General features: G+C 43.9%; 53 protein-coding genes and 2 pseudogenes (1 of these 55 running past the window's edge). 21 read left to right on the top strand and 34 right to left on the bottom strand.

Annotated features, from left to right (window positions below; all coding sequences use genetic code 11):
- Positions 1-156: 156 nt before the first annotated feature.
- The gene (locus AB4512_RS13375; protein ID WP_240698159.1) at positions 157-753 is read right to left on the bottom strand and encodes a glutathione S-transferase; all 597 of its coding nucleotides are present in this window, start codon (positions 751-753) and stop codon (positions 157-159) included.
- Between the two features lie 173 nt (positions 754-926).
- On the opposite strand from AB4512_RS13375, the gene AB4512_RS13380 reads away from it, so the two are divergent.
- Entirely contained in the window at positions 927-3,182 is a 2,256-nt protein-coding gene (locus AB4512_RS13380; protein ID WP_017061818.1) for a peptidase U32 family protein, read from the top strand.
- A 187-nt stretch (positions 3,183-3,369) separates the two neighbouring features.
- Here the strand turns inward: AB4512_RS13380 and AB4512_RS13385 are convergent, their stop codons facing one another.
- Positions 3,370-3,834 carry a thioesterase family protein gene (locus AB4512_RS13385; RefSeq protein WP_017061819.1) on the bottom strand — a complete coding sequence of 155 codons (465 nt, stop codon included), beginning with the start codon at positions 3,832-3,834 and terminating at the stop codon, positions 3,370-3,372.
- A 180-nt stretch (positions 3,835-4,014) separates the two neighbouring features.
- Positions 4,015-5,850, bottom strand: coding sequence for an ABC transporter ATP-binding protein/permease (locus AB4512_RS13390; RefSeq protein ID WP_372175031.1), 1,836 nt, complete (start codon positions 5,848-5,850; stop codon positions 4,015-4,017).
- 569 nt (positions 5,851-6,419) lie between these two features.
- Here AB4512_RS13390 and artP point away from each other — a divergent pair.
- From artP to AB4512_RS13415, 5 genes are all read left to right on the top strand, one after another.
- Complete coding sequence (gene artP, locus AB4512_RS13395) at positions 6,420-7,148, top strand: arginine ABC transporter ATP-binding protein ArtP (RefSeq protein WP_032545343.1); 729 nt, start codon at positions 6,420-6,422, stop codon at positions 7,146-7,148.
- 120 nt (positions 7,149-7,268) lie between these two features.
- Positions 7,269-8,000 (top strand): lysine/arginine/ornithine ABC transporter substrate-binding protein, encoded by a 732-nt coding sequence (locus AB4512_RS13400; RefSeq protein ID WP_016795731.1) that lies wholly within the window; start codon positions 7,269-7,271, stop codon positions 7,998-8,000.
- 3 nt (positions 8,001-8,003) lie between these two features.
- Positions 8,004-8,690: an arginine ABC transporter permease ArtQ gene (gene artQ, locus AB4512_RS13405; protein WP_017083621.1), complete on the top strand. Its 687-nt coding sequence runs from the start codon at positions 8,004-8,006 to the stop codon at positions 8,688-8,690.
- The gene (artM, locus tag AB4512_RS13410) at positions 8,687-9,355 is read left to right on the top strand and encodes an arginine ABC transporter permease ArtM (RefSeq protein ID WP_048615841.1); all 669 of its coding nucleotides are present in this window, start codon (positions 8,687-8,689) and stop codon (positions 9,353-9,355) included. The genes artQ and artM overlap by 4 nt, the downstream gene beginning before the upstream one ends.
- Positions 9,356-9,693: 338 nt before the next feature.
- Positions 9,694-10,356: a hypothetical protein gene (locus AB4512_RS13415; RefSeq protein ID WP_158089202.1), complete on the top strand. Its 663-nt coding sequence runs from the start codon at positions 9,694-9,696 to the stop codon at positions 10,354-10,356.
- 381 nt (positions 10,357-10,737) lie between these two features.
- Here AB4512_RS13415 and AB4512_RS13420 read toward each other — a convergent pair.
- A pseudogene (locus AB4512_RS13420) lies at positions 10,738-10,974 on the bottom strand (IS110 family transposase); the annotation flags it as partial.
- Positions 10,975-11,093: 119 nt separating this feature from the next.
- On the opposite strand from AB4512_RS13420, the gene AB4512_RS13425 reads away from it, so the two are divergent.
- The 7 genes and pseudogenes from AB4512_RS13425 to AB4512_RS13455 all read left to right on the top strand — a co-directional run bounded on the left by AB4512_RS13425 (position 11,094) and on the right by AB4512_RS13455 (position 15,055).
- Positions 11,094-11,792 (top strand): hypothetical protein, encoded by a 699-nt coding sequence (locus tag AB4512_RS13425; RefSeq protein WP_017068348.1) that lies wholly within the window; start codon positions 11,094-11,096, stop codon positions 11,790-11,792.
- A gap of 93 nt (positions 11,793-11,885) precedes the next feature.
- The gene (locus AB4512_RS13430) at positions 11,886-12,368 is read left to right on the top strand and encodes an AAA family ATPase (protein ID WP_372175032.1); all 483 of its coding nucleotides are present in this window, start codon (positions 11,886-11,888) and stop codon (positions 12,366-12,368) included.
- A gap of 207 nt (positions 12,369-12,575) precedes the next feature.
- Positions 12,576-12,998, top strand: a complete 423-nt coding sequence (locus AB4512_RS13435; protein ID WP_372175033.1) for a hypothetical protein — start codon at positions 12,576-12,578, stop codon at positions 12,996-12,998.
- A 26-nt stretch (positions 12,999-13,024) separates the two neighbouring features.
- A pseudogene (locus AB4512_RS13440) lies at positions 13,025-13,476 on the top strand (hypothetical protein).
- A gap of 104 nt (positions 13,477-13,580) precedes the next feature.
- Positions 13,581-13,985, top strand: a complete 405-nt coding sequence (locus AB4512_RS13445) for a DUF1801 domain-containing protein (protein WP_102393713.1) — start codon at positions 13,581-13,583, stop codon at positions 13,983-13,985.
- Positions 13,986-14,179: 194 nt separating this feature from the next.
- Positions 14,180-14,461, top strand: a complete 282-nt coding sequence (locus tag AB4512_RS13450) for a hypothetical protein (RefSeq protein ID WP_372175034.1) — start codon at positions 14,180-14,182, stop codon at positions 14,459-14,461.
- 78 nt (positions 14,462-14,539) lie between these two features.
- Positions 14,540-15,055: a GNAT family N-acetyltransferase gene (locus AB4512_RS13455; protein WP_017068354.1), complete on the top strand. Its 516-nt coding sequence runs from the start codon at positions 14,540-14,542 to the stop codon at positions 15,053-15,055.
- A 253-nt stretch (positions 15,056-15,308) separates the two neighbouring features.
- On the opposite strand, the gene AB4512_RS13460 is transcribed toward AB4512_RS13455, so the two are convergent.
- The 17 genes from AB4512_RS13460 to AB4512_RS13540 all read right to left on the bottom strand — a co-directional run bounded on the left by AB4512_RS13460 (position 15,309) and on the right by AB4512_RS13540 (position 35,120).
- The gene (locus tag AB4512_RS13460; protein WP_017063903.1) at positions 15,309-15,968 is read right to left on the bottom strand and encodes a sugar transferase; all 660 of its coding nucleotides are present in this window, start codon (positions 15,966-15,968) and stop codon (positions 15,309-15,311) included.
- 9 nt (positions 15,969-15,977) lie between these two features.
- Positions 15,978-17,165 (bottom strand): glycosyltransferase family 2 protein, encoded by a 1,188-nt coding sequence (locus AB4512_RS13465; RefSeq protein ID WP_017059581.1) that lies wholly within the window; start codon positions 17,163-17,165, stop codon positions 15,978-15,980.
- A complete protein-coding gene (locus tag AB4512_RS13470) occupies positions 17,162-18,262 on the bottom strand; it encodes a glycosyltransferase (RefSeq protein WP_372175035.1) in 1,101 nt (366 codons plus the stop codon). The genes AB4512_RS13465 and AB4512_RS13470 overlap by 4 nt, the downstream gene beginning before the upstream one ends.
- Positions 18,263-18,629: 367 nt before the next feature.
- On the bottom strand, positions 18,630-20,054 hold the full coding sequence (locus AB4512_RS13475; RefSeq protein ID WP_136978474.1) for a Wzz/FepE/Etk N-terminal domain-containing protein: 1,425 nt from the start codon (positions 20,052-20,054) through the stop codon (positions 18,630-18,632).
- Positions 20,051-21,169, bottom strand: a complete 1,119-nt coding sequence (locus AB4512_RS13480) for a glycosyltransferase (protein WP_372175036.1) — start codon at positions 21,167-21,169, stop codon at positions 20,051-20,053. Before AB4512_RS13480 ends, AB4512_RS13475 begins: the two co-directional genes overlap by 4 nt.
- On the bottom strand, positions 21,162-21,947 hold the full coding sequence (locus tag AB4512_RS13485; RefSeq protein ID WP_372175037.1) for a DapH/DapD/GlmU-related protein: 786 nt from the start codon (positions 21,945-21,947) through the stop codon (positions 21,162-21,164). Before AB4512_RS13485 ends, AB4512_RS13480 begins: the two co-directional genes overlap by 8 nt.
- Positions 21,948-22,039: 92 nt before the next feature.
- The gene (locus AB4512_RS13490; RefSeq protein ID WP_372175038.1) at positions 22,040-23,416 is read right to left on the bottom strand and encodes an O-antigen ligase family protein; all 1,377 of its coding nucleotides are present in this window, start codon (positions 23,414-23,416) and stop codon (positions 22,040-22,042) included.
- A 250-nt stretch (positions 23,417-23,666) separates the two neighbouring features.
- On the bottom strand, positions 23,667-24,773 hold the full coding sequence (locus tag AB4512_RS13495) for a glycosyltransferase family 4 protein (RefSeq protein WP_372175039.1): 1,107 nt from the start codon (positions 24,771-24,773) through the stop codon (positions 23,667-23,669).
- The gene (locus tag AB4512_RS13500) at positions 24,754-26,265 is read right to left on the bottom strand and encodes a sigma-54 dependent transcriptional regulator (protein WP_136978470.1); all 1,512 of its coding nucleotides are present in this window, start codon (positions 26,263-26,265) and stop codon (positions 24,754-24,756) included. The genes AB4512_RS13495 and AB4512_RS13500 overlap by 20 nt, the downstream gene beginning before the upstream one ends.
- A gap of 223 nt (positions 26,266-26,488) precedes the next feature.
- A complete protein-coding gene (locus AB4512_RS13505; RefSeq protein ID WP_017059589.1) occupies positions 26,489-26,893 on the bottom strand; it encodes an Hpt domain-containing protein in 405 nt (134 codons plus the stop codon).
- Between the two features lie 394 nt (positions 26,894-27,287).
- Entirely contained in the window at positions 27,288-28,520 is a 1,233-nt protein-coding gene (locus AB4512_RS13510; protein WP_017059590.1) for a glycine betaine/L-proline ABC transporter ATP-binding protein, read from the bottom strand.
- Positions 28,513-29,412, bottom strand: coding sequence for a proline/glycine betaine ABC transporter permease (locus AB4512_RS13515; RefSeq protein WP_017059591.1), 900 nt, complete (start codon positions 29,410-29,412; stop codon positions 28,513-28,515). Before AB4512_RS13515 ends, AB4512_RS13510 begins: the two co-directional genes overlap by 8 nt.
- Before the next feature lie 147 nt (positions 29,413-29,559).
- Positions 29,560-30,552: an ABC transporter substrate-binding protein gene (locus AB4512_RS13520; protein WP_017063893.1), complete on the bottom strand. Its 993-nt coding sequence runs from the start codon at positions 30,550-30,552 to the stop codon at positions 29,560-29,562.
- Positions 30,553-31,106: 554 nt separating this feature from the next.
- Complete coding sequence (locus AB4512_RS13525) at positions 31,107-31,796, bottom strand: tyrosine-protein kinase family protein (protein ID WP_017059593.1); 690 nt, start codon at positions 31,794-31,796, stop codon at positions 31,107-31,109.
- Positions 31,796-33,895, bottom strand: a complete 2,100-nt coding sequence (locus AB4512_RS13530; RefSeq protein WP_372175040.1) for an SLBB domain-containing protein — start codon at positions 33,893-33,895, stop codon at positions 31,796-31,798. The genes AB4512_RS13525 and AB4512_RS13530 overlap by 1 nt, the downstream gene beginning before the upstream one ends.
- Positions 33,892-34,728: an OmpA family protein gene (locus AB4512_RS13535; protein WP_371725347.1), complete on the bottom strand. Its 837-nt coding sequence runs from the start codon at positions 34,726-34,728 to the stop codon at positions 33,892-33,894. The genes AB4512_RS13530 and AB4512_RS13535 overlap by 4 nt, the downstream gene beginning before the upstream one ends.
- Positions 34,729-34,790: 62 nt before the next feature.
- Entirely contained in the window at positions 34,791-35,120 is a 330-nt protein-coding gene (locus AB4512_RS13540; RefSeq protein WP_372082615.1) for an STAS domain-containing protein, read from the bottom strand.
- A 311-nt stretch (positions 35,121-35,431) separates the two neighbouring features.
- On the opposite strand from AB4512_RS13540, the gene AB4512_RS13545 reads away from it, so the two are divergent.
- Entirely contained in the window at positions 35,432-36,274 is an 843-nt protein-coding gene (locus AB4512_RS13545) for a DNA ligase (protein ID WP_372175054.1), read from the top strand.
- 101 nt (positions 36,275-36,375) lie between these two features.
- Here AB4512_RS13545 and AB4512_RS13550 read toward each other — a convergent pair whose 3' ends face one another.
- Positions 36,376-37,746, bottom strand: a complete 1,371-nt coding sequence (locus tag AB4512_RS13550; protein WP_017063888.1) for an MATE family efflux transporter — start codon at positions 37,744-37,746, stop codon at positions 36,376-36,378.
- Between the two features lie 161 nt (positions 37,747-37,907).
- Here AB4512_RS13550 and AB4512_RS13555 point away from each other — a divergent pair, with 161 nt between their 5' ends.
- Positions 37,908-38,516, top strand: a complete 609-nt coding sequence (locus AB4512_RS13555; protein ID WP_017065861.1) for a riboflavin synthase — start codon at positions 37,908-37,910, stop codon at positions 38,514-38,516.
- Between the two features lie 108 nt (positions 38,517-38,624).
- On the opposite strand, the gene AB4512_RS13560 is transcribed toward AB4512_RS13555, so the two are convergent.
- Positions 38,625-38,828, bottom strand: a complete 204-nt coding sequence (locus AB4512_RS13560; protein WP_017059600.1) for a CPXCG motif-containing cysteine-rich protein — start codon at positions 38,826-38,828, stop codon at positions 38,625-38,627.
- A 63-nt stretch (positions 38,829-38,891) separates the two neighbouring features.
- Complete coding sequence (locus AB4512_RS13565) at positions 38,892-39,758, bottom strand: fructosamine kinase family protein (RefSeq protein ID WP_017059601.1); 867 nt, start codon at positions 39,756-39,758, stop codon at positions 38,892-38,894.
- A gap of 585 nt (positions 39,759-40,343) precedes the next feature.
- Here AB4512_RS13565 and AB4512_RS13570 point away from each other — a divergent pair.
- Positions 40,344-40,688 (top strand): DUF3802 family protein, encoded by a 345-nt coding sequence (locus AB4512_RS13570; protein WP_010440912.1) that lies wholly within the window; start codon positions 40,344-40,346, stop codon positions 40,686-40,688.
- A gap of 107 nt (positions 40,689-40,795) precedes the next feature.
- Here the strand turns inward: AB4512_RS13570 and AB4512_RS13575 are convergent, their stop codons facing one another.
- Positions 40,796-41,281 carry a C40 family peptidase gene (locus tag AB4512_RS13575; RefSeq protein ID WP_017059602.1) on the bottom strand — a complete coding sequence of 162 codons (486 nt, stop codon included), beginning with the start codon at positions 41,279-41,281 and terminating at the stop codon, positions 40,796-40,798.
- 104 nt (positions 41,282-41,385) lie between these two features.
- On the opposite strand from AB4512_RS13575, the gene AB4512_RS13580 reads away from it, so the two are divergent.
- On the top strand, positions 41,386-43,431 hold the full coding sequence (locus tag AB4512_RS13580) for a methyl-accepting chemotaxis protein (protein ID WP_372175041.1): 2,046 nt from the start codon (positions 41,386-41,388) through the stop codon (positions 43,429-43,431).
- A 241-nt stretch (positions 43,432-43,672) separates the two neighbouring features.
- On the opposite strand, the gene AB4512_RS13585 is transcribed toward AB4512_RS13580, so the two are convergent.
- Positions 43,673-44,476 carry a sterol desaturase family protein gene (locus AB4512_RS13585; protein WP_372175042.1) on the bottom strand — a complete coding sequence of 268 codons (804 nt, stop codon included), beginning with the start codon at positions 44,474-44,476 and terminating at the stop codon, positions 43,673-43,675.
- A 68-nt stretch (positions 44,477-44,544) separates the two neighbouring features.
- Between AB4512_RS13585 and AB4512_RS13590 the strand changes: the two genes are divergently transcribed.
- Together AB4512_RS13590 and nagK are read left to right on the top strand one after the other, a co-directional pair.
- Positions 44,545-45,291, top strand: a complete 747-nt coding sequence (locus AB4512_RS13590) for a tRNA-uridine aminocarboxypropyltransferase (protein ID WP_372175043.1) — start codon at positions 44,545-44,547, stop codon at positions 45,289-45,291.
- A 162-nt stretch (positions 45,292-45,453) separates the two neighbouring features.
- Positions 45,454-46,362, top strand: a complete 909-nt coding sequence (gene nagK, locus AB4512_RS13595) for an N-acetylglucosamine kinase (protein WP_017068179.1) — start codon at positions 45,454-45,456, stop codon at positions 46,360-46,362.
- 200 nt (positions 46,363-46,562) lie between these two features.
- On the opposite strand, the gene AB4512_RS13600 is transcribed toward nagK, so the two are convergent.
- The 6 genes from AB4512_RS13600 to AB4512_RS13625 form a co-directional block, all read right to left on the bottom strand.
- The gene (locus AB4512_RS13600) at positions 46,563-46,829 is read right to left on the bottom strand and encodes a DUF2960 family protein (protein ID WP_017063882.1); all 267 of its coding nucleotides are present in this window, start codon (positions 46,827-46,829) and stop codon (positions 46,563-46,565) included.
- 281 nt (positions 46,830-47,110) lie between these two features.
- Positions 47,111-48,928 (bottom strand): bifunctional molybdopterin-guanine dinucleotide biosynthesis adaptor protein MobB/molybdopterin molybdotransferase MoeA, encoded by a 1,818-nt coding sequence (locus tag AB4512_RS13605; protein WP_372175044.1) that lies wholly within the window; start codon positions 48,926-48,928, stop codon positions 47,111-47,113.
- Positions 48,928-49,512 carry a molybdenum cofactor guanylyltransferase MobA gene (gene mobA, locus AB4512_RS13610; RefSeq protein WP_004733776.1) on the bottom strand — a complete coding sequence of 195 codons (585 nt, stop codon included), beginning with the start codon at positions 49,510-49,512 and terminating at the stop codon, positions 48,928-48,930. The genes AB4512_RS13605 and mobA overlap by 1 nt, the downstream gene beginning before the upstream one ends.
- Positions 49,490-50,209, bottom strand: coding sequence for an energy-coupling factor ABC transporter ATP-binding protein (locus AB4512_RS13615; RefSeq protein ID WP_372175045.1), 720 nt, complete (start codon positions 50,207-50,209; stop codon positions 49,490-49,492). The genes mobA and AB4512_RS13615 overlap by 23 nt, the downstream gene beginning before the upstream one ends.
- 10 nt (positions 50,210-50,219) lie before the next feature.
- A complete protein-coding gene (locus AB4512_RS13620; RefSeq protein ID WP_372175046.1) occupies positions 50,220-50,918 on the bottom strand; it encodes an ABC transporter permease in 699 nt (232 codons plus the stop codon).
- Between the two features lie 210 nt (positions 50,919-51,128).
- Positions 51,129-51,935, bottom strand: coding sequence for a substrate-binding domain-containing protein (locus tag AB4512_RS13625; protein ID WP_372175047.1), 807 nt, complete (start codon positions 51,933-51,935; stop codon positions 51,129-51,131).
- 303 nt (positions 51,936-52,238) lie between these two features.
- Here AB4512_RS13625 and AB4512_RS13630 point away from each other — a divergent pair, with 303 nt between their 5' ends.
- The gene (locus tag AB4512_RS13630) at positions 52,239-53,702 is read left to right on the top strand and encodes a sigma-54-dependent transcriptional regulator (protein WP_372175048.1); all 1,464 of its coding nucleotides are present in this window, start codon (positions 52,239-52,241) and stop codon (positions 53,700-53,702) included.
- On the top strand, positions 53,692-55,719 hold the full coding sequence (locus AB4512_RS13635) for a cache domain-containing protein (protein WP_017059613.1): 2,028 nt from the start codon (positions 53,692-53,694) through the stop codon (positions 55,717-55,719). Before AB4512_RS13630 ends, AB4512_RS13635 begins: the two co-directional genes overlap by 11 nt.
- A 368-nt stretch (positions 55,720-56,087) precedes the next feature.
- On the opposite strand, the gene AB4512_RS13640 is transcribed toward AB4512_RS13635, so the two are convergent.
- Positions 56,088-56,975, bottom strand: coding sequence for a mechanosensitive ion channel family protein (locus tag AB4512_RS13640; RefSeq protein WP_048612067.1), 888 nt, complete (start codon positions 56,973-56,975; stop codon positions 56,088-56,090).
- Position 56,976: 1 nt separating this feature from the next.
- Positions 56,977-57,671 carry the end of an ATP-binding protein gene (locus AB4512_RS13645; protein ID WP_017068188.1) on the bottom strand. The gene runs 1,651 nt beyond the window's last position, so 695 of the gene's 2,346 nt are visible here — the last part of the coding sequence; its start codon lies off the right edge, out of view — the gene reads right to left on this strand; the stop codon is at positions 56,977-56,979.

Below are 57,671 nucleotides of genomic sequence, written 5' to 3' on the forward strand. Positions count from 1 at the left end.
CTAATATGCCATCAATGGCGTCACCTGTAATTCAGTGTCACGATTTTCATAACAATCTAGAGGTAATCAAGCTTATTTAGAACTGTTTACAGTCATCTTCAGCAATTTAGAGTTATTCCCAGCAATTTGAAGTTATCTCCTGCAATTTATAGATACTTACTGGTATCCAAAAACACAATCTTGCTTGGTTTCATTCCACAAAGGGTATTGCTTCATGACTTGGGTGTAGAGCTTACTTTCCAGGTGCGATCTTAACCAACGTCCTACGTTTTGATATTCCGATTTCACAAACCACTTCTTTTCGACTCGCACAAACTGACTGACGAAAGGCATCACCGCAAAATCGGCCAAGCTTGGGCTTTCTCCAAAAAAGTAGGGCTGATCGGTAAGTCGCACTTCTAACTGCTTAATGAAGGTTTCGCAGGCTTGTCGGCGTTGTTCAACATCGATGTTTCGGTAACGAACCGATGCACGATACCTTTCTAAGTGACCAATAAATTCTTCATCGTTGGTTTTAATGAGCTGCTGAACTTGTTCGCTAAGCGTTGGATTGCTTGAACGCAGAAGATCTTGAGGATCGTTTTGTTGAAGTGACCAGTTCATCACATCCAAGCTCTGTTCAATGACTTGTCCATTGGGTAACACCAATACAGGCACTGTTCCTTTTGGCGAACTGGCCAATAGTTCGCTAGGCTTGTCTTTGGTAACGATTTCTCGAAGTAACACTTTTTGCTGTGATAGTGCGATGCCCATTCGTCCGCGCATTGCATAAGGGCAACGGCGTAAAGAATAAAGGATAGGTAGATCGGATTCGTTCGGCATTATTGAGGTCATTTAGTTTGAAAAGTGTTGTACGGTGGTAAAGAGATCGTGATGTGGGTAGAATACGCGGCTTAAAAATTATAAGTAAGTGAGCGACTTCAAAAATGAGCAGAAAAATTGAGTTATTAGCCCCAGGTGGCGATGTAGAAGCGATAAAAGCCGCCATCGTAGCGGGTGCTAATGCAGTTTATTGTGGTTTAGACACATTCAACGCTCGTAACAGAGCCTCTAACCTGTCGTTAGACGAATTGAATGGTGTGATTCGCCTTGCTCATGAATACGGCTGTGAAGTGTTCCTGACTCTTAACGTTGTGCTACTGGAGCACGAGACTAAGAGCATCACCAAACTGCTGAACCAGCTTGTGAACACCAAAGTGGACGGCATCATTGTTCAAGACTTGGGTTTATTCAACCTGGTTAAGAAGCATTTCCCATCGTTAGACGTTCACGCGTCGACTCAGTTAACTACGCACAACGAAGGTCAGATTAAGTTCTTGTCTAAGATTGGCGCGACGCGCGTTAACTTGTCTCGTGAGTTGAACCTGCCTGAAATCAAGATGCTGACGGAAGTGGCACACGATCACGACGTATTAACCGAAGTGTTCGTACACGGCGCTCTGTGTATCGCATTCTCTGGTCAATGTTACTCAAGCTCAGTAAGTGTGGGTAACTCAGGTAACCGTGGTCGTTGTAGCCAAGCGTGTCGTGATGAGTACGAAATCACCAACGCGGGCAACAAGTTCCCACTTAACCTGAAAGATAACTCAGCTTACTACGACCTACCTGAATTGGTTGATGCGAAAGTCGACTCATTGAAAGTAGAAGGCCGAATTAAAGGCGCACACTACGTTTACACTGTGGTAGACACATGGCGTAAACAGATTGATAGCTTTGTAGAAAGTGGTTTGTTGATCGAAGACGATTCGAACCTACACAAAGTATTCAACCGTGATTTCACCAACTCTTTCCTAAAGGGCAACCTAACGAAAGACATGTTCATCGATAACCCGCGCGACAACAGCATGAACTACGCTGTTGAAAAAGCGACGGAGCAGAACAACGAAATCTCAGTTGTACAGATTCAAGAAGTGACCAACGAACTTCACCAAGCGAAAGACGTTCTTGGTAACGAAATGCGTGACAAGATCGAGTTCCTTGATATTCGCAAGACACCAGTAGCACTGTCGTTCAGCGTAAAAGTGGGTCAACCATTTACGGTGACTGTGAACACGCCAAAAGAGAACTTTACTCTTCAATCTAAATCGCTATTGAAAGCGGTTGAAGAGAAGGCGATTACTCAAGAGCTACTTGAGAAGCGATTCAAAAACGTGAAGAGTGCAGTTCACACGCTAGAAAGCCACGACTTCAGTGAAGTGGATGCAGGCTTGTTGATTCCTCTAAAAGAAGTTTCAGACCTAAAAGACGAGATCGACTTCATTCTGAACGGCTCTGTGGAAGTGATTAAGCACGTTGAAGTGCCAGCACTGCCTCAGCACCCTAAAGTGAACGAGAAGCCGACTATGTCGATGCTTATCGCCGATGTAGAAGACTTACACCTGTGTGACGTGACTGACGCGGATGTTTACTTCAAACTTCCAGAAAGCTTCAAGAAGCGTTGTAACAAGTACATCGACATCTTGGCAGCAAACCCACGTTTGATTCCTTGGTTCCCAGCGGTATTGATCGGTAAAGATTACGACGAAGCGGTTCGTATTCTTGAAGAGATCAAGCCAGCTCGCATCGTAACCAACAACACGGGTATTGCTTACAAAGCTTACGAGATGGGTATTGAGTGGGTTGCAGGCCCGTTCATGAACACGACCAACTCTCACGCACTGGTTACTCTGAAAGAAGAGCTGAACTGTGCAGGCGCATTCATTTCGAACGAGATCAACAAAGGTCAGATTCGTCATATTCGTCGCCCAGAGAACTTCAAACTGTTCTACAGCATTTACCACCCAATCTTGATGATGACCAGCCGTCAGTGTTTCTTCCAAAGAACCGTGGGTTGTAACAAGCCAAGCATCGAAGCAGGTTGTATGTTGAAGTGTGAGAAAGCGACCACGATTACCAACGTGAAAGGCATCTCTTTTGCGGTTGATAAACAGAAGGGTGGCTACCCAAGCATTTACAACCACGAGCAGTTCTTGAACCACGACGCAGTAACTGACTTCTCTGGTCTGTTCGACGAGTTCTTCATTGACCTAACCAACATCGGTGCAGGTTCTAAAGAAGTGAAAGACAAAGTTGAGCTTATCAAGCATTTCGAAGCGCTACTGAACGGCGTTGAAGGTTCACAACAGAACCTAGAGCAGATGGTTGAAGTTCGAACTAATGCTCAGTACGTGCAAGGTCTATAGCGTACAAGGTTTATAGGGTTCAATGTCTATGGGCTGTAAGGCTTATAGCTTCTAACGCAAAGAGCGTTCAAGGTTTATAACGCTCAACCGCTTATAAGCACTCTGAACCAATAAACAAAAGGCCACTCAATCGAGTGGCCTTTTTAATGTCTGAAACTTTCTGAATCTTTCTCAACCAACGAATACGTTATTCTGTCACGGCTTCTTGTTTGAAGCATGGGCTTTTCAACGTGTTCATCTTTTCGATTTCATTGGTTAAGCGCAGCGAGAGCAGGGCTTTCTGGTTCGAAGCAAAATCAAACATCACGATAGTCGCAGTGCCAACGGTCGTCAGTTTCTGTTGAGCCTTACTGACAATCGCGTATTCCATGGTGAATCGGTCATCTTGAATATCGGTAACACGTGAGCCGACCATCAAGGTATCTGGATACGTGACTGGGCGGAAATACTTACAGTAAGTGTCACCAAGAACAGGACCAACTTTGGTAATCGCCATCTCTTCCATCAGCTCGACGTGCTTGAAAAAATCTAAGCGAGCGGTTTCGAAATAGCGAAAATATACAGCGTTGTTAACGTGATTGAGTGCGTCCATTTCTCCCCAAGCGACAGGGATTTCTGTTACTACCGGGTAGTCAGATAATAGTGCTTCCATGCGAACTCTCTTATTGTTATCTGTGTAATTAACGTTATTTACTTATCCTTCATCGGAATAAGTTGTTATTGGAATAAAAACCCTACCGCTAAATTAACAAAACTGCAACACGCGTGATTTAAGTTTTTGAAGCTTGAAACCACACAATGTCAGTGACTTAGTTGCACATCCACTCAATGGTTACGCACTAAGGTGTTTGAATTGCAGCTCAACCAAGCGTTGGTACAATTCGCAGCTATTGATGAGAGACTGGTGGTCGCCGATGTCTACTAGTTGTCCTTTATCGAGCACCGCAATTTGGTCGGCGTGTTTAATTGTTGATAATCGATGGGCGATAATGATCGTCGTTCTGCCACGCATTAACTCTTCTAACGCTTGTTGTACGTGATGCTCACTTTCACTGTCTAGTGCGCTGGTTGCTTCATCCAACAATAGAATATTTGGATCTTTCAAGATGGCACGTGCGATAGCAATACGTTGTCTCTGCCCACCAGAAAGCCTTACACCACGTTCACCAAGAAAGCTGTTGTAGCCATCAGGTAGGTTTTGAATGAACTCGTGTGCGTGCGCTTTCTTCGCCGCTTCGATCACTTGCTCGTCTGTTGCCTGCGGGTTGCCGTAGCGAATGTTATGGAACACATCGTTACTGAACAGAGCAGGTTGTTGCGGTACCAATGCCATCTGCTTTCTTAGCTCGTTAGGATCAAACTGATTCAGTTCAACACCGCCTAAGGTGACCTTACCCACTTGTGGGTCGTAGAAACGTTGCAGCAGTTCGAACAGGGTAGTTTTACCTGCGCCAGACGGGCCAACCAGTGCCAACACTTTGCCTTCATGGGCAGTAAGCGTGAGGTTGCTTGTTGCGGGTTGTTCCGGTCTTGATGGATAACAGAAGGTCACATCATCAAATGCAACTTCTGGCGTTACGTTAGCAAGCGAAGTTGGATTCGCAACTGGCGCAACAATATGGCTTTCAACTTGTAGGATCTCGATTAATCGCTCGGTCGCACCTGCCGCGCGTTGCAGTTCACCCATCACTTCAGAAATCGTACCTAACGATGAAGCAACCATAATTGCGTAGAACACAAACGCCGCTAAGTCACCAGCCGACATAGTGCCGTTGATAACATCACTGCCGCCAACCCAAAGCATGCCTGCAATAGCACTAAATACAATCACGATAACGCCAGAAATAAGAATCGCGCGCTGTTTTACACGCTGGCGACCAATCTCATACGCCTTTTCCACTTCTACCGCGAATGATGCTTTCTCTTGCTCTTCTCGGCTGTAGCTTTGCACCGTTTTAATGTGCTCAATTGCCTCACCTGCGTAAGAACCCACATCAGACATGGAATCTTGGCTTTGGCGAGATAGGGCTCTTACACGGCGCCCATAAACAAGGATCGGAATCAAGATAAATGGCACCGAGGCCAATACAATCAACGTCAGCTTAATATTGGTCGCAAACAGCATGATGATTGCACCAATACACATCAACGCGCTGCGCATCGCCATAGAGAACGATGAACCTATGATGCTTTGAAGCAGAGTAGTATCCGTTGTAATGCGCGACATGATGTCGCCACTGCCATTGGTTTCGAAGTAACTCGGGTGCAGTGTCACGACATGATTGAAAACCGACAGGCGTATATCCGCACTTACTCGCTCACCAACAGAAGAGACCAAATAGAAGCGGAAGAAGGTGCCAATCGAGATCAGCACGACCACCACCATGATGAATTGAATCGCGCTGCCTAAGTCTGACAACGATTGTTGGCTGAAGCCTTGGTCGATAAGAAGACGAATACCGTGTCCGACTGAAAGGGTTAAGCTCGCTGTGAAGATCAACGCGATCAACGCAGCAATAACACGACCTTTATAAGGCTGAATGAATTTACTCAGCTCAAACAAAATACTGAGGCTTTTTTTCTCAGGTTTGGGGTCTGGCACTTTTTGAGTAGAGCGCTGAGTCTGTCGCTGGTTCGAGTCGAGCGTAGAAGAGACATCGTTTTGCATATGACTGCCTTAATGTGTTGTCGCTTTAAAAATTGATGGCTTGTTGCTTGTTGCTTATGGCTAATTGCTTATGGTTTATGACTTATTGCCTGTACTGCGCGTTGTTCGCTGGGCAGTAATTGTTGTTGAGAATCGAACCCATTAAAGCATTTATTGCGCTGTGACGCTCCCTAGGAAACTCAATTTCCAATATTTCCTCATCACTAAGTGAATAATTCGAAACAACCTTAAAGGAAAACTAAGCATTCTGATCCAGTCAGTTGGATAGGAAACCAAGCTATTTAACCCTAATTTTTATGCAAGTAAATTAGCGTTGATAGGAGAGTGCACACATAAACAAGCAACCGTGCAATGATTTATAAATTGATAGCAAAACGTTTGCTATTTATCTCGATATTAGCTTTATCAATGACTTGTGAGTTTTGGTTGTAAGACCAGTTATAGCGACTGTTTTTTGTGGAATATTTGTTACAAAAATTCAACAAAGTAGTTTTTTATACATTTTTCTTGCATAAAAACTCGGATTGAATAGAATAACCAACAAATGACAATTAATGCAGTATTGTGGCATGAGTATTCAAGTAAAGAGCATCAACAAATCATACGGTGATACCCAAGTTCTTCACGACATCAGTTTCGACTGTGAGAGTGGCGAAACCTTGGTATTGCTTGGCCCAAGCGGCGCGGGCAAGAGTTCATTACTGCGTGTATTGAACCTGCTTGAAATCGCGGACAACGGCGAATTAGACATTGCGAATGAGCAATTCGATTTTTCAAGCCAAATCCAAGAGAAGCAGGGGCTTAAACTTCGTCGTAAAGTCGGCATGGTGTTCCAGCAATACAACTTATGGCCACACATGACGGTGATGGAAAACTTGATTGAAGCACCAACCAAAGTGGCGGGTTTGGATAAGCAAGAAGCGATTAAGCAAGCGCAAGAAGTCCTAAAGACACTTCAACTTGCCGACAAAGCAGACGCTTGGCCACTTCAACTGTCTGGCGGTCAACAACAGCGTGTTGCGATTGCACGTGCGCTGATGATGAAACCGGATGTGTTGCTGTTTGATGAGCCAACAGCGGCGCTTGATCCTGAGATCACCAACCAAGTCGTGAGCATTATTAAAGAGTTGAGCGGAACGGGCATTACCCAAGTGGTCGTGACGCATGAAGTCGATTTCGCGAAGAAGATTGCTAGCCACGTTCTGTACCTAGAAAAAGGGTACATCGTTGAACACGGCACCAGCGATTCATTCGTTAATCCGCAGACACCTGAGTTTGCCGAGTATTTGACTCATTAAGTAAGTCTCTTATTAAAAGAAAGTTGACTCACTAGATTTAGCTAAACACAACATCAATTAAAACAATCAAATTATAAGAATGGCCACAGGCCGCTACTACACAGTATTCGGAGTAACAAAATGAAAAAGATTCTACTAGCTTCACTTATCGGCCTTGCTTCTTTCAACGCAGCAGCTCAAGAAGAAATCAAATTCGCAATGGAAGCAACTTACGCACCATTCGAATACATGGATGAGAACAACCAAATCCAAGGTTTTGACGTAGACCTAGCAAACGCACTTTGTGAAGAGATGAAAGCGACATGTACTTTCCACAACCAAGCGTTCGATAGCCTGATCCCTGCACTTAAATTCAAACGTTACGATGCCGCTATCTCAGCAATGGACATCACTGAAGCACGTCTTCAACAAGTGAACTTCTCTAACGCTTACTACGATAACTCTGCAGCATTCATCTCTTTTGAAGGCAAAGTAGCAGACCAAGCAGCACTGGAAGGTAAGCGTGTTGGTGTTCAAAACGGTTCTACTCACCAGAGCTTCCTACTTGAGCAAATGACTGGCGTAACAGCGGTACCTTACTCAAGCTACCAAGATGCATTCATCGACATGAAAAACGGTCGTATCGATTCTGTATTCGGTGACACAGCCGTTGTAGCAGAATGGTTCAAGAAAGAAGACAACCTAACGTACGTTGGCGACCAAGTAACAAACCAAGAGTACTTCGGTAACGGCTTTGGCATCGCAGTAAACAAGAGCAACCAAGAACTTGTAGACCAGCTTAACGTTGCACTTGCAGCAGTAAAAGCGAACGGCGAATACGATAAGATCTTCAACAAGTACTTCGGTAAGTAATTTATGGAATTAACGGGTTACTCTTTAGGGCTCGTCGAAGCAAGCTGGATGACTGTTCAGCTTGCGTTCGTAAGCCTATTGGTTGGATTGGTTCTAGCAGTTTTGTTTGCAAGTGGTGAGATGTCTCGTCGTATTGCAATCAAATGGCCAACGACTGCATTTGTGACGATTGTTCGTGGTTTACCAGAAATTCTGGTCGTACTGTTTATCTACTTTGGTTCGACACAAGTTCTGTTCATGATCACTGGCGACTTCATAGAAGTGAGCCCGTTCTTATCTGGTGTTGTTGCACTGTCACTTATCTTTGCTTCTTACGCTTCACAAACCATCCGTGGTGCTTTGAAAGCAGTAAGCAAAGGGCAGAGAGAAGCAGCAAGCGCGCTTGGTATCTCTCAATCGCGTTCATTCTTTCGTATCGTGTTACCTCAAGCGGTAAGACACGCACTACCAGGGTTAACCAACCAATGGTTAGTGTTATTGAAAGACACTGCATTAGTTTCGCTGATTGGCGTAACAGATTTGTTGAAACAAGCACAACTAACATCAGCGGCAACGCACGAAGCATTTACTTGGTACGCGACAGCAGCAGCAATCTACTTGGTCATCACTTTAATCACACAAAGATTGGTAAAAGTGATTGATGGTAAGTTCTCTATTCAAGGTTTGGGTAACAAAGGGGCAATGGCATGAATCAACAATACCTCTCTCAAATGCTTGAAGGCTTAGTGACCAGTCTTCAACTCACAGGTGCTTCACTGCTGGTTGGTTGTATCTTGTCACTGCTGATGACGGTAACGCTAATCCTAAGAATACCTGCGATTCACTGGTTCACTCGTGGCATCATCACGCTGTTCACTGGCACACCATTATTGGTGCAGATCTTCTTGGTCTATTACGGCCCGGGTCAGTTCGATTGGATTCGTGAAAGCTTCATGTGGACTTGGTTAAGCCAACCTTGGTTCTGTGCAATGTTAGCATTAGCTTTGAACACTGCCGCATACAGCACGCTACTGTTCAGAGGCGCATTCAACGCCATTCCAGCAGGGCAGTGGGAAGCATGTCGTGCACTAGGTATGGACAAAGTAGCAACGCTTAAAGTGTTACTGCCATATGCACTACGCCGCGCCGTTCCAGCTTACTCGAACGAAGTGATTCTAGTCTTCAAAGGTACGTCACTGGCAAGCACCATCACCATCATGGACTTGATGGGCTATGCTCAGCGTATCAACGGCCAAACCTACGACACGCTAACCGTGTTCGGCATTGCTGGCGCATTCTACTTAGCAGTAAACGGCATACTAACGCTGATCTTCCGTCAGGTAGAGAAGAAAGCCCTCGCATTCGAAGCCGCGTAAGCTAGCCACACACAAGCTTAACTAACGTATAAAGCCTGCCATTTATGTTCGCATAGATGGCAGGCTTTTTTGTGTTTGGGGTATGTGTAAGGGTGCTGTATTTATATCCAGTAGGGCGGGGTGTTCGCTAGAGTCATAACATATGAAAATATTCTGCATTTTGTCATTCAATGAGTCTATCTATGTTTTAAGTCACTGAATTGCTGTGATTAATCGTGGTAAATTGCTGTGCATATGAAACTAGATAGATTGATTTGGTATTTAATGCAGAATTTTTCGGTCTAATAGCTGTTAGCCCGGCAATTTGAGACATCATGCCAATAACAAGAGGTTATAAGTTGAAATTAATAAAATTGTTAAACATTAATGTGCAAAGAGTAGTTTCATTTTTTTTTGTCATTTTAATGATTGTTTCCTCAATCTATATGGCAGTAAATGATAAAGAGATGGCTGCCTCTATTTGTATCCTCTCTTTTTCAATAGGTATAGCTTTCATAAATCTCGACAAATTTTCGATTATTAAGGCAGCCGGTTTTGAAGCGCGATTAAAAGATGCTGTAGATGAAGCCTATACAGCGATTGACGAACTTAAAGCTATTGCCATTAACGTATCAAAACCTACGATTTCGTTGTTAGCAGTCAGAGATGCGTTTGCATATTTACCATTGGATAGCAAGCTGACCTATGCTCGTGGTATTGCAGAAACTCTTAAAGAACTAAAAGTTGAAGAGAGTGAAGCAACTGAAATACTGTCAACCCTTTATGATCGAGTTGAAGAAGAGCATAGGCAACGTATTTTACACGCCATAAATGAAAAACTTGAAGACTCAGACCCTAGAAAAGTTAAAGATTTTTATAGTATTGACATGAATGAGTGGCCAATTCCTAGGTTAAATAGTCTTTCAAGTGAACTCGAAGTTGATATTGAAGAGCTACTTGAAGCGCATAGATACTTTGTTGAAAACAAAGCGCTAAAAGTACCGGAAGATTGGCAGGGCTAACAAACGACTGTTTAGGAGTGATTCACAACGAGTGGCATTTTTACTATGCGTTGCGTTTAGTGTTTAAGGTGGTATGCGGGAGCTTCGGTATTGCGTTGTTCACACCTTAACAGGGCTACATGGATTCCCCCGGTTGTCAAACATCCGCTAAACTTATGTTGATGGGTTTTGGACTGCCGCTCTACATTCGGCCTACTTATCGACGATTCGCATACGTCGTGGCCCTGATGACTTGCGCGACTGCGCTGCCTTATTCGTTAGATGACATCTAGTGTGTCCGCCGCATTAACAGGCTCTCCGCAAGTGGTCTTAACCTATCTCCATCATTAGCGTCTGCAATGACCCGGTGGGTTTACCTCTTTATGCTGCTCAAATTTCTCCTTAAGCAGCATAGTTTTCATATTCTGTTTGATTGTGTAAAAGCGACCATATAATTCGTGCGTTCTTCGCGGCAAGTGCCACTATCGCTCGTTTCATTTCTCTTCGTTCTAGAGCGCCTCGACACCACTGACTTAACTTATCTTGCTTGTCGCCAAGGTTGGCAATCACGGTCCTTGCGCCGTGAACTAATAGTGTTCGCAAATATTTATCACCGTGTTTGGTTATTCGGACTAACTGGTATTCAGAAGCAGGATTTTTACCATTCGTTTTGTGTAACACTTTATTGATACCTCTTACTCAAAATAAAGGTAATCTTTATAATAAGTACTTCTAACTTATACACATTTAAGATATTTATGATTAAGCGTTTTGGTATTATTTTCGTTGTAGCATCAGTTACTGGTTGTGCTGGCTCTCCCACATATCAACAACCTGTACCTCAGAAGTTCAGCTATCCTCCTTTGGATCGTGAGGTAACGGTTTCTTTAGGGGAGAACTTGCTGCGTCAGGGGTTAAGTAGTGAAGTAAGAGCTATAGATGTATATAACGAGGTCTCGGTTTCATTGGCAACGTTAATGCCTAATAAATATATACAAACAGGTTATGTCGGAAACTCTAAAGACAGAGCCATTTTTGAACCCGTTGATGAAGATAGTGCGTTTTCGGGAGCTTTTTCTTCGGCAATGTTTGTTGTAAATGAAAAATCTGAACTAGCTTGCCTATACGACCCTAGTATGGGGTTGCTGTTAGAGGCAACTGATTGTAGTAGCCTCGACAATGTGAAGGTTCAAGGCCGCATTTACGATAAACATATGTATGATTCAAGTGCATTTCAGCAAACTTTAATTTATACGGGGAAAATAGATAATCGTATTCGTTTTACCTATCGTGAATTTAGTGGAAACACAGCAAGAATGCCGTTCACCACTGACGTAGAGTACGATCTAAACGAAAGTCATTTTATTAGTTATCAAGGTGCAACGATTGAAGTGTTAGAAGCTAATAATCGCAGTATAACTTATAAAGTTAACAGTAATTTTAGGGATTACGATTAACGGAACTTTTCGAGTGATTCCTCAAGTGTGGCATTCCCAGTTAGTGTTTCCGCTAGATGTCTGCGTAAATCTACCTATAAGCAAAGAGGAATCATGACTAAAATCTATTTCGTATGTGGCTTTATTGGCGCGGGTAAAACGACTTACTCTAAAGAGCTTACAGAAAAGCATGGCGCCTTTCGTTTCTCGATTGATGAGTGGATGATTCCTTTGTATGGCGAACATATGGAGCGTGAAGTTTTTGAACGCCGGCTGGCTACGCTACAAGGTTTATTCAAGGAGTCTGCTATGCAGCTGTTTTCCTTGGGTGTCCCGGTGATTTTTGACTTCGGTTTTTGGCGTGAGTCTGATCGGGATTCTTTTACAAGCTGGGCATCAAACCTAGGTGTGGACAGCGAAGTTCACTATCTTGATATTCCGTTTGAGACTTGTAAGCAGAGAGCATTTAACCGCAACTCGGAACTTAACGGTAAGTCTTATGAAATGACACCTGAAATGTTAGATCTGTTTTGGTCTTGGTTTGAGGTTCCCACTTCAAATGAAAATGTTGTTTGGGTTCAACAGGGCGCTCAATAAGGTATGCAGTCAGGCGCGAAGGTGAGTGGCCTTTTTGTTATCTAGCTTGTGTTCTAAGTCTTCCGTTACATTGGGTTTATGAAAGTCTGAGTCGTCCATCGAATAGTCGTGTAACAAGGGCATTTCTCATGCCGTATTTTTGGTAATTAGTTCTTCCTGTCGATTATCGAATTTGTCCTAAACCCACTATTAAGGCAGGGAATCCCAATGAATAGAACGCTATGGTTCGCACTCATTTCGCTTTTGTTTTCAATGACAATGGTATTTTGTACATACAGTTATGGCATAGAGAGCCACGTTGAAGTAATCACACTCACTTTAGTACTGTCTGGCCCTCTGATTTTTACATTTGCGCTTGTTGTCATTTTTTGTGGCGCACCAGTTATTAACAAGTACAAGTTACTTGGAACCATCGCAATTTGTGTGTATGGATTTACAGCCTCACTGCATGTGCTGTGGAACGGTTTTATGTTTGTCGATGTGATTAATAAACAAGGCTTAGGTCCGGGACAAGGTTATTCTGGTTTGATACTTTGGGTTGGTAGTATCAAGGCGATGCTACTTGGTTTGGTTGTGGGAGTATGCCTGCATTACTTACTACGATTATTTAGAAAGGCCGCTGTAAGATAGCTGTTGGCTAGTTAGTGGATTGTTCGTTGTCTATAGGAGTTGTCACTGTGTTTTATAGTAAGGAATTCAACAAGGGATTGCTGCACATCCTTGTTGCGATAAGTGCTTTCATTGTCGTTACCTCGGATAATAACCCCGGGACATTAGTCGCTCACGCCATCAATGGTTTAATTGCTTTGCTCTTTTCTCCATGATCATTGAGGTCAAAGACAATGTACTAGGTTGGTATTTCGGCTTTGGTTTTTGGCGTAAGAATGTAGAAGTGTCAGACATTACCGAGACATCGTTCTATCAAAGCAAGTGGTATCAAGGTATTGGCATCCGAATGCTGAGCGATGGCTGGTTGTATAATGCATCGATAGGTTCAGCGTTGAAGTTAAGCCTAAGCAATGGAAAACATGTTTACATTGGTTGTAAGGATACAGACGGTCTAAAGCTGGCCTTGAAAACCGCTAACGAACAGATAACTCAAAATTGATTTACGAGGCTTGGCACTTTTCGTTTAAAGTTGGGCTAATGTTTAAGGTTCTATGCTTTAAGTGAGCTGGACTTTAATATCACAACAAATGAATCGGAGGTTGAATGGACAGAGCAATCAAAACACATTTCGACGAGTATCCCGATGATGTTCGAGCTCGGCTTGAAGAGTTGCGTTCATTAATCTTTGAGCTTTGCTCTGATTTGGATTTAGGTGACGTCGAAGAGTCTCTGAAATGGGGCGAGCCGAGTTACAGCGTTAAGACGGGCAGTCCAATTCGAATCGATTGGAAATTAAAATCGCCAAACAACTATTACTTGTTCTTTAACTGCCAAACGAAGCTAATCGACACATTCAGAGAATTGCACGATGGCACATTGGTATTTCAAGGTAATCGTGCAATCGTCTTGAAACTGACTGAACCACTTCCCAAGGCACCAATCAAGCAGTGCTTGGAGTTAGCCTTAACTTATCAGCAACGAAAACATCTCCCACTTCTTGGCGCGTAGTTCTTATATGTTGTCATTATATTTCTTAAACAGGTTTTCTGTGTTCTAGCTATCACTCTTTAAAGTGCTAAGACTGTACCATCTTGATTAGTATCAAGAGGCTAGGGAATCTCTATAACCAACGCTGATTGTATTGCTTACCGTTTAAAAAGGTGTTCTAGTCACCTTGTATTTCAAACTTAAAAGGAAGTTGTATGAATTTAGATAAAGCCAAAAAACGTATCGCAAAGCAGGTTAAAAAAGGCGACCACGGATACCCAAAAATCACGTTAGCGTATTACGGGACGACCAAAGATCTCGCAACGGAAGTCGCGGTTCAATTTATGCTGGGTGAGGACGATGGTGTTCAAGAAGAGCGTTTTTCTTGTGAAACCGAAATCCGAGATAATGAATTAGTTCAAACGACGTTACTCAAGATAATCGAGCGAGCAAATGTTAACTCAGTGATTGAAGTTGAAGGCGTGGCTGTTCTTTAGTTTGCTTTAGCCTGGAAACGAAGCCAACACGAGAACTCAGGTGTATAATCCACATTTTTATCAAATTAGGCAGGACACATGGCGATCTCGTTTGAAACTCAAAGACTAAAAGTAGAAGAAGTTGCAGGTGAACTTATTGTTCCTGAACGTTCGGTTCTGCTAGAGAGAGTGCCTGACATTCTAACCTCGTCAGTCGTTGAAAACCTTCCTCCATACTTTCACGGTATTGTGTCACGTGAACTGGCTGAAATCTGGCTCGATCGAATGTTGTCGGAGAGCCGCTTACTTCAAGTGAAATCCAACGATAATCAATTAATTGGTTTTCTGTTCGCTTATGTAGAAGACGAAAGTGATGCTCATATTGGCTACTTGCTTGCAGAAGAGTTCTGGGGCAAGGGTTTAGCGAGTGAGTTACTGAAGAGTTTCATCACAGAAGTCGCAAAAACGGAGTCATGGTCCACACTGATTGGCGGTGTCGATCGTTCAAACATAGCCTCTGCCAACTTACTTAAAAAGCTAGGTTTTGTTGAGCAAGCCTCTGACGAAAGTGCTGTGGTTTTCTATGAATATAAGCTTTCTCGTCTTAACTCTTAATTCTTAACTCTGAGCTCTCAGCTCTTAATTTCTAATCCCTAACTCAAGCCACATCTGCGTTATACATTCATTGCCAATGTTTACGTCAATTGATAGGGAAGAAACCTTATTACACCATTCAACTGAGAACCGAGAGCAGCGAGTCTAGTTAACGTGGGCTAATTCGGCACTATGTGTTTCATTAGCGACTTTCCAATCGCCCCCTAAGGCTTTATAGAAAACAGGCTTTGTATCCACATTAGACCATACTGGTTTAGCGACCTCGACCATCTACCATTACGATGATTGTTTTAGAGATGATGCTGAGATCAGCGGCAATCCAAGACTTAACCGAACATAGGCTTAGTGCATAACTGTGGTCAAAACCTACTTTACGACGTACATCATCAATACAGGTGTCGTAACCTTGATTTACTTGTGCAAGCCCTGTAATACCAGGCATTACACCGTATGTACGGTCAGCAAAGTAAGGAATTTCGTTCTCTAGTTTGGTGTAAAAAGTAGGGCGTTCAGGGCGTGGGCCAATTAGAGACATTTCACCTTTCAGTACATTGATCAGTTGTGGCAGTTCATCAAGACGTGTCTTTCTCAAAAAGCGGCCAACAGGCGTGATTCGCGGGTCATTCGCGGTAGCCCAAACTGCACCAGAGCGAGTTTCTGCATCCTCGTACATGCTACGGAATTTCATGATCTCAAAGATTTCCATTTTCTCCGGTGTCGATTTACCAACGCGCAATTGACGGTAGAAAATAGGGCCACGAGAAGTGAGTGCAATCGCCATCGCAATCAACGGAAATACGGGCGCTAGCAAAATCAAAGCAATCAGTGAGCTTACAAAATCGAAAGTACGTTTAGCACGTGAGATTTTGTATTGGTATAGGTTTTGGGTAGATAGCTGTTCGATGTTCATCATAATAAGTCCTTAATGATTTGCTCGTGTCCAAGGTGAGTTTTCTAGTCCGATTAGGTAACGAATGCCACCAATGAAGTTGGCGTAGTGTCCAACTATCAAATAAGAGATTAATGAAATAGGTTTGTTTACTAGACGCTTTGGCAAGATGCAGCCAAGGACGCCAATGGTATAAACGGCAACTTGAGCCCATAACAGCGCTTCAAATACCAAGTAGTTGCTAAGTAAGATTGAGCACACTAAGCACACAATCATTAAATAGGGAGTGAGTAGGCGAAGCCCTTTTCCTGAAAAGAACGCAAACGCGATGCCTTTAAACTTCGGGCTGAACAAGGCAAATAATCGAATCGCTTGTTGCATGTTGCCCGCTGAAATACGAAGTCTTCTTTTGAAGTCTGTTTCTAGGTTCGATTCTTCTAGCTCTAATGCAACCATTTGGGTTTCGTATTCGGCGATGTAACCTTGTTTAACGATTTGCATCGGTAAGATGAAATCATCATTAATAGTGTTGAGTGGAAGCAGTTCAAACAGGTGTGTTCTAAACAAGTAGAAAGCGCCATGAGAACCCAAGCTAGAACCTAACGAAGCCTCAGACTCTTTAACCGCGGTTTGGTACTGCCAATACGTGTTTTCGCCTTCATTGCCTGTTGGACAAAGTTGATACGTTGCGTTTACCACTCCAACCTTGTCACTTTCAAAATGAGCGGCAGCTATAAGCAAAGCATCCAATGAAATAAGGGCAGAAACATCACTCATCGCCGTGATATCACTGGTTATACGTGTCACTTCTTCATTAACAACCGCGACTTTACCTCGGTTTACTTGATGGTCATGTATCTCAAAATAGACATCACTGCACATCGCTTCTTGTATGGTCATTTGTGCAATGGCGACTGTGTTATCAGTGCAACCATCGCAAGCGATAATGACTTCCAACTTCTTTTTTGGGTAATCGAGTGAAGCAAGGTTACGAATCTTGTCTGCGATCCACTGTTCTTCGTTAAATGCAGGAACAAGAACGGTGATGGTCGGCAACGTGCAATCTTGCTGTTCCTCTTTGTAGCAACGATGACTCTCTTCAACTTTGCGTGCGGGGTGGCTTTTCGCATACCAACGCAGTAACAAAGGGTAGGCTGCGTGATGATAGACAATCAACGCACCTGAAAACAAACAAAGTCCCGCAAGCAACCAATCAATCATGCGTAAGCTCCTTCTGATATATCGTTGTAAGACGAAACCATTTTGATGATGTCGAAGTTTTCGAGTACGTAACGACGAGGTGACAAAAAGCGTTCATTTTGCTTTTCTAATAGCGCACTAGCTAACCCCACAATGCTGCCGCTTTTGACGAGGGCGCCGCTGACTGGACATAAGGTTTCATCGACAGCTCCTACATTCATTGCGACGGTAGGGATGTTGCACGCCTGAGCTTCAAGTGTAGAAAGCGGCAGCCCTTCGTGGCGTGAAGGTAGGCAGAACGTATCCAACGCTCCGTAAAACGTGGTCATGTCTTCAACTAAGCCAAGAAAGATGACTCGGTCACTCAGATTCAAGCGGCTAGTCAGTTGCTCTAGTTGATTGCGTTTAGTACCGCCGCCAGCCAATGCGACAACCATGTTTGCAGGTAAAAGAGTCAGTGCTTTAATAAGTTGGTCTTGGCCTTTGACATGTTCTAGTCGACCTGCACAACCGATGATGTGTTTGTCTGTCGGCAGGTTTAGTTTTGCTCTCGCGTGTTCTTTCGACATTGGCTTAAACTTCTCACAATCAACGCCATTTTTGATGGTAATGATGTTCTCATAAGAAAAAGCCGTGCGTAGTTGGTTATAAACACGTGTCGCGTCGGCAACTAACGTTGGTTGAGCAGCTTTTAAAGCAAGCGCTTGTAATCGACGACGTTTGTTGTTGTTCAGATGCCAAGCGTCATGTTCGGTATGGATTCGAGTTGGAACCCCTGTTACGCGAGCGGCATAACCAGCGTATAACAGTGGACCAATATGATGGGTATGAACCACATCAGGGCGAATGGCATTGAAGGCTTTAATTAGCTTAATAATGATATTGAATTGTACGCCTGGTGCTTTATCCAAAAAGACGATTTGCTCTTTGTATGGCTCTAGCTTCGGCCAGTTGTTTATAGACTCTTGTTTAGTACCTTCTAAACTGACAATCAACACTTGGTCTGTTGGTTTAGCAAGGCGAAGCAAATCCAGAGTTAGGGTTTCTAATCCGCCCGGTGCAAGGTGCTGAACAACGTGTATGATCTTTTTGCCATGCTTCGTTAAATGCGTATTCATAATTTGGACCCTGCCTTTGTGATTCTTATTTCGCCTTTCTGACGTTTCTCTTGAAGTAACTTCTTTAAAACGTTTAACTACACAAAGAGATTGCAGGAGTTGTGCCAATTAAATAACCGTTATTTTTCAGTTATTTAGATTATTCAATTCTAGCGCGGTTTTCATTTCTCAAAATGGGAATCAAAACAAAATACGATTGAATGGCAGTTTGAATCATAGGGCTTGGGTAAATCGAAAGTAGCATTAGAACTTGGGGCTCTAAATAAACAAAACGCCAACCGAGTGTTGGCGTTTTGCTCTAGGATGCACGAAGCTAGGAAATTAGAAAGCTGTGAATCTAGCAAGTCAAAAATGGCTTTGAGGCTGACTAGCTCATTTTAGGGATCACCGTTATCACAGGGACACCCAAGATATCTTCGATTTCGTCTTTGCGTTTGATTGAAGAATCAAACAGTTCAAACAATACCGCTAAACCAATACCCAGTCCGATACCTGCAACGAATCCAGCCAGAATAAAAACAAAAGTCGGCATGTTAGATTTGATACTCGGTGTGAAAGGCAAATCGATAATCTTCACACGTTTGTTTTGCTCGAATACACCAAGCGAACCCGTTAGTTGAGCCATTTCATAACGCTCTGTCAGTTCATCATATAGTTGACGTTTGATTTCAACTTGACGTTTAAGGCGGTACATCTCTTTTGCATTTTCGCCGAAGTTATTGGCCTTGTGTTCTAATTCGAAAATCATAGTTCGAAGGCTTTTGGTCTCTTCAGTTAAAGACTCAAAGCGAGCACGAACCAGCTGTAGGCTGTGTAATTGAGTGACCAGAAGAGGTTGGGTATCAGAAAGTTTGTTCAGTGTCGTACTACTTGCGATGTCCCAAAGCTGGTCGCTGTTCATCGTTGGCTGGGTTACCTCGAGCAAACTCTTACGTTCATTCTCTAGTCTGTCTAGCTCACGCACTTTAGCTTGCACAGCACTGTGCTTGTCCGTGTATTTAGCTTGTAACAAGGTAAGGTCGCTACGAATGTCGATGATCTGGTCTTCTAATTTACCGATCACAGGGTTGGTTCTTGAAAGTTGTTGGTCGATTGACCCTAAACTTTTTTCGACACCCGATAACTCGGCCTCTTTTTCTGCCAGTGTTTGTTTGAGTGAAGCTAAGCGATTCAAACTTTGGCTCTGTACCTCAGGCGTCGAATGAACATTCTCATTCATGTATGCAGCTAGCGCTTCTTCTGCTTCTGCAAGCTCTGCGCTACGTTTGTCGATATGGATTTTCAAGAAGTTACTTGAATCTTCAATCGATGAACGTTCCGGTGCGAGTAACTGTTCAATGAAATGTTCACTTACCGAGCGCAGCGTCGCTTCCATTCCATTTGGTGTGTTCGACGTTAGACTTATCTTTAGAAAATCTTTTCCAAGCTGAGTCACCGTTAGACGTTGAGACAGGTCAGTAATGATCTCTTGTTTCTCAATTTCAGGCATATCTGGCGTGGTTAATTGCAGTTCATCAGCGACCGAGTAAAGCACATGTCGACTGTGAAGCAGTGTTCTCAATGCGTTAAGTCGATCTTTGAGCATCGTCGAAACGGCAATGTCTTCCAAGAATGGATTCATCTTGGCCGTTTCTTGAATCAACATACTGGTATGCGCGTCATATTTAGTTGGAGCCAACTTGCTCACACCAAAGCCTACAAAGGGCAAAATAAGCATTGGCAGAACGATAACGTAGCGTTGGCGCCACATCGCATTGATGATGACTAATAACCGCAATTTCAGATTATTCATAATAGCTCCAACATCCAATGTACGAAGTTACCACGGTTCTGCCAGCTCTCTTGTTCGACGACAGAGATAGGTGAGTTGCTTAGCTCGCGTGCATGATCAAGCGCCCAAATCATTTGGTTGGCACTGCCAACCGTGGTTACGTGCCCTTGATATGGAACCAAAGCAGGGAACGGTGTTGTGATAATGGGTGTGCCCGCCGCAAGGTATTCCATTAGTTTGAGTGGGCTACACGCTCGGATCTGCTCGTTATCAACAAACGGCAACAAGCTCACATCCCAGTGTTGAGAATAGCTTGGTAGCGTGTGGTGTGGACGAGGGCCAAGGTAATGTACGTTACTCAACTTAGGCAGCATGAGCGTATCAAGCTCGTTTGGACCTATGAAAACAAAGTCCCATTCCGGCATCGCATTCGCAACATGATCAATCATTTCATAATCAAGCCACTTAGAAAGGCTGCCATAAAAACCAGCAATAGGGCGGTGGTTGCTTGGTAAATCTTTTGCTCTTGGTGCGGGTGTTGAAAACAGGTTTACGTCGACACCATGTGGTAGCAAGTGCGCTTTATGCTTTGGAAATTTACCCATCAATTTTTTGCTAGCCGCGAATATAAGCGTTGATTTTTCGATTAGCTCTGATTCGTGCTGTGCAACGGTGTCATGATCAACACCAGCCAGCGCGCTAAAATCATCACCGCAGTAATAGACCACAGATGACTCGCCTAAGTGTCCGCACAAATCAACAGCGGTCGGAAGAGAAGTCCATAGGATAGGCGCGTTCAGATTAAGCTCCGCAATAATCGGTTTTAGTTGGTGCAACATCATTTGCTGAGCCAACTTTCTAGAAAATTTAGAAGCAGGCGCAGGGATTGTCTTTAAGTTAACGATAGTAATATTGTCGTGTCCCTCAGAGTCGAGCATGTTTTGAGTTACGGCCTTGGTTTTACCAAACAACTTGTTGAACGCTCGGCTAACATCTTTGGCGGACAGCTTCGGTTGTCTTAAGCCAATTGAGTTGACCCATAAGACTTTGTGCTGCTTAGCAAGGTGACGAACTAAATGTTGAGTCGATGAAGGCAGACCGCCAAAGTCTTCACCAAATACGATTAAATCACGCATGGTCGCCTCCATGAGTCTCTAACGAATCGAACACATCGGATTCTGTCACTTCAACGGATTTGATGTGACCGACAACTCGAGCAGGGTTACCGCCTGCGATTGCGAAAGCAGGGACGTTCTTTGTTACCACGCTGCCTGCGGCTATTACGGCGCCTTCGCCGATGGTTACGCCACCTTTAACGGTAACATTGGTGCCTAGCCATACATCTTGTTCAAGAATGATGTCGCCGATTTGCTGAGGGTCATCGCCTTCACCTAGTGCTCGACGTTTTGCATCAAGCGGGTGTCCAGAGTATCCAAATAGAAAAGCGCCGCCTGCGATTCGTACGTTGTCAGAGATAACGACTTTACCGCCAACAGCGATAGTCGACTGCCAACCAATGTCGACGTTATTGCCAATCGACAATAGTGGGTGTTCCAAGCCTTCAAGTTGTTGAGTACAACCAGAGAATGTCGTGTGGCCAGAGATACGGCAGTTGTCGCCAATCGTAATTTGCACCGGACCGCTGACGAAAGGCAGTCCACCATACAAATACAGGCGTTTGCCACATTGAGCCACACGACCTTTGAAAGCCGGAGTCCAGTAGAAGAATCGCGTAAAGCCAGAAACCAGATTCACCACTAGCTTGTGCGCTTGATATAGACAGCGATTAAATAGTTTAGGGGTAGGTAGCTCTGCGCTTCTGATGTTTTTCAAAATGAAAAACACATTTCTAATTCGAGAATTAGGATGAAACTTAAGCCAATGTTTGAATTGATGTATAGATACTGACGTCATAATGAAAATCCTCTTTTTTGTTATATAGAAGTACTTTCATATATTGTGCCATCTAATAAATATAATATTTTCAATAGGTTAAAATGTGTCTTTTAGGTTTTCTCATTTTGACAGGCAGTTTGAGATACATTTGAGACGCAAACTGTGAGTGCTGCGAGGATATAAATCGGCCAGTTGAAGCCTTGAGTCAAAAATGTACCCGACACGATTGTTCCAATCAGACCTGCATAGATCGCATAGGCGACCGCATTGAGTTCGGGGGCGATTTCTGTGGCCGAGTTTTTTAACCTCGTTAGCGTAGATCGAGAGGTTTTGATCAAAGAAACGATAAGGCAGACAAAAATGATCAGACCAATAAAGCCTGTTTCTGCCAACACACCAAACCAGGTACTGTGAACGGCGTGATTCAGTCCGTCCCAATGCGAACTGTAAAAGAAGTAGTTCGAGAAGAAGTTGTTCAACCCTACGCCGGTCAGTGGATTCTCAACTGCCATCTTTATTGCTGCTTCCCAAGCATAGATTCGACCCATTGCAGATTCATCGATACCTTGTTCAGCGGCACCACCAGAAGATCTGTCTGAGATACCAGCAACTAAATAGAGCACCACGGCCGCGACAGTTCCCACTGAGATTAAGAGAACTTTAGAGCGCACTAGCTTCCACGCAAAAATACCAATCACCGCAATACAACCCAGTAATCCGCCACGGCTTTGAGTGGCAATAATGGCGGCGAGCAGTAACAGACAAACTAAGGCACTGATTAAACGTTTGGATCGTGAGATGCCAGTCGTGGTGGCTTGGCTTATTGTAAAGGCGAGTGGGAACATCAGTACCAGTGCTAGGTCGTTCGGGTCACCTAACATAGAGCCAAAATCGCGGCCAATAGTCACGCGTGAGCCCTCGACAAGCCCAATACCATTTACTGAGTTGTACACGGCAATAGAGCTGACTAAAGCGCCAGCGTAGATAATCGTCATCGCGGTTTTTGCGAGATTTTCAGTGGTGTTTACTAGCCAAGTAATCGCAAGCGTCATCACGATAATTTTCCAATAAACGCCCTTGAATTCTGCTAGTGCTATTGGCCTGTTGGACGCGAAGATAATACCAATGAAAACCAATACCCAAAATATGGCGAGCCAATTTAAACAAGGGTGCCAGAAGATTTTAAGCTCTTTACTAATTAATGCATGCCAGAGCAAAGCTGACAGTGCTCCTAGTGAAAGCATCAGCGGTATTTTTAACGAATAGAGCTGAGGTACGGCTTCGTGAATTCGGAAAAATGAAAAGACAACGAACAATAGAACTAACCAGAATGTCTTGTTTAACACGAATAACCCGGCTAATGGCACAAGAGCGAGCGCCACAATGACAGCAGGATGAGGCACAAAGTACCAAACAACACCAAGCCCAACACACAAGGTGCTGATCATGATGATGACTGGCAATCTATTGGCTTCAGGGTTGACCATTGTGACCTCTATTGGCAAATAAACTCTTTAGGACTCGGCTCGCAATCTTTTTAGACGTAGTTACGCCTGATGTTAAAGATTGCAAAGTGAGTGCCAGTTATGCATTTTGTTTAACTTACTGATTTATGTTGGATTATTAAGTGAGGGCGTAGCCTTGAGGTGAGTTTTGTCATTTTGAGAATCAGTATAAAACTGACTAAAGTACTTAAATCATCAAGCCCAAATAACCAGTTATCGACTAAGGCTAGAATTAACGGTCGAGTTGATAGATTTCCAACAACTGCGGGACAACGGCTTGTGGAGAGTATTGGTTTTTCACGGTTTCTATCGCGTGACTCTTGAGAGAGTCACGCTGCTCGTTCGTCAATGACATCCACAAAGATAAAAACTGTTCTAGCTCAGCTTCTGAATTTGCAAGGTAGCCGTTAACTTGATGCTCGATGAGTTGAGGCAAGTTACCAACTGAGGTGGCGAGAACGGGAATGCCACGAATCATGGCTTCTAATGCCGCCATAGGTAAGCCTTCAAAGCGAGAAGGGATGATTAACAGATCGATTTGGCTCCAGACGTCGTCCATATTGGTCTGATGCCCATGAAAGGTCACATTATCAGGCTGCGATTTAACTAAGATGTCCATTTCTGGCCCGTCACCAAAAAGCTCAAACCGAACATCAGGAAACTGTTTGGCTAATGCAACAAATCGATCAGGCGCTTTTTCATGGCTCAATCGCCCCACAAAACCAACATGGAATGGGCTTGATGAAGGGGAGCTTGTTAACCCGCTTGGCATTTTAACAAAGTTATTCAATTGATGGGTTTGACTCGGCACTTTCGCTTTAATCTTTTCACTGACCACGAGCGACTGATCAGAAAGAAAACTGCTGTAACGGTCGAGCCAATCATAAAGCCATACTTTGCCTGTTGGGGTTTCACCTGCGTGATAAGTGGTGATTTGCTTTGTGTTGTTGAAACGAGGCGGAAGCTTGATTAACTTGCTGACCAAACTGGCTTTGTAACCATGAGCATGGATAAGCCTTGGTTGATAATGTTGAACTGCACGTTTCAGCTGTGTCGCGCTATTGCCATTTGAATCTACAGAACATGAGGCTAAATCGGAGAGGTAACTAAAAGAGATGTTTAGCGCATTCAACTTTTCAACGATGATCGCTTCAGGATTAAACTTAGTCAAAAGAACGATACGAACAGCCTCTGAATACTGAGCGCTTTCCGATATCAGGCCTTGTGCTAATTCTAAAACATGCGTTTCTATACCTCCAAAAGTTTGGCTGTCGATCAACAGCCAAATCTCATGAAGGTTTATGTCGAGTACACCTTGGTTAGGCTTGATTGTACTCATCTTCCGATTCCCAAGCCTGTTTCTTACGATAAACAGTAGAAGGGCTAAGTTCTAACAGCACAGCAGCGTTTAACACATTCCCATCGCAATGATTGATGGCATGTTGAATGGCTTCACGTTCTATTTGCCACATTGGACGAATAGCACCTTCGCTTGTGGTAAATGCAGGCGTCATCGGCTCATTGTGAGCTTGAGCAACTGACGATTGTTCCAACTCTTCCGGAGTAATCGGTGGCAACTTAGCTTCTGGTGCTTCAACAACTGCAGGTTGAGGCGCAGTTACTCGAATTGGTGTCACTGATTTAGATGATGGAGCGGCATCTACTTTATTAATCGGAGGCGGTAACATGTCTTTAGTCACACTCGTTTCATTGTTCAACACCACGATGTTACGGATGATGTTTTGCAACTGACGCACATTGCCTGGCCACGCATAACGTTTAAGTAGATTCTGCGTTTCTTTGTCTATTGATTTAAACTTCTTCTTATCTTGCTTCGCGTACAGCTTCAAGAAATGATTGCAAAGAGTGACAATGTCACTCCCTCGCTCGCGAAGCGGTGGCATCTCGATAGGCACAACGTGAACACGATAGTAAAGGTCTTCTCTAAAACGTCCTTCTTCTACTTCAACCAGTGGATCGCGGTTGGTCGCACAGATAATTCTGACATCCACTTTAATCTCGCGGTTGCCACCGAGTGGAGTAAACGTACCAGTTTGCAAAAATCTGAGGAGCTTCTTCTGCATCTCCAGTTCCATTTCACAAAGCTCATCGAGAAATAGGGTACCGCCATGCGCTTGCATTGCTGCACCTTTCCGGTCGGTTGTCGCACCGGTAAACGCACCTTTAACGTGACCGAAGATTTCACTCTCCATTAGGTCTCGAGGGATAGCGCCGCAGTTAATGGCCACGAAGGGTTTACCATTACGCTGACTCTCTTGGTGAATCGCTTCCGCACACACTTCTTTACCTGTACCACTTTCGCCGTTAATAAACACGCTGGCAGTGGTTGGTGCTACCGAATCAATGATCTTGTAAACCGCCTGCATGGGTAGGCAAGAGCCAATGAAATTATGAAAACGATCACGATCGAATTTGCTTTGCATGTTATCGACGAGGTTTTCGAGTTTCGCTCTTTTTAGATGCAAGCTAACAGAGGTCTTGAGTCGATCGGCTTGAATGGGTTTCTCTAAGAAGTCTTCTGCACCGCGTTGGATAAGGTCTACCGCGATGTTTACTGAACCATGCGCTGTCGCGATGATGACAGCGGTCGGTATTTCGTTAGCAGTAATCCAATCTAAGACTTCTTCGCCTGGCATGTCAGGAAGCTTAAGGTCGAGAATCACAAGCTGTGGAGAGTGCCTTTCAATGAAGGTCTTAGCTTCCGCGCCGGTTTCGACGTGGAAAATATCATAGGGCTCGTCTTTTACGTACTGCTTGTAGAGTACGGCGAGTGAGGTGGAGTCTTCAACTAACAATACCTTAGGGCGCATTGTGTATTCCTTTTGAAACTTTATCCCAACCAATCAATAACATAGTGATATGCAACCATCAATACGAGTCTTGTGTATTTGTTATCTACCACATGCAATCTTTTAAGAAGCGGCCTGTATAACTTCTCGCATTGCTGTTCATGATGGAGCCCATCTTATGGCGACTATATTAATAACGACTGTTTTGAGTTTTTAATCTGATACCGATAATGAACATGCAAAGCTAGCTGAAGCCTGCCTCTTTCCTTTCAAGCAAGGCTTTTATTGAACGCTCTGCGAGCTCTAGTAATTCATCAACTTGTCGAAATGCCGCATCATGACTCTGTTCTAAACATAGCTTTTCTAAAGCTCGAGCTAATTCACCCAAAGGGCGATTACCTAACGAAAGCGCTGTGCTGCCGAGAGTGTGGACCTCGAACTCAAGTGTTTGAGCGTCTTTCTGCGTGACTGCCTCTTTTATAGCGACCAAGCGTGTTTGTGATTCTTCGACATAATGGTCGATCAAGATAGGGATAATGTCCGCACTTGTATCGCGAATCATTTGCTCCAGAACGCTTTCATCGACAAGCTCGCTCACTTGTTGTGAGTTTAGATTTGTAGCTGCGTCTGACGCTAAAGTAGAATTCATCAAACTAAGTCCTTTTATTGAGCTTAATATCTGTTAATACTATTAAGTTTTAGTCATTTTCTAGAATAATTTCAACTGGTTGCCGTACAAATAGAGCATTTAATTGGCATCTCACTCATCTTGCTATTGGGTTTGTGACAAACCTAACGGACTGATTTTATTTTGTTTTCTCTTATGAAATATAAACTTAGGTGCCTATAAAGCCTAAGGTGCGGGTAGATCTCAGAAGAAAACGAGCCCGATACAAATAAAAAAGACCACTGCAGTGAATTAACAACAGTGGTCTTAGAGCGGTTTATGTAGTTTAGGCTAATCTAAATAGCAATAACTCAAATAACGATAACCCAAACAATGATAATTTAAACAGCCGTGCTTTAAATCACGAAAAGTAGGACTACGAAGCTTTATCAATTTTTGGCTTTGGGTCGGCTTCTACTTCTTCCTCGCTACTTTCTGAGAAGATATCAGCAACAGCGCTTCTCTCGAGTTCACCTTTTAGATTACCGTCTTCATCAACAACTGGAAGAGAGTAGTCACAAGACATAGTGTCCGGTAGCACTTCTTCAATCACCGCATCTGGTAAGATGGCAGGGACTTCTTCGTATATCTCATCACTAAAATCATGTACCGATGAATCTTCAACTGCGTCTTGTAGGCTCTCTTGTGTGACTAGGCCTTGATAGCCGTCATCCGTTACGTGATAAGCGTAATCGTTTTTCAGCATCTTCATCTGTGCCAGAGCACCTTCAATCGTTTCTGATGTGATTCGATACAGAGGAGGCTGCATAACGGTTTCAACGGTCAGTGCACGAGCACGGTTTACGTCTTTCACGAACGCTTCCACGTAATCATCGGCTGGATTTAGCAGAATCTCATGTGGTGTGCCTTGTTGTACTAACTCGCCGTCTTTCAAAATTGCGATTCTATCGCCTAGGCGGAGTGCTTCGTCCAGATCATGAGTGATGAAAACAATCGTCTTATGAAGCTTCTCTTGAAGTTCGATAAGCTGATCTTGCATTTCACTTCGAATCAAAGGGTCGAGTGCCGAAAAGGCTTCATCCATTAACAAGATTTCAGCGTTAGTACACAGAGCGCGAGAAAGGCCAACACGTTGTTGCTGACCACCTGAAAGTTGCGCAGGGTATTGCTTGCCGTAACCTTTCAAGCCCACGGTTTCTAACCATTCGTTGGCTTTTGCTAAACGGTCTTCTTTTTTGATGCCTTGTACTTCCAACCCGTACGCAACGTTTTCAACCACAGTGCGATGAGGCATTAAGCCAAAGCGTTGGAATACCATCGACATTTTATGACGACGGAACTCTTCTAGCTGTTTAGTGTTGAGGCTCATCACATCAATGCCTTCAACCATGATTTTACCTTGAGTAGGGTCAATCAAACGGTTGAAGTGGCGAATCAGCGTCGATTTACCCGAGCCAGAAAGCCCCATGATAACGAAGATTTCACCACGGTTAATCTCAAGGTTGATCTCTTTTAAACCAACGGTATGACCCGTATCCGCAAGAATCTGATCTTTGTGTTCGCCGTTTTGAACTCGGTTCATAACAGACATTGGTTTCGGTCCAAACACCTTGTACAGACCACTAATTTCAATCAATGGTTTAGTCATGCTTGAATCCTCCTAAATGCGCATTAGTTCTTCTTGCGTACGCCTGAGAAGCGCGGTCAAAAAGGATTGCGAGGGCAACGATGGCGAAACCATTCATCAAGCCTAATGTGAAGTACTGGTTAGTAATCGATTTGAGAACCGGTTGTCCTAGGCCTTTCACACCAATCATGGATGCGATAACAACCATAGACAGTGCCATCATGATGGTTTGGTTAATACCCGCCATGATCGTTGGCATTGCTAGAGGAAGTTGAACACCCCATAAGCGTTGCTTTTTGCTCGCACCGAAAGCGGTAGCGGCTTCAAGGACTTCTTTATCAACTAAGCGTATGCCTAGGTTAGTTAGACGAATTACAGGTGGAATCGCGTAGATAACCACGGCGATTAGCCCTGGAATCTTACCGATGCCCAGTAGCATTACCACTGGAATCAAATAAACGAACGCAGGCATGGTTTGCATGATATCGAGCATCGGCGTAACAATTGACTGAGCTCGATTTGAACGAGCCATCGCAATACCAATCGGAATGCCCAAGAATATTGAAACCAAGGTACATACAGTGATGATACTGAGCGTCCGCATGGTGTCTTCCCACATTCCAAAGTAACCAATGAGAAGTAGAGAAGCAACACAGCCTAGAGCCAGTTTCCAAGAACGGCTTGCTGCGTAGACAAGGCTGGTACACACAGCCAGGACTATAATCCAAGGTGTTGAGATAAGGAGTTTTTCAAACCAAACGAGGAATGAAAGAAGAGGGTCAAAGAGAGATTCAATCATTTCGCCGTATTCACGGGAAAATTCACGGTATGCGCCATCTAGCGTCTTTTTTATGGTTCGTAAATCACCGCGTTCCATCTCTGGAAAGCTTGATAACCAATTGCTGTCAGCCATTTTATATCCTTATAGTTCGGAGCCACTTGTCCATGCGATAAGAAAATCGCTAATGAAAAGGGCTCCGAATCATGAATAACATCAAGTATAGCGACGTTATTTCTGTTTTATTGTTGAAGCGTAATTACTTGTTATTAAATCAAGCTCTTACAGCTCTGCTTCAACTTTCTTAGCCACTTCTTCAGAAACCCATGGGTGCCATACTTCTGGGAATTCACTTAAGAAATGCAGACTCGCTTCTTCGCCATCAGCTTGGTTGTCTTCCATCCAAGCAAGTAGCGAGTTCATTTTGTCGTTCGTGAAACCACGTTTAGTAAAGTAGTCGTATGCTTCAGGAGCACGTGACGCAAAACTTTCAGTGGTAATCGTGTGAACAGGTGAAGGCGGGTACATGGTCGCTTTTGGCGATTCACAATCTTCTTTAGTGGTACAGTTAAGGAACTCTTCCTCATTAACGCCACTGCCAAAGTCGACTTTAACCATGTCGTATTTACCTAGCACAGCCGTCGGTGCCCAGTAGTAACCAAACCAAGCTTCTTCACGTTCATAAGCTTTTGCGATAGAGCCAGATAAGCCGGCACTCGAGCCTGGATCAACAATCGTGAAACCGCTGTTTTCTAGCTCAAGAGCATTAAACAGGTTTCCGGCGCTGATCTGACAGTTCCAGCCTGCAGGGCAGCTGTAGAATGCAGATGTATCTGGGTCTTCAGGGTGTTTGAATAAGCTTGCGTTTTTGCGTACGCCTTCGATGGTTGCCATTTCAGGGTACTGTTTTACTAGGTAAGCTGGAACCCAAAAGCCTTCTTCGCCGCCGTTCACAAGTGCTTTACCTGCGTAGCGAAGACGTTTTTCTTCAACACCTTTATCTAATGCGTCTTTTAAGCTGTTGCTCCAAAGTTCAGGTGCAACATCAGGCTGGCCTTTTTCGATCATAGACGTGCCTGTTGGCATAGTGTCGCCAGGGATAAGTTCAGCATCACACCCATAACCATGTTCAAGGATGAATTGGTCGATATTGGCGATCAGTGTTGCAGAGTTCCAGTTCATATCTGCGATTGTTACGCTGCCACATTCTCCAGCGTTAGCATTACCGCTGGCTGCTGCTACTAACAAAAATACGGAGCTTAACTTGTATTTCATATTGAGTTTCCTTTCTCTTTAATAATACAACTAAGGTAACCAAGGTAAATTGATTATCTAAATTGCTCGATGGTGATCCTTTCCGTGTATTTGAACCATTTGAGCAGAAGGAGGGATGGGTGAAGTTTGAATAGATAAACGTGCAAAGTCAGTGAAGTGTGATTTGCCAATTCATCCACTGTGTTTCAACAGCCATCGGATAACTTTGTCAAACTATTACAAATTCGTCAAAAACCACCTCTATTTATAATCTTAGGGAATAATCGTACGAATTCCATCTTTGATGCGATTTACATGGCACTTTAACCGTCTGTGTCACATTACCGCTAAAGTTAGGCGTGGGGCTGTTGATTTTTGAAGGAATTTAAAGGGGGTAAGACCATGATTGATGTGTGTGAAATGCGTTGAATGGTTTTTAAAATCTTATTTTTAAGAATAACTTCGCCAAAAATACCCAATTTGGTTTTGAGTTATTCAGAGCTTTTGGAGCTTGAAGTCTAATAGGATAGGTGGCTGTCATGGTTTAATGACAGCCAGAAAGTAGCAAAAGAAAGTTACATCGGAAGGTTCAAAAACTCATTTTGATACAGCTTGTTTGCCAAGCTATCGCGAAGCTTAGCGGGGATGAATTTCATTCGATTGATTTGTCTGACCATCTCTTGTGCAAAGCTAGGCTTTTGTTTCATGTTCATCACGCAGCCCATTAGGTTGATACTTTGTGCATCAAGCAGCTTTTTCGCTTGTTCTAGGTGGTGACTCGACGTTTCACCATAGGCGACAACCATCAATGTGCTGTCACAAGCACTCGCCACAGACTGAGCCGGAATGTTGCCTTTGTTTATGTTGAGAAGCGGTGAGGTATCAATGATGACTCTGTCGTATTTCTCTAACCATTTGTTGACCACGTTTTGTAACGTTGTCGGATCTTTATAAGCCAATTGCGTTGAAGCAACTTGTGGAGCAGGTACACCGATAAACGTACGCTGAGATTCAACATGTTCAATCAATTGACCTTGCTGATTATCTTCTAGCATATTCAAATCTTTGAAAGCAGGGTTGAATAAGTTGAGATCAACATAAAGTGTTGAATGACCCGCAAGAAGAAAACGCTCGGCTAATGCGGTTGCAATAGATGTTACGCCGTCACCTGAATGGCAGGCGGTGACGCATATTGATTTTTGGCCGTTAAGTTCAGAAGCTAAATACAGTTGCTCGACTTCGGCATGGGTCGCTGAAATTGTCATTATAAAGCTCCTATTAATACGATGGTGGTGGTGATACGCAGTATGTCATCAAGTCCGACGCGTGCTTTTTCAATAAAGCTTTCGCGACGGTCTGGGATGTAAATCGTGTCACCAGCGCGTAGCACCGGCAAGTTGTAAATGTTCGCCGTTTTGCTGAATTCAACAAGGTCAAAAGTACGAGCCTGACCTTGGCAGCAAGACATATTGACGATGGTAATTTTTTCTACATAAGCATTGTCGGTAGGGCCTGCTGCTTCTGCCAGAATATCTAGAATGGTCATGTTGTCGTTGAACACATAACGCCCCGGATTGTTAATCGCACCAAGCACACGAACGGTTTCTTCTTTCGGTGTATCTAACCAGTTTTTGCCTTTCTCTGGGATGTAAATCGTGTCGCCAGTGGTTACGTTTGGCAGTAACGATTCGTCACCGGTTTCAAAGTACAGTGATAAGTTAAGTTTGCTTACTTGCGAATAGGTTTTGTCACGATGCGTTACTCGAACGTTGTGGATGTCGGCATCCTTTGTTGGACCGTCAGCCGCAGACAAGATATCAAGGAAGTGCATGTCTTTGGTGAAGCGGTAACGACCGGGTGCATTCACTTGTCCAAAGATGTAGATCGAAGCATCAGAGCTTTGACGAACCCATTGTGATTTATTGTCTGAAGGATCTTGTGGCAAGTCGTGAACACGCACGATAGAGCCCGCTCGAATTTGTGGCATTTGGTCACGTGGCGCACCATTTCGAATAAAATCATCAAGGTTAAACACAACTAGCTTTCTACCAGTAACAACTTCGATTTTCGATGTGTCAGCGCGTAGCGTAGGGCCACCGACGTGTGCCAATAATCCCATGAAATTCATTTCATCTGACCATTCAATACGACCAGGTCGATTCACCTCACCAATCACGTTAACTGCTCTGTCTGGCGTGATTTTCAACCAAGACTTCTCGTTCATGTCGGTTTTCTCGGGAACGAAAATCGCGTCACCAGCTTTGATGCTAGGAGGGTTAGAGTTAGGTAAGCCTTCAGTGTAAGCCGCTAAATCGAATTTAAGCACTCTGCCATCTGCTTTGATAACACGGATTTGTCGTGACTCTGCAAATCGAGTTGGGCCGCCCGCATTCGCCAAGATATCCATAAAGGTCGCGTCTCTTTTGCCTTCAAAAGCACCAGGGGCTGCGACTTCGCCCATTACGTAAACCATGTTGGCGCCGGATTTGATCTCTTCTTCTTGCTTGGGAACGAAAATGGTCGCACCCGGGCGTAAAATTGGAAGCAGACTTTCGTCACCAGAATCTAAGTAACGTTTTAGGTTGAATAGCGTTGGGGTGTTGTTCGAAATCACTCGGATTTGCTCAACACTGGCATAACGAGTTACGCCGCCCGAACGCATAAGTACGTCGACAAGGTCGGTGTTCTCTTTGTAAGTGAACGAACCCGGCGCGTTCACCTCACCAAACACTTTGATGGAGTTACGAGAATCAGCACTGTCACCTGAGTTAGCAAGCTTTGCTGCGTCAAACTCTTGCTCGATGTTACCGACTAATGGAGAAGCTGGAACGAATAGTGAATCCAGTGATTGAAGAGTAGGTAATGCTGACTCGTCTCCTGAATCAAGGAATCGTTTGTAGTTAAACTCTTTCTTATCTGCGCCTCGCTTAAGAATCAGCTTATCCAGTTGCGCGCCCGGGCGTAAACCACCCGCAGCGTAAAGTGCCATTTGGATGCTAGAACCTAATGAGAGCGTGTATTCGCCAGGCTGTTCTACATAACCTTGCACGTAGATGATGATTTGCTGCTCTTTTACATACACTGAAGCGTTCGAAAGATCTTTGTAAGCGGTTGCCAGCGACTCTATAACGACTTTGTTAAGCTGTTCGCTGTCGTAACCCGCAACAAACACAGCGCCTACTTCTGGAAGAGTAATACGGCCACGCTTATCCACTTGGAACCCCTTGTTTAAGGTACTTTCACCGGGTACGTTAACTTGGATTAGATCACCGACTTGAACCGCGTCTGAAAACTCATCGTTAGCATTGACGACATTCGCAAAGCATAACGATAGGGTGATGATAAAAGCGATCAAGGATTTCATAATCCACCTCCCATTTTCTCGGCATTCTTAGGCGAGACAATTTCAATACTTACTCGGCGGTTCGTTAAACGCGTGCCGTCGGATTCACCTTCAAAAAGAGGGACGGTTTCGCCAACAGAGACGGCTTTGATTCGTTGAGCGCCTAGTCCAAAAATAGTCAGGTAGCGTTCGACTTGTTTCGCTCGTCCAAGTGCTAACTTGTCGTTGTATTCTTCGGCACCCGTTGCATCAGCATGGCCGGTAACCACAAGGTCTAGAGATTTGTGTTCTTTCAGTAAACTGGTTGCTTCCGCAAGTCTTCCCATATACTTCGGGTTTACTTCAATCGAATCTTCCGCGAATTGGTTGTCAACATTAAGCAGGTCATACAACTGTTCGATAACCGACAGTTGCATTCTAAATTGATTTTCATTTTTTGGTGGCTCACAGCGGGCTTGTGAAGTTACGTAATCCAGTTGGACCTCAAGTTCATTTAGGCGTTTTCTTTGGATCACTAAATCGTTGGCTGCATCCAGTAGTAGACCGCCTTGAAGTTCACGAGCAATACGATTTTGCTTTTCGATTGCTTGAACAACAGCAGCGGGGAAGCACCAACGAGCGCCTTCTTGGATCAAGGCATCAAGGTGCAATTTAGCAAGCTGCCAATCAAAGCGTAATCCATGTTCTGGACCAAGAGGCTCGTCTGGCATGACAGGAGAGAAGTCTGAGTTTTGATAGTTAATAGAATCGTAACTTTCAGCCAAACCCCCTGTGCCTTGTTCAGGATAGCTAGTACAGCCACCCAGAACGAGAGCGGACAGAGAAAGGGCTATGTAGTTTTTCAGTATTTTCATGCCAACGTCCTATGTTTCTAATTTTTCTTATTATTTTTTGTTACTTCTAGCTTAGTGGTTCTTCATGAATTTGCAGGATTTTTTGAATTTACTGGGATAGCGTGGCCAATACGCAGCAAGTTCATAATTTCAAGCGGTTGCCCCGTCACATTTTCAAGTCGCATAATACGCTCGCGTTCAGTCAGACGTTTGAACATATAAACAATCGCGCCAACCCCAGATGAATCTAAAAACTCAACTTGGCTAAAATCAACTTCGATTTCAGGGTGGCCATCGTTAGAAATCACATCATCAATGTCGGTTTGTGCATCACGACTGCCTGCTGCATCCAGATCACCGAAAATAGAAAGTGTCAGTGTCGTTGTGTTTAAATCAATCTTACGTAGTTCCATAGCGATATCTCCTTTTAAGTATGTATGGACAACTGCACTGAATGTGCCAACTTTTATGTTGTTATTTTTCAATAGCTTATATTTGTAGTGAATTCCCATCTCAAATTGAGAAAAGGCATTTCTCAATTTGAGAACTAAAAACGGCGGATCATATGAGAGTCATAAGTCATTAATTCAATGAATAGATGAAAGGGTTAGATAAGGTTGGTGAGTGGATCGCATCTTCTAGCAAAGATTGTCTACCTACGTGTCAGAACGCTTAGGATTAAAGGTATTTGTTGACTACTACAGTTATTAATACGGAGCAGATGATGAGATTAACTAAACTGGCTTTAGCCACTCTATGGGCGTGTTCGCTTTCTTCTCATTCATCCTATTTACCGCCCGACTATTTGGTGCTTGCAAACTCTTACCAGCAAGGCATAGATGTTTCTGAATACTGGAAGAGTGAAAAGCTTGATGGGATTCGGGCTCTTTGGGACGGACAACATCTTTATACACGCAATGGTAATCGCATTTACTCACCCAAGTGGTTTACTGAAAACTTGCCTAAGGTCCATCTCGAAGGAGAGTTGTGGGCAGGAAGGGGCAAGTTCCACCTTGTTCAATCTACCGTTCTCGATCATACGCCGAGTGACACAGCATGGCGCCAAATCGATTTCATGCTGTTTGATATGCCAGGCGCCGCAGGAGATTACCAAAAGCGCTATTACAACATTTTGCATTGGGTAAGCGTGATTGGAGAATCTCATGTCAGCTACATAGAACATGTACCAATTCACAGTGAAGAGGCTTTATTTCATCAACTTGATAATGTCGATGAGCGTAATGGCGAAGGTTTGATGCTTAGAAAGATCACCAGTCGTTATCAAGCAGGCCGAAGTAATGACCTGTTAAAGCTCAAAAGGCATCACGATGCCGAAGCCACAGTTATTGGCTACAAGGGTGGGACAGGGAAGTATAAAGGGATGATGGGTTCAATCTTGGTTCACACAGAAGAGGGTGTGGAATTTTATATAGGCAGCGGGTTCAGTGACCAAATGAGACTCGCACCGCCAGAGATCGGCAGCCGTATTACCTTTCGTTACAATGGTTTTACTCAAAACGGAAAACCCAAGTTTGCGCGCTTTGTTCGAGAGAAGAGTGAATATTAAGGCAGATACGATCTACCTGACCATTAAACGAAAAAGAGCCCTGAAAATCAGAGCTCTTTTTTTTATTCGAAATCAGATAGACCGACTTAGCGAGTACGAATCTAGCGAGAACTAAATTCTAACTGAACGTCATCGTCCTGCTTGTGCATCCAGTGTAGACGCATACCCAGCATAATCGCGGCTGACGTTAGACCGACGATGAAACCAATCCAGAAGCCGTGCGCACCCATAGGGTCAACAATCCAATCTTTCATACCCAAGATGTAACCGATAGGAAGACCAAGCAACCAGTAAGCCACAAAGGTGATGTTGAAGATTGAACGCATGTCTTTGTAGCCACGCAGAGCACCCGCAGCGATAACTTGGATGGCGTCAGTACATTGATAAACCGCCGCGAACAACAGCAACTGCATTGCAACCATAATTACTGCCGTGTTCTCTGTGTAAAGTAATGCAACCTGTTCTCTAAACAGAATCGTTAACGCCGCTGTCATAAGGGCTGTCACTAAACCAACAATGATACCCACGTGTGTCGCGATCTTCGCACCTTCGGTGTTGTTTTCGCCCAACTTATGGCCAACACGAATACTCACGGCTGCACCGATACTCATTGGAATCATGAAGACCAGCGAAGAGAAGTTGATCGCGACTTGGTGCGCGGCAACAATCAATGAACCCAATGGTGCAACTAACAGAGAAACCACCGCAAACAGAGTTACCTCGAAGAAGATAGCGGCCGCCACAGGGAAACCAAGTCTAAACAGACGAATTTGAGCTTTAAGTTGCGGTTTATGGAACGTACCGAAGATGTTGATTTTCGCCAAACGCTTTGATGTTAAAACGTAAGCGAACAGTAGTGCAAACATCACCCAATATACGATAGCCGTTGCAACGCCACAGCCAACACCACCCAGAGCAGGAGCACCAAGTTTTCCGTATACGAACATCCAGTTCAGCGGGATGTTTAATAGCAAGCCAATAAAACCAATCACCATCGCAGGCTTGGTTAAAGACATACCATCGGTAAAGCTTCGCAATGTTTGGAACAACAAGAAAGCGGGTACAGCAAACATCACCGCATTCATATAGCCGATGGTCTTTTCCGCCATGAGTTGTTCAATGTCCATCCACTCCAATATCAATTGTGTTTGAAAAAGCACACCAATGATTGGAAGGGAGATGACGAGCGCTAAAAATGCGCCTTGTTGAATTTCGAATGGAATTTTTACTTGTCGACCAGAACCATTCAGTTGTGCAACGACAGGAACCAACGCCATCAATAGACCAACACCAAATAGGATTGATGGTAGCCAGATACTTGCTGCAATCGAAACCGCCGCCATATCGATAGCACTTACGCCACCGGCCATTACGGTATCAACAAAACCCATTCCAGTTTGTGCAACGGATGCGATCAATACTGGGGTCGCAAGTTTAATTAGATTCGAGGATTCTTCTTTGTAACGATGCACAAACAACTCCAAATAAGAGGGAAAATTAGAATAATAGTGTAGGAAAGGACATTCTGAAGGAATCAGAGACAATGATCTTAAGCTTCCACTGGACGAATCATAAAGAAATGTCACAATAACTGCTATGAAAAACTGTTATTAGAATGCTAAATAGGAATCTTATGTTTACAGGTATCGTTCAAGGCATGGCAACACTGGTTGCTATCAACAAAAAAGAGTCGTTTCAAACTCATACCATTGAGCTAAGCGATGAAATGGTTGAAGGATTAGCCATTGGTGCTTCAGTAGCTCATAACGGTTGTTGCTTAACGGTAACGGAAATTTCAGGTAACCAGATTGCTTTTGATTTAATGCAAGCGACATTGCGATTGACGAACTTAGGCCAACTGAATGTTGGTGACAAAGTGAATGTTGAGCGTGCAGCAAAGTTTGGTGACGAAATTGGCGGGCATAGCATGTCTGGCCACATTACTCTGATGGCTAACCTAGTCGATGTGATTAAAACAGAAAACAACCGTACGCTTTGGTTTGAGCTGCCTCAAGAATCAATGAAGTATGTGTTGAGTAAGGGTTACATCGGCGTTGATGGTTGTTCATTGACGATTGGTGAAGTGGAAGAGAACCGTTTCTCTGTTCACCTGATCCCAGAAACTCTGAATCGTACTCTGTTTGGCGGCCGTGAAGTAGGCGACCAAGTGAACATTGAGTTCGATCCACAAACGCAGGCAATTGTTGATACTGTCGAGCGTGTATTAGCGAACCAGAAATAGCCACTAAGCGCATTTAATCGGTGGCAATAAAATCACACCGATGACCAAATTAAAAAAGAGCACGTGAGGTGCTCTTTTTTGATCATGGTTTAAACGAGAAACTGATTGTCAGAATACTTGTTCATCATCGGCATCAATCGAAAGGTTGATTCTGTCTCTTACTTCGTCAACCTGCATATCCAAATGAATGGCATTGCAACACGCTGGACAATCATCATAGAAGTCTTGGCTACCATTAGATGCATCAAGCGTGATGTTAATACCGTGCCCACAATGCGGACAGGAGACATGTTTCTCTGTGTATTTATGCATGGCAAATTCTCCTCACTGTAACTGATACCAATCGTATTCGGTTATAAACAGCTGTAATTGGTATTAAACGGCCTGTATCTTCTGAATGCATGCTTCAGTGTGTGCTAAATATTCGCCGCCAAATTGATTGCAGTGGTTAAGAAGATGGTACAAGTTGTAAATGTCTTTCCGATCAGTATAGCCAACGTCGAGTGGATTGACGCTCTGGTAACCTTCATAAAACTCTTTAGGGAAACCTTCAAACAATTCCGTTAATGCCAAATCGCATTCATGGTCCCCCCAGTAACAAGCCGGGTCGTAACAGATTGGCCCAAAGGCTGAATTTGCTACATTGCCATTCCAAAGATCCCCATGAAGCAAAGAAGGGCGAGGGTTGTGGCCAGCAAGACGCATATTCACCACATCAACGATGTCATCGATATCACCAAACTCGATGCCTTTCTCTTTGAGCAGTTGCAGTTGGAAACCAATGCGTTGCTCAGAGAAAAAGCGACCCCATTTCTTATGCCAAGGGTTGGGTTGAAGTGTGCTGCCGATATAGTTGTCTTGGTCGCAACCAAACTCTTTTTGCTCGCCCCATTGATGAAGCCGCGCAAGCTGAACGCCGAAATCGAAGCTATTGTTGCCCGTCTCGAGCGGTTTGGTCGGCAAGTAATTCAGAATAATGAACGAGCACTCTTTGGTTTTGCCAATAAGCACCAACTCAGGAACGTAAACAGTGGAGGTTTCTCTTAACAAGCGTAAGTTCTCAGCTTCAATTTCAAACTTAGGTAAAAATTCTCGCTGATTCACTTTCACAAAGTAACGCTCATTACCATCGCTGATCATATAGCAATCGTTAATGTCGCCACCAGAAACCTTGGTACGTTCAGTAATCTGAAAGTTAAATAGAAGAGTATCTGAAAGTTGTTGAGAAATGGCCTGCCACATAGGAAATCCTCAAAGACTGAAAGTTAAAAAGATTGAAGGTTAGAAATACTGTTTGTTTAATAGCAATAGTTTAGGATAAATCTGAACAATTTATAGACGCACTCGTCAATGTTCTTAGCTCTTCTTCATCTTACGTAGAATCAATTGGCCGAATTGTGAACTCGAACTGATTCAAGCTCTTTGAAATACAAACATAAATTGAAAACCTGACGTGATGAAATAGTTTGGAACTGGTCTCACAATCGAAACGGTTTTGAACGCCACAAACTGGAAAAGAGGTTTGAGCTTGTTATTGTCTAGCGACTAAATCAAATGAGCTTTTAGAGTAAGTTGAAAGGGCTATTGTTAACTGGCGCAATACTTTGCTTCAAAGTTTGTCTTACACTTCTTTAGCGTGAATTTACTTATGTCGTAAGTAGGCAGGTATACCACATAAAGCTATATCGATTTAATTTTAAGCTGAAATACTAACTAGGATCATTTAAATGTGGTTTTGGGCAATAAAGTGATGACAAATAGCTTCATTTACATAGTATTAGGCAAGTACGTATTAATCTGCTCTAGAGCTTAAAACGGAGAATTATTGTGGTTGTAGAAACCGATGGCTATTTGGCTTTAATCGAGCACCTATCATTCAACCTTGATGTGTTTACCAATAGTAATGGTGATACTGGAAACGAAAGTGTCGAAGACATTGTTACCGACATGATTTCAACGAACATCATGGCTATTTTCGAGCAAAACCCAGAGTTGCATTCGAGCGTTCGTTTTCAACTTTTGAAAGAAGCAGATGCCGTAGTAGCGGATCTTGGTGAAGTATTAGCGGGTGTGTGGGCTAAGAAAGCGACTAACGAACAAATTGTATTCCTCGATGAGTACATCGCGTTAGTGAAGAACCTGTTTGATACTGCTGTTGCTAAATACGATTAACGGTTTGTTTGCTCATTTATCGTCGTAATTAATCAGCATAATAACAACGGGCGTTTAAGTCGTATCTTTCTAGAGTTACCTCGCTCAGCGGTTTATCTTTCGAACCGCTATAAACGCCTAAAGTGCCAAAACTTGGATGCCCAGTAAGGGTTATCTAACCTAGAAATAATGACACCTTTCGATGTCGAGGCATGTAGAAATTGGTTGTTTCCTAAATAAACGCCTACATGTCGCACCGTCATCGAAGTCTTGAAAAACACCAAGTCACCGCTTGTTGCCTGCCCATACGCAATTTCTTTTCCCTTTTTACTCTGGTCTTTTGTGGTTCTTGGTAGAGCTTGTTGAGTCGCATTTTGCACGGCGATTTGAACAAAAGCAGAGCAATCTATACCTCGAAATGAGGTCCCACCGAAATGGTATGGCACGCCTTTCCACTGTTCATACACGCTCATATAAGCGTTTGTAGTCAATTGTTCTGACTTTGATAGGGGTTTCTGTGCGGTTTGACTAAGCTGAGAAGGCGAAGGTGACGAGCTACAAGCAGCCAATGTTGCTAAAGTTATTGTAACTACAGCCATTTTTCTGATTTTCATATGTAACTCTTCTGACAAAAAACTGAAATAAAAACGTCATCAAGGACTTCTAGTATACGACCTAACTTAAGGATATCTCTTTTCGTAGTCAAACTGGATTTCACATGCCCGACACAAATTTATCAATAAAACCCTCACGTTATACATTCTCGCTCATTCAAACCGTCACTGCTGTATTTATTTCCATTCTTTTACTTGTTACTTTTTTATCAATGGTTAGCATTCGGGGCGTTGAACGGGTCGGGGGACATTTTGATGCACTCTCGGAACAAGCATTACCCCTTGCTCTACATAATGCCGAATTAACGCAAAGCGTATTAGAACAAGTAAAACTTCTCACTTACAGCACCCAATCAACCGACTTAGATACACTGAATGCCACAAGGGGCTCAATTGACCAACTCGCTAAAGAGAGCAATACCACGCTAGAGGAACTCCTTTTTATCTCCCAATCTTTTCCTGATGCAATCTCTTTAGAGCAACAACAAAACCTTGTCGATGACATGGCGCAACTGCAAACCATGACCAACACGGTACTGCTGGCACAGATCGAAATTCAAAGTAAGCAAAATCTGATCGACAGTAAAATGGGCGAGTTCCGTTATGGCGTTGGGTCTATCGGACCAGAAATGAATAGAATCAGCTCATTCTTGGTTGAAGACAACCCAGAAGCGAGCGATGCAGCGAACCGATTTACATCCAGCGCGTCTGCTATGGCGAACACCTTCTTGATGTTGATGATGCAACCTGACATTGATAAAGCACAAGACGAATACCGTCAATTGAGAAACCGAATCGCAGGTCTGAACTTGGCTTACAGCGACTTTGCCGATTGGCACCCAGATATCGCTGAGTTCGCGAGCTTGACGGCGCCTTACGAGATGGTGAAAGAAGGCTTTACCGAAGAAGGCGTAATCAAACAAATCCTCTTGAAACTCGAACTGGTTCAGCAGCAAGAGCAAAACTTAACGCAAGTCATTAACTTAGCGAACACCGTCATTAGCACATTGAATCAGCTGTCTTCCACCGCTTCCCACCTGATTGATGAAAGTGAACTGGTTGTAAATCAAACCATCACCAATATTGATCGTGTGTTGTTTATCAGCGGGCTAGTGATTGCCGTAATCATTGTGATTTCATGGTTCGTGTTACGCCGTTGGATGAATAAAGGGCTTAAAAACATAACTCAACAGTTGAGTTCACTGGCAGATCATGACTTCTCTAAACAGAGTGAATTACTGGGGCCGCTAGAGCTGCAAGTTATTACTTCAAAACTCAATACGGTCGTTGATTCAACCGCGGACTCGGTTCGTTTAGTAACGCGTAACTGTGAGACGCTTTATCAAACGGCTGAAGTAAGCCATGACGCCGCAGAGCAAACCAATTCAAGCTTGAATGAGCAGAACGAATCACTTCAGAATATGATTACTACGATTACTGAACTTGAAGCATCCATTGGTGAGATTGCTCGTATCTCTAACGCATCGAATGACGACGCGCAGATAGCAGAAGACGAATCAGTCAATGGTAGCCAAGTGGTCGGCCTTAATCAGAAGCGATTACAAGCACTCGAGCAATCTCTTAGCCTGAATCAAGAATCGATGACGGACTTGGATATTCGCGTTAAACAGATTCGTGAAATGGTTGACGTAATTAGTGGTATTGCTCAAAACACTAACTTACTCGCATTGAATGCCGCAATAGAAGCAGCGCGAGCAGGAGACCAAGGCCGAGGGTTTGCAGTGGTTGCCGATGAAGTACGTAAACTGGCGAGTGGTACCTCCCAGCAAACCACTAATATTCGTAATATGATGAACGAATTGGTGGCGGCGGCTGACCGATCACGCGCTTCTGTAACGGAATCGAGAAGTGAAATGGCCAACGCACTGGAAACCAGTGGCGATGTAAAACAAGCCTTCGAGAAAATCGAATTCGCGGTTAGCCAGATTAAAGGACGTGTTGAACAAATCATGGTGGCAACCGAACAACAAGCACGTGCGACTGTCGATGTAACGCATTCTATCACTCGCGTGTCTGAGCAGGGTGAGAATACTAAACTGCAACTTGAATCTATGATCGAGAGTTCAGAGCAAGTCGGAGAGATAGCAGGGCACCAACAAGCTATGCTTCATAAATATGTACTGAAATAAACAAGCGCGCTGAAATAAACGTGCGTGAGAGTTAAGTTAGTGTGCGCAAGAGTTTAAGTACTAGCAGCACTTAGTCACTAACTACGCTTATAACGACTATCGATACAGAAATGCCCTTAGGTTCTCACAAGAATCTAAGGGCGTTTTGTTTTGGCATTCAGCTAAGTTTGTATTTAAGCTAACTTCGTTATTAAGATAAGTTTGGTCTCAAGATAAGCTTGAGCCTCAAACGAATTCAAACCTAGTTTTTCGTCGTCGGGAATTGAGTAAATGGCTGACGTAGCATCAGATCTAACCGTTGTTCTTTACCATCTTGAATCTCGGGAACGCCAATCTGAACGTTATCGTGACCAAGCTTGGGTTGGGCGCGGTAAGTCTTAAACCAGATGTCCCACACTGATAAAAAGAAGCCAAAGTTTGAGTGCGTTTCCTTAACAATGACTGAGTGATGAACGCGGTGCATGTCTGGTGTCACAATCACTTTTCTCAATCGTTTATCGAACCATAGCGGAAGACGTGCATTGCTATGGTTAAACATCGCGCTCGCATTAAGAACAATTTCAAAGATCACGACAGCAATGACAGGCACACCAAGTGCGATCACCAAACTCACCTTGATGAGCATTGAAAGAATCATCTCAATAGGGTGAAAGCGCGTTCCGGTTGTGACATCGATATCTAGATCCGCATGGTGAACTCGATGTAGCTTCCACAACCAAGGAACACGGTGAAACACCAAGTGCTGTAGGTAAATGGCACAATCCAAGAGCAATACACAGATCAGAATGGTCAATTCTTTCGGAAGTGACAGGGTATTGAACAGACCCCATTGGTTTTCTTGTGCGATAACCGCCGCTTGAAATGCTGCGATAGGAATTATAGTGGCCAATAGAAAGCTGTTCAAAGCGACTAACGCAAAGTTGTTTCCCCAGCGAAACCATTTGCTTTGAGTCAGTGCTTTACGTGGAAAACGGTATTCCCAAAGCGCACACAGTCCGAAAACGACAATAAAACAAACAAGGCGAAGCAGTGATGGGTCTTGCATGGGAATTCCTTCTATCATTCTAGGGACACTGTAAGTACAATCGTGCCACTTTTCTAGATTTATCGTTATTGTCCATGAGAATCCACGCTTTTCACCGTTTATATCAACACCGTTTGTCTCTTTCTACCAAGCCGTTTAACGCGCGCGGGTGTAAAGTGGTTCGATGTCAGTTCTGTAAAATCAAACAAGACAGCTGTATCTGTGAACATCAACCAGACATAAATACGAACGTCGCGACCATGTTGATCTTATCGGACAACGAAATACTCAAACCAAGTAATACCGGCCGTTTAATCCTTGATACCGTTAAAGACAGCTATGCCTACCTTTGGCATCGTACTGAGCCAAATCAAGAGATGTTGGATGTCCTCAAAGATGAAAAATACCAACCTGTGATCGTATTCCCTGAAGACTATACCGACGACAAAAAACGTGTGGTTCAAGATCTGCCACAAATGCGCGACCCAAACAAAACACTGTTGCTGATTTTCATTGATGGCAGTTGGCGCGAAGCACGACGTATTTTCCGTCGTTCAGAGTATCTGCAAGACTTACCGGTGTTGTCGATCGAACCAGAATCGGTTTCGCAATACATGATGCGTAAGTCAGACAACGAACAACATCTCTCGACTGCAGAAGTAGCGAGCTTGGTTTTGAAACAGGCTGGTGAAGAGCAGGGCGCAAAGACTTTACAGCTGTGGTTTGAGACATTTCGTGAAAGCTACATGCTAAGTAAGACGCGTTATAAATCCGATCCAACCAAACCAAGCCTGAACGCTTTCATAGAGCACACTAAAAATGAGACGTCACTCTAACCTTTAACCGCTTTGTGCTGACTTGTTGTTCAAACAGATTCGAACACGAGATAAGTTTGTTATCCATCACGGTTTGTAGGGGGAGTGTTATGGATAATGCGTCCTAGATGTTTAATTTGAAAATTTATTTGCCCGAATTTAGGGAAAAATTGGAGAGATTTCATGTATTACGGCTTCGATGTTGGCGGCACAAAAATTGAATTTGGTGCGTTCAATGAAAAACTTGAGCGAGTAGCAACAGAACGCGTACCAACGCCTACTGAAGATTATCAACTGCTACTTGATACGATTGCCGGTTTGGTGAAGAAGTACGACAGTGAATTTTCTTGCGAAGGTAAAATTGGTCTTGGTCTTCCTGGTATGGAAGATGCTGACGACGGCACAATGCTGGTTGTTAACGTGCCAGCTTCAACGGGGAAACCACTACGTAAAGACCTAGAAGCACTTATTGGTCGTAGTGTGAAAATTGAAAATGATGCGAATTGCTTTGCGCTTTCAGAAGCGTGGGATGACGAGCTTAAAGACGAACCATCAGTAGCAGGCCTAATTCTAGGTACTGGTTTTGGTGGCGGGTTAGTTTACGAAGGCAAAGTGTTCTCTGGTCGTAACCACGTTGCTGGTGAACTGGGCCATATGCGTCTTCCTATTGATGCTTGGTTCCACCTTGGCGACAACGCACCGTTACTCGGTTGTGGTTGTGGCAAGAAAGGTTGTCTAGACAGCTACCTATCAGGTCGTGGCTTTGAATTGATTTACGAGCACTACTTCGGCGAGAAGAAGAAAGCAATCGAGATCATTCAAGCGTACAACGAAGGTGAAGCAAAAGCGGCTGAGCACGTTGATCGTTTCATGGAGCTATTGGCTATCTGTTTCGCGAACCTGTTTACCGGTCTTGATCCACACGTAGTTGCATTGGGTGGCGGTCTTTCAAACTTCGAACTTATCTACGAAGAGATGCCAAAGCGTATCCCTAAATACCTACTGTCTGTAGCGAAATGTCCAAAGATCATCAAAGCGAAGCATGGTGATTCAGGCGGCGTTCGTGGTGCTGCATTCCTTAACATTAAGTAATCGTGACTTAAGTTAAGCTAGCTAAGGTTAGATAGTTAAAAAGTACAAATAAAAATGCCGCAATCTCGAAAGAGGCTGCGGCATTTTTTATTGTTCAGTGCTTTCGTTTCTTTAGCTGTTAGCTGTTAGCTGTTAGCTGTTAGCTGTTAGCTACAAACGAAAAGCTAGAAACGACATATCAAGAAAAGAGCCAAGAGGGCTTACTTCTTCTTTTTACCAACACCAAGATTGTCTTTTTGCTTCAACGTAAGCTTAGTAAAGCCAAGCTTGCGGAAGTAGTTGTCTTGGTAGTTGCGAACCGCTTTAGTATCAGAAATCAACTCAAGCTGTTGCTCAGTTTTTAGATACTCAGAGATATCGATGCCTTCAGCTGCAGCAACAGCTTCTTGGATCGTGCGGTGTTCTTGTTTTGAAAACAGTAACTCTTTGTCTTCGTCTTTGTAAGTGTACAGAATGGTACGAGCCATGGTGCTCTCCAATAGAATTATTACTTTGCGCGCACTCTACATAAAAACAGTACGTGGCTCAAGGTTATGATAAGAAATCTTAAGATTATCGTTCTAACGTTTAGCGTAATTTAAGCTATTTGTCTTTTAGGCAACGAACAGGTTGTCTTTCACGAAACGAAAAGAACAAAAAGCCCCTTAACATCGAAAGCTCGATAGAAGGGGCTTCGTCTATGTCTTAGCAATGAGCTTCTAAGTCAATTAAAAAGCAGCTAAGTCAATTTAGCTGTTTTAGCTTTGAATCAAACACGACCTTGCAGAGGAATGATCGTCACTGTCTCGCCAACTTTCACAGTATCAACTGCTGGAGAGATTTCGATTAAGCAGTTCGCTTCACTCATTGAACGCAGAATACCTGAACCTTGCTTGCCCGTTGTTTTCACTTCAAGCACGCCAGATTCATTCATCGAGAACACACCACGGCTAAATTCAGTACGGCCTTGGCGTGAGCGCAGTTGTTCAGTTGCTACAGCATTTGCTTTTACTGGTGTCCAGTTCGTTTGACCTTGAAGCTTGCGGATCGCAGGCTCAACAAAGTTAATGAACGACACCATCACAGCAACAGGGTTACCCGGTAAACCAAAGAACGGCTTGTTCTCAATCTTACCGTAAGCCAATGGGCGACCTGGACGCATGTTGATACGCCAGAAGTTGATTTCACCCAGTTTATCTAACGCAAGCTTGATGTAATCCGCATCACCAACAGACACACCACCAGAAGTCAAAACCATATCGGTTTCAAGCGACGCAGAATGCAGCACATCCATCATCTTCTGCTCATCATCTTCAATGATGCCGTAATCGACGATGTCACAGCCGAGCTTTTGAAGCATGCCGATAATAGTAAAACGATTTGAGTCATAGATAGAGTTTGGTTTTTGCTCGTGACCCGGCGCTTGAACTTCATCACCCGTAGAGAACACACCCACTTTCACTTTACGCAGAACAGGGCAGGTACCAAAACCTAACGACGCCATCATGCCCATTTCTGGCGCTTCAATGCGTGTGCCACGTGTAAAGACAGGTTGGCCGATTTCTAAATCTTCACCTGCCATACGGACATTTTGTCTAACCGAGATTTTAGCATCAGGGAAGCTAACTTTATCGCCATCTTGGACGGCTTGTTCACGCATCACGACAACATCAACGCCTTCTGGCATTGGTGCGCCGGTCATGATTTTAACGGCTTCACCTTGTTGCACGATTTGCTCGTAGCTGTGACCCGCCATGACTTCAGCAACGATGTTGTAACTGTCCAATTCTAGATCTTCACTACGAATTGCATAACCGTCCATTGCAGAGTTGGTATTTTGAGGAACGTTGATTGGCGAAATCACATCTTCAGCCAGCACGCGGCCGTAGCCTTGCAGTAATTCAACACTCTCTGTGAGATCGAGTGCGTCAATGCTATCAACAATCTTTTGTTGGCCTTGAGTAACGGTTAAACCTGCAGGAGAGAACGAATCACAACAAACAGCTGGCGCTGCGTCTTTTGAAGATGAGCATGACACGGCTCTGCCTGTTGTAGAGACAAGGTCAAAGGACTGCGCGTAATCGATGATGAAATCACGAATCGCTTCTAAGTCGCTGATCGCCATTTGTGGCAGCTCTGATTCAACTTGGCTGTCTGCCGCGATAGCAATAATGTTGTTATCGTTTGGATATAACCAAGGTTTGCCCACTTCATCTCGGTGCAGTTCAATTTTAGGGAAGGCGATGTTCTTACAGCCTTCAACCAAAATCAGATCAAGCGTGTTGGTATCAAATCGAGTCAGCAGGTAATAAAAATCTGCTTCGGCTTCTGGTGTTTCTGTCATCATCACGTGACGATTACGAGAAGCAATCAACATTTGGTTCGCGCCCGCTTTACGTAAGCGGTAACTGTCTTTACCCGGCTTATCGACATCAAAATCGTGGTGAGCATGTTTTAACACGCCAACTTTTAAACCCGCATCAGTCAACAGAGGAAGCAGGGCTTCAAGTACGGTCGTTTTGCCTGTACCGCTATAAGCAGCAAAGCCCAATAAAGGAAGGTTAGGGCGTTGTTTAGAATCTTTCATTATTGAAGCGTTCCGAATTGGGTGAGTTCTTCTGGCGTGTTGAGATTAACAAAGCAGTTAGGAGAATCGCTGAAATCAACGTATTCGGTAACACACTCTTTGTATAGCAAGATGATTTTACGATCACCACGTTCCAAAAACGCTTCTAACTTTGGTAGAACACGTTTGTGGAATAGGGTGAATACAGGTTGCTTAAATTCGCCATCATGCGCGACAAGAATGTCGCTGTCTTCTTTAACTGCAGAACAAAAACGCTCAACAAGGTCGTCACTGATTTGTGGGCTGTCGCAAGGGACAAAGCCGACCCAGTCTGTACTCGCGTTTTTAAGGCCAGCATGAATGCCGCCCAATGGACCTGGATAGTCAGGGAAGGAATCGGAAACAACCGGAGCAAATGCTTGGTAACTGTCTAAGTTACGGTTGGCATTGATAGTGATGCTGACATCTTGCTGTGACAGCTTGTTTATAACGTATTGAATAAGAGGAGAACCGTTGAGCTCAACAAGTCCTTTATCTTTTCCGCCCATGCGGCTGGCCTGTCCGCCAGCCAAAATAACCCAACTAGTTTGCGTTGGAAGCAGCATAAATATTCTCTTGTGCTTTATCTTTCTGAATAACTTGCAGAAGCGGAGACTCGGTCAAAGTATTGTCTTTGATCCACCACTGCTTCTTACATAAATCGGTTAACGCGTTAGTTTGGTGACTGGTAATGACTAAACTCGCGCCTCTCTGAAGAAGATCTTCGGCCATAATCACCAATCTTTCAATAGATTCTTTGTCTAAAGAAGCACTTGGCTCGTCCATCAGCAAAATTGATGGCTTGAGAATCCAAGCTCGTGCCATTGCTACGCGTTGACGTTCACCACCAGACAACACAGAAATGTGTTCATCTGCTAGGGTTTCTAAACCTACCATCCTCAACGCATTAATTATTTGAGCTCGCTTATCTTTTTGGCTCTCTTTACTAAAGCGAATCCCATAAGCGACATTTTGGTACACAGAACCATCAAATAGGTAAGGTGTTTGATGCAGATAGATGATGTCTTTAAATTTTAGTCTAGGGAACAGGTTATGTTGCCAACTTTGTGTCGGTGACTGAATACGGCCAGAAGTCGGCTTAATCAATCCAGACAGAATTTTCAATAGAGTGGTTTTTCCTACACCGTTATCGCCCTTAAGATAAATCGCATCGTTCGGACCGATCGACAATTCAGGGATGTGGAACAAAACACGCTCTTTGTAGCGCATTGAAATTTGCTGCGTTGTTATTTTTATACTCATGACAGCGTTCCTAAGTTCTTAAATAGCCTTTTCCTCTCACACTAGAAAGGAAAAAGTTAAGGGCTAATGCCAATGCCAATAAAACCATGCCTAACGCCACACCTTGAGCGAAAGCACCTTTGTGACTTTCCATTGCAATAGCGGTAGGGATGTTTCTTGTCATTCCCATAATGTTTCCGCCAACCATCATTGAACAACCCACTTCAGTGACGATACGAGAAAACGCAGCAATGACTGCCGCCAGTAGAGGAAAACGAGTTTCCCAAATCAAGGTGCAGGCCACGCGTGTTGTTGATACGCCAAGTGTGCGCGCTGTTTCTACCGCTCGGCGGTCACTGGCCTGCAGAGCACCATGCATCATCGCAACTAGAATAGGGAAACAGATCAGCATCTGACCTAAAATCATCGCCTTTTGGGTGAACAGTAATTGCCAATCACCTAACGGGCCAGAGCGAGAAAGCATCATGTACATCAACAAACCGATAACCACGGTAGGGATCGCTTGCAGGGTGTTGATCACTGAAAGCAGAGCCCATTTCCCGGGGAACTCGGTATAAGCCAATAAGAAAGCCATAAGGATTGCAGGAACAATCACTAATGAGATGGCGGACAAAGACACGCTGAAGGATACCGCAACGATTTGCCACAATTCGTGGTCAAAACTCACTAGTAGGTTCATTGCATCAATCGTTGTTTGCCATAGGGTCATGAAGTATCTCGTGTGAATCGATAATAGGTCTTTATCGGTAATGACTGATGTTAATCATAGCTGACACAAACTATTTGAGCTTGAATTGGCCAGCTATTGTTTTTAAGAGTGCTTCGTTAACTGTTTAGCTAAGTGTAGTGCTTGTTGGTTTTGACTACACCTTCAACGCTACGCTTTACTTACAATCAACTATTCTAAGCTTGCAACAAACTATTCTGCACTTGCAACGAACAGTTGTTTGCCATGCAGTTTAAAGTCGTTAATCAGTTTCTGGCCTTTAGGGTTAACTAGCCAATCACTGAATACTTTCGCAGCTTGGTAATTGATGCTTGGGTAGCGTTCAGGGTTAACAAGAATCACTTGGTAAGGGTTAAATAGGTTCTTATCACCTTGGAAAAGGATTTTTAGGTCCAGTTTATTTTGGTAAGCCAACCAAGTACCACGGTCTGTCATGGTGTAGCCTTGCATTTCAGACGCCATGTTCAGAGTAGGGCCCATACCTTGACCAACACTGCGGTAGCCACCGAAGTTTGGTTCCATTTTAGTTTGCGACCAAATACCCATCTCTTTCTTGTGAGTACCTGAATCGTCGCCGCGAGATACAAACGTCACGTTATTAGTCGCGATCGCTTTAAACACATCTGCCACTGCTTTTTGAGATTCAATTTTCGCAGGGTCATTTTGTGGACCAACGATGACGAAGTCGTTGTACATCAGCTTACGAGGTAAAACGCCGTAACCTTTTTCCACGAAATTAGCTTCTGCTTTTGGTGCATGAGTCATCACCAAATCAACGTCACCATTTGCGCCCATGCGAAGTGATTTACCTGTACCTGCGGCTAGAACATCAACCTTGATACCAGAATCCTTTTCGAACTCAGGTAATAAGTAGTCCAGTAGACCAGAGTGATAAGTACTTGTGGTTGTCGCCAACTTGATATGAGTGGTGTCTTCCGCGCTGCTAGCCGTGTAACTGACGATAGATAGAGCTGCAATAGTTAAGGGAATTGCTTTCATTATTATTATGTCCATTCTGTTATAAATGAATGACATGCCTTCAGTTTTAAAGGGCTCGAAGAAGGGCATGTGCATAAGACGCTAATTGTTGTAATTAGAAATCTACACCTTATAAGCAATCTTAATGCCAATAAATCATGCATCAGATCTCATTAAATTGCTGTTATTTCGGACAAAGCTGAGTCTTTTACCCCGTTAAAATGAATCAAAACATGAGCTAGGACAAAATGTCGCACATTGTCCCTGTTGGAGAAAAGGTTAATTGGTACACTCTGTCCCAACTTTTCTCACCGGCTAATCATTATGTCTTTACCTAGTTCATCTGCATCCAATCTCAACCCGAACACATTGACTCAGTATCAGGCGTTTTCCGTCTTGGTGGTCGATGATGAATTGGGTATGCAGGCTATCTTAAAGAAAGCACTGGGTAAGTTCTTTGGCAAGGTGTCGAGCGCAGGATCGGTTGAAGAGGCTGAAACGCTGCGTTCGAGCGAACATTTTGATCTGATTGTCCTTGATATCAACCTACCAGGCCGCTCTGGCATTGAGTGGGAAGAGGCGTTTAACGACAACGACAAACGCGCCGATGTGATTTTCATGACGGGTTATGCCGATCTAGAGATGACCATATCCGCGCTTAAGCTTGGTGCTTCAGATTTTATTCTTAAGCCGTTCAACCTCGAACAGATGATACAAGCGGTTCTGCGTTGTATGGATAAGCGACTCGACCAAAGAATGCAGTACGCGTTGAAGCGTGATGTGAGTCGTCATATCAAGACTGAACTGATTGGCAATTCAGACAAGACCAAACAACTTAAATTACTGATCAGTCAATTTGCACCGTCTCGAGCGTCCGTCTTGATAGAAGGTGAGTCGGGTACCGGCAAAGAGCTGGTTGCTCGTGGTGTACATGAAGCCAGTAAACGCACAGGTCCATTTGTGCCAATCAACTGTGGTGCGATTGCTCCAGAGCTTCTAGAAAGTGAACTGTTTGGACATACATCAGGCGCATTTACTGGTGCGAAGAAAAACCGTGAAGGTCTTTTCCGAGTCGCAAGTGGTGGCACCTTGTTCCTTGATGAAATTGGTGAAATGCCACTGCCAATGCAAGCTGCATTGTTACGCGTGTTAGAGCAAAGAACCATTCGTCCAGTCGGTAGCGAGCAGGAAATTTCCGTTGACGTACGAGTGGTGGCGGCGACCAACCGAAATCTTCAAGAAGAGGTCGATAAAGGGCACTTCCGCCGCGATCTGTTCTACCGACTCAATGTACTTAAGATTGATGTGGTGCCATTGAGAGAGCGCCCGTCAGACCTGATTGAACTTGTTCCATACTTTACTCGTCTTTTATCGAGCGAGCTTGGCATGCCAGTTCCAAATTGGGCACATGAAGATATCTTGGCGTTGAACGAATACGAATGGCCGGGAAATATTCGTGAACTTAAAAACTTAGTCGAACGATGCATTCTTTTAGACAAGCCACCAGCACACTATTGGCGCGAGATTAATGGTGATCCTGTTCCCGCTAGCATTTCAGTGACGGTGTCACATGGTGCGGAAATGCCAAACTTGAATAATGCAGACGCTGCCGAGGGTTATCCAAACACTTGGACACTCAAAGAAGTAGAAAAATCTCATATAGAACAGCTGGTTAGTTTTCATGATGGCAATAAATCGGCAGCTGCAAGAGATCTTGGCGTCGCACGTAAAACGCTAGAGCGTAAGTACAAAGATTGGAACACAGAAGGCTCTGAATATGCCGATTAGACGTCGTTGGTGGTCAAAGTGGGCGTTCCGATTCAAAACCATGGTTCGCTACCGATTATTATTCCTTACATCTGCTCCGATCATTCTGACCTTGTGCGCGCTTGTGGCTATCACACTGTATTGGTCAATACATTACACGTGGCAGGGCGCTCTGATTGATGTCGATGAGCGTTTGGATGTTGCCGATAACAGTATTCACCTGATCCAAAATCAGCAAGCATACAACGTTCGTGCGTTCGCCGAGTCTTATAACTTTCGAACCAAACTCGCGAGTGATCTTTCACACGAAGAGCTAACTCGCTGGGTGTCTGAGAACAAATCTCGCTATGAGCTCGATTTTCTGCGCTGGCGCAGTGTCGAGAGCATGGAAAAGAAACTCGAATATCTAAACTTAACTCACAAGCCTTCATTTTTCAGTGTCTTAAGCCGTAATGAACTCAATTATCTCGATCGTGACCTCGCTAAAAAAGCGGAAGTTCCGATGCTCAACGGGCAAGAGGTCGAGACTCGCGGATTGGTAAGCCGAACCGTTGTATCCATCAAAGATGAACATGATCATGTGATTGGTTTTCTGGATGGTGGGATCTTACTGAATAACAGCACTCAACTTGTTGACCAAATCAGTAACCTTATCTATCCACAACGAGAAGGGTTTAATCGTCATATTGGTACGGTCACGGTCTTCCTTGATGATCTTCGCGTCAGCACCAACGTGCCTTTGAGCAGTGAAGACAGTGTAGGGCGCGCGATTGGTACACGTGTTTCTCACGAGGTTCACTCGAAAGTCTTGAATGAAGGTAAAGAGTGGCTAGATCGAGCGTATGTTTACGATGCTTGGTATATCACAGCTTACCAACCAATCCATGACCAGTTTAACAATGTGATTGGCATGCTTTACACCGGTTATTTGATTTGGCCGCTGATAGAAACCTACTTGACCAACCTTGGCGAAATCAGCATTACCATTGTGTTGCTGCTGTTGGCATCCGGCTTGATCGTTCACCGTGGTGCGCGTGATCTTTTTAACCCAATTGAACGCATTCATAAAGTGGTGAAGCTAGTACAGATGGGGCAAGACAAGCGAATTGGTACGCTAGGTTTGGATGATCAACACGAACTGACACTGCTCGCTAAACAGTTCGATAAGATGTTGGATCTACTGCACGAGCGTAATCAAGAGATTCAACAAGCGGCGTCTGAACTAGAGTGCAAAGTGCATTCTCGTACCGCGAGTTTGAAAGAGAAAACTGAAGAACTTGAACTGCACATCAAGCTTCTCAATCAAGCCAGAGATAAGCTGGTGGTCAATGAAAAACTGGCCGCGTTAGGTGAATTAACGGCAGGTATTGCTCATGAGATCAATAACCCAACCGCCGTGATTCTTGGCAACGTTGAACTGATGAAGTTTGAACTGGGCGATGAAGTGAGCCGTGTAGATGAGGAAGTCCACGCGATCATGGAGCAGATTGACCGAATTCGAAATATCACACGAAGCCTGCTTCAATACAGCCGTCACGGCGGCGTACAAGACGAAATTACGTGGCAACATATCAACCCAATAGTGGATGAAAGTATTACGCTCGTAAAAACAGGTGCGAAGAAGAAAGGCATTGTGTACGTATCGCAGCTGAACGCTAAAACCTCAGTCGAGGTCAATCGAAACCAATTGCTACAGATTCTGGTTAACCTACAAATGAACGCGATTCATGCAATGGACGGTCAGGGCACGTTAACCATTTCGAGTGAAGACTGGGTTGAAAATGGTGTGTCTCATGGCGCTATCGTTCATGTTCAAGATGAAGGCTGCGGTATTAAGGAAGAACAACTGAAACGTATCTTCTCGCCTTTCTATACCACCAAACGAGATGGCACGGGCTTAGGGTTGTCAGTATCTCAGAGTATATTGAGCCAAACTGGCGGCGAGATCCGAGTTGAATCTGAGGTAGGTAAGGGAAGTTGCTTTAGTATCTATCTTCAACAGAAAGCGACACCTCAATTGCTTGTATCAAACCTATAAGTTCTAAGAACTCATTCACTGATATTATCATCTGATAATATTTCTAACGCGCTTGGGCTATTACACGAACGTTTTAGCCCAAGCACGAAAATTCTGCACTACTAATCTATCGCAAACCAAATCTCAACTCGCTGCAAATGAGGTACTCCAAGCCTCACAATCGCTCGCAGAAGACAGTCAGAAAATGGCGAACACTACAGAACACCTTACTGAGCAATTGAAATACTTTAAGGTTTAGCATCAATAGGACTATTAGCTTAAAGATAAAAAGCTCATAAAAAACACCTCCGCACTTGCGATAAGTTCGGAGGTGTTTGTATTTATGGCTAGTCATTTGCTATAAGCAACAAACGTCTAAAGCATCAAGCCTAATGCGCCGCTACTGAAATTTTCGGTGGGTTGATGTTGTGCTTCTTAAACTCTTTCATCACACGCAAAGTAATGTCGGTTTCAAACAGCTTCTCATACGCAGTATCCACAACGTAAGCCTTACAAGTTAGCTGTATTGCTAGGTAGTTATCGGTAATCGTCTGTTTAACCAAAACCGTTACAGGTTTCGGCAAGTGGATATAACGACTTGAAGACGCCGCTTCTTGAATCAGATCGCGGGCTAGGGTGATGTCTTCATCCATACCAACGTAAAACGGAATCACCACCTGCATGTCCAACGCACCGTAGTTACCACTGGTGGTCACTTCATTTAAGAACTTGTTGTTCGGAATGGTAATGATGTCATCGTTCAGGGTTCTCATTCGCACTGAACGCAAACCAATGGTAATGATATCACCGTAGTTGCCTTCGAACGTGACGCGGTCACCAACTTGAAAGGGCCTATCAATCATTACCGTGATGCCCGCGATGAATGAAGCTGCCAAATCTTTAAGCGCAAAGCCGACTGACACGGCGAGGGTACCACCAATCAAAGCCAGTATTTGGTCGTTGATTCTAAAGCTCATCATGAACACGATAAGACCTGTGCTCACATAGATAAAGAACTGAGTAAACGACTGCAGTTTCTGTAGCAGCATTCGGTATTGCACGAATTGGCTACCAAAACTGGTCACCATCGAGTTGATAAACTTAAGCAGTAACCACATCGCCGCAATAACGATCATGGAGAAGAACACGCCGCTCCATCGCACTAGGCTAGCTATCTTTGAGATGTTTTCTACATTGGCTAACTCTTCCGTCGCAAAGGTCGGGAAACTGACAGCACTTGCCAAGCCAACAAATAGTAGGATAAATAACTTCTTCATTTTACTTCACCAGTAGATGTTGACGGTCGAGAACGTTAGTAATGTGGCGGAACCAGTGCTCGGAAATTCGAGCCTTTTCTTCATGCCAACCAATATAACCACGGCTTTCAAAGTAACGCAGAATACCGGTTATCTCAGCCGTACTTAGCTGCGTACAATCAGACAATACTTCCGGAGAAGCGATTTCCAATTGCACGATAGAACGAAGCACAGCCAACATAGGTTTTGGCATGTTTTCCAGCTCCTGTGCTTCAGGAACATGGAACAAGCGCACCACTGCTTGATCGGTATCTTTGTTTCGATTCAAAGAGAGTCGGAAGAAGCGAAGAGCAACGGTAGGGTTACCATCAGAGTAATGCCACAAGATTCGGTAGAAGCCTTGGCGTGCGCGATCTTCCTCGCTCATGTCATCTTGGTCCCACTGTTTAGGCACCACCAAACCATCAAACGATAACGGCTTCTCAAGCTCCGTATTAATACGGCTATTTAGAAGCTCACCGACTTGTTTCTCTGTCCAACGCGGAAGGAAACACACCAAGTCAAACAGCAAACGTTCGCCACGCGCTCGATCGACAAACCGCCAGCTTGATTTGGCGATCGATATCACGACACGGTGGTTCTTTTTAGAACGACGCAGTAGATTGGTTAAACGTATCAGATCAGACAAGCCGCCAACCATTGGCTTAACTAGACGTT

Source organism: Vibrio sp. 10N.222.52.B7 (assembly GCF_041474275.1).
In the GTDB taxonomy this organism is placed as follows: Bacteria; Pseudomonadota; Gammaproteobacteria; order Enterobacterales; family Vibrionaceae; genus Vibrio; species Vibrio crassostreae_C.

Coding starts and splice junctions, on each gene's coding strand:
- AB4512_RS13375 (WP_240698159.1), bottom strand. CDS start 753: ATGGGCATCGCACTATCACAGCAAAAAGTGTTACTTCGAGAAATCGTT.
- AB4512_RS13380 (WP_017061818.1), top strand. CDS start 927: ATGAGCAGAAAAATTGAGTTATTAGCCCCAGGTGGCGATGTAGAAGCG.
- AB4512_RS13385 (WP_017061819.1), bottom strand. CDS start 3,834: ATGGAAGCACTATTATCTGACTACCCGGTAGTAACAGAAATCCCTGTC.
- AB4512_RS13390 (WP_372175031.1), bottom strand. CDS start 5,850: ATGCAAAACGATGTCTCTTCTACGCTCGACTCGAACCAGCGACAGACT.
- artP (WP_032545343.1), top strand. CDS start 6,420: ATGAGTATTCAAGTAAAGAGCATCAACAAATCATACGGTGATACCCAA.
- AB4512_RS13400 (WP_016795731.1), top strand. CDS start 7,269: ATGAAAAAGATTCTACTAGCTTCACTTATCGGCCTTGCTTCTTTCAAC.
- artQ (WP_017083621.1), top strand. CDS start 8,004: ATGGAATTAACGGGTTACTCTTTAGGGCTCGTCGAAGCAAGCTGGATG.
- artM (WP_048615841.1), top strand. CDS start 8,687: ATGAATCAACAATACCTCTCTCAAATGCTTGAAGGCTTAGTGACCAGT.
- AB4512_RS13425 (WP_017068348.1), top strand. CDS start 11,094: ATGATTAAGCGTTTTGGTATTATTTTCGTTGTAGCATCAGTTACTGGT.
- AB4512_RS13430 (WP_372175032.1), top strand. CDS start 11,886: ATGACTAAAATCTATTTCGTATGTGGCTTTATTGGCGCGGGTAAAACG.
- AB4512_RS13435 (WP_372175033.1), top strand. CDS start 12,576: ATGAATAGAACGCTATGGTTCGCACTCATTTCGCTTTTGTTTTCAATG.
- AB4512_RS13445 (WP_102393713.1), top strand. CDS start 13,581: ATGGACAGAGCAATCAAAACACATTTCGACGAGTATCCCGATGATGTT.
- AB4512_RS13450 (WP_372175034.1), top strand. CDS start 14,180: ATGAATTTAGATAAAGCCAAAAAACGTATCGCAAAGCAGGTTAAAAAA.
- AB4512_RS13455 (WP_017068354.1), top strand. CDS start 14,540: ATGGCGATCTCGTTTGAAACTCAAAGACTAAAAGTAGAAGAAGTTGCA.
- AB4512_RS13460 (WP_017063903.1), bottom strand. CDS start 15,968: ATGATGAACATCGAACAGCTATCTACCCAAAACCTATACCAATACAAA.
- AB4512_RS13465 (WP_017059581.1), bottom strand. CDS start 17,165: ATGATTGATTGGTTGCTTGCGGGACTTTGTTTGTTTTCAGGTGCGTTG.
- AB4512_RS13470 (WP_372175035.1), bottom strand. CDS start 18,262: ATGAATACGCATTTAACGAAGCATGGCAAAAAGATCATACACGTTGTT.
- AB4512_RS13475 (WP_136978474.1), bottom strand. CDS start 20,054: ATGAATAATCTGAAATTGCGGTTATTAGTCATCATCAATGCGATGTGG.
- AB4512_RS13480 (WP_372175036.1), bottom strand. CDS start 21,169: ATGCGTGATTTAATCGTATTTGGTGAAGACTTTGGCGGTCTGCCTTCA.
- AB4512_RS13485 (WP_372175037.1), bottom strand. CDS start 21,947: ATGACGTCAGTATCTATACATCAATTCAAACATTGGCTTAAGTTTCAT.
- AB4512_RS13490 (WP_372175038.1), bottom strand. CDS start 23,416: ATGGTCAACCCTGAAGCCAATAGATTGCCAGTCATCATCATGATCAGC.
- AB4512_RS13495 (WP_372175039.1), bottom strand. CDS start 24,773: ATGAGTACAATCAAGCCTAACCAAGGTGTACTCGACATAAACCTTCAT.
- AB4512_RS13500 (WP_136978470.1), bottom strand. CDS start 26,265: ATGCGCCCTAAGGTATTGTTAGTTGAAGACTCCACCTCACTCGCCGTA.
- AB4512_RS13505 (WP_017059589.1), bottom strand. CDS start 26,893: ATGAATTCTACTTTAGCGTCAGACGCAGCTACAAATCTAAACTCACAA.
- AB4512_RS13510 (WP_017059590.1), bottom strand. CDS start 28,520: ATGACTAAACCATTGATTGAAATTAGTGGTCTGTACAAGGTGTTTGGA.
- AB4512_RS13515 (WP_017059591.1), bottom strand. CDS start 29,412: ATGGCTGACAGCAATTGGTTATCAAGCTTTCCAGAGATGGAACGCGGT.
- AB4512_RS13520 (WP_017063893.1), bottom strand. CDS start 30,552: ATGAAATACAAGTTAAGCTCCGTATTTTTGTTAGTAGCAGCAGCCAGC.
- AB4512_RS13525 (WP_017059593.1), bottom strand. CDS start 31,796: ATGACAATTTCAGCGACCCATGCCGAAGTCGAGCAACTGTATTTAGCT.
- AB4512_RS13530 (WP_372175040.1), bottom strand. CDS start 33,895: ATGAAATCCTTGATCGCTTTTATCATCACCCTATCGTTATGCTTTGCG.
- AB4512_RS13535 (WP_371725347.1), bottom strand. CDS start 34,728: ATGAAAATACTGAAAAACTACATAGCCCTTTCTCTGTCCGCTCTCGTT.
- AB4512_RS13540 (WP_372082615.1), bottom strand. CDS start 35,120: ATGGAACTACGTAAGATTGATTTAAACACAACGACACTGACACTTTCT.
- AB4512_RS13545 (WP_372175054.1), top strand. CDS start 35,432: ATGAGATTAACTAAACTGGCTTTAGCCACTCTATGGGCGTGTTCGCTT.
- AB4512_RS13555 (WP_017065861.1), top strand. CDS start 37,908: ATGTTTACAGGTATCGTTCAAGGCATGGCAACACTGGTTGCTATCAAC.
- AB4512_RS13560 (WP_017059600.1), bottom strand. CDS start 38,828: ATGCATAAATACACAGAGAAACATGTCTCCTGTCCGCATTGTGGGCAC.
- AB4512_RS13565 (WP_017059601.1), bottom strand. CDS start 39,758: ATGTGGCAGGCCATTTCTCAACAACTTTCAGATACTCTTCTATTTAAC.
- AB4512_RS13575 (WP_017059602.1), bottom strand. CDS start 41,281: ATGAAAATCAGAAAAATGGCTGTAGTTACAATAACTTTAGCAACATTG.
- AB4512_RS13580 (WP_372175041.1), top strand. CDS start 41,386: ATGCCCGACACAAATTTATCAATAAAACCCTCACGTTATACATTCTCG.
- AB4512_RS13585 (WP_372175042.1), bottom strand. CDS start 44,476: ATGCAAGACCCATCACTGCTTCGCCTTGTTTGTTTTATTGTCGTTTTC.
- nagK (WP_017068179.1), top strand. CDS start 45,454: ATGTATTACGGCTTCGATGTTGGCGGCACAAAAATTGAATTTGGTGCG.
- AB4512_RS13600 (WP_017063882.1), bottom strand. CDS start 46,829: ATGGCTCGTACCATTCTGTACACTTACAAAGACGAAGACAAAGAGTTA.
- AB4512_RS13605 (WP_372175044.1), bottom strand. CDS start 48,928: ATGAAAGATTCTAAACAACGCCCTAACCTTCCTTTATTGGGCTTTGCT.
- mobA (WP_004733776.1), bottom strand. CDS start 49,512: ATGCTGCTTCCAACGCAAACTAGTTGGGTTATTTTGGCTGGCGGACAG.
- AB4512_RS13615 (WP_372175045.1), bottom strand. CDS start 50,209: ATGAGTATAAAAATAACAACGCAGCAAATTTCAATGCGCTACAAAGAG.
- AB4512_RS13620 (WP_372175046.1), bottom strand. CDS start 50,918: ATGACCCTATGGCAAACAACGATTGATGCAATGAACCTACTAGTGAGT.
- AB4512_RS13625 (WP_372175047.1), bottom strand. CDS start 51,935: ATGAAAGCAATTCCCTTAACTATTGCAGCTCTATCTATCGTCAGTTAC.
- AB4512_RS13630 (WP_372175048.1), top strand. CDS start 52,239: ATGTCTTTACCTAGTTCATCTGCATCCAATCTCAACCCGAACACATTG.
- AB4512_RS13635 (WP_017059613.1), top strand. CDS start 53,692: ATGCCGATTAGACGTCGTTGGTGGTCAAAGTGGGCGTTCCGATTCAAA.
- AB4512_RS13640 (WP_048612067.1), bottom strand. CDS start 56,975: ATGAAGAAGTTATTTATCCTACTATTTGTTGGCTTGGCAAGTGCTGTC.